Source organism: Phenylobacterium soli, from assembly GCF_003254475.1.
Classification (GTDB): Bacteria; Pseudomonadota; Alphaproteobacteria; order Caulobacterales; family Caulobacteraceae; genus Phenylobacterium; species Phenylobacterium soli.
In genome coordinates this window covers 103,102-157,600 of sequence record NZ_QFYQ01000002.1, presented here as the reverse complement: position 1 = coordinate 157,600, position 54,499 = coordinate 103,102, and the positions used below count along the sequence as shown (strand labels likewise).

The 54,499-nt window shown below is 70.2% G+C and carries 54 protein-coding genes and 1 tRNA gene (1 of these 55 cut by a window edge); 20 read left to right on the top strand and 35 right to left on the bottom strand.

All coding sequences use genetic code 11. The features are described 5' to 3' along the window. Positions 1 to 52 precede the first annotated feature (52 nt). The gene (locus tag DJ017_RS20170; RefSeq protein WP_133255500.1) at positions 53 to 292 is read left to right on the top strand and encodes a hypothetical protein; all 240 of its coding nucleotides are present in this window, start codon (positions 53 to 55) and stop codon (positions 290 to 292) included. A gap of 232 nt (positions 293 to 524) precedes the next feature. Then, the gene (locus DJ017_RS18175) at positions 525 to 1,202 is read left to right on the top strand and encodes an NYN domain-containing protein (RefSeq protein WP_111530319.1); all 678 of its coding nucleotides are present in this window, start codon (positions 525 to 527) and stop codon (positions 1,200 to 1,202) included. A 155-nt stretch (positions 1,203 to 1,357) separates the two neighbouring features. Here DJ017_RS18175 and DJ017_RS18170 read toward each other — a convergent pair. Further along, a tRNA-Arg gene (locus DJ017_RS18170) sits at positions 1,358 to 1,434 on the bottom strand. 76 nt (positions 1,435 to 1,510) lie between these two features. On the opposite strand from DJ017_RS18170, the gene DJ017_RS18165 reads away from it, so the two are divergent. After that, positions 1,511 to 2,815: a dicarboxylate/amino acid:cation symporter gene (locus DJ017_RS18165; protein ID WP_165830710.1), complete on the top strand. Its 1,305-nt coding sequence runs from the start codon at positions 1,511 to 1,513 to the stop codon at positions 2,813 to 2,815. On the opposite strand, the gene DJ017_RS20540 is transcribed toward DJ017_RS18165, so the two are convergent. The 13 genes from DJ017_RS20540 to DJ017_RS18105 all read right to left on the bottom strand — a co-directional run bounded on the left by DJ017_RS20540 (position 2,812) and on the right by DJ017_RS18105 (position 14,853). Continuing rightward, positions 2,812 to 2,955: a hypothetical protein gene (locus tag DJ017_RS20540; RefSeq protein ID WP_165830709.1), complete on the bottom strand. Its 144-nt coding sequence runs from the start codon at positions 2,953 to 2,955 to the stop codon at positions 2,812 to 2,814. The genes DJ017_RS18165 and DJ017_RS20540 overlap by 4 nt on opposite strands. A 121-nt stretch (positions 2,956 to 3,076) precedes the next feature. Continuing rightward, positions 3,077 to 3,589, bottom strand: a complete 513-nt coding sequence (locus tag DJ017_RS18160; protein ID WP_111530318.1) for a CarD family transcriptional regulator — start codon at positions 3,587 to 3,589, stop codon at positions 3,077 to 3,079. Positions 3,590 to 3,923: 334 nt separating this feature from the next. Beyond that, positions 3,924 to 4,265 (bottom strand): ferredoxin FdxA, encoded by a 342-nt coding sequence (fdxA, locus tag DJ017_RS18155; protein ID WP_111530317.1) that lies wholly within the window; start codon positions 4,263 to 4,265, stop codon positions 3,924 to 3,926. A 97-nt stretch (positions 4,266 to 4,362) separates the two neighbouring features. Further along, a complete protein-coding gene (locus DJ017_RS18150; RefSeq protein WP_111530316.1) occupies positions 4,363 to 4,671 on the bottom strand; it encodes an RNA-binding S4 domain-containing protein in 309 nt (102 codons plus the stop codon). Continuing rightward, positions 4,668 to 7,211: a helicase-related protein gene (locus tag DJ017_RS18145; protein WP_111530315.1), complete on the bottom strand. Its 2,544-nt coding sequence runs from the start codon at positions 7,209 to 7,211 to the stop codon at positions 4,668 to 4,670. Before DJ017_RS18145 ends, DJ017_RS18150 begins: the two co-directional genes overlap by 4 nt. Before the next feature lie 167 nt (positions 7,212 to 7,378). Beyond that, positions 7,379 to 7,780, bottom strand: a complete 402-nt coding sequence (cdd, locus tag DJ017_RS18140; RefSeq protein ID WP_111530314.1) for a cytidine deaminase — start codon at positions 7,778 to 7,780, stop codon at positions 7,379 to 7,381. Between the two features lie 54 nt (positions 7,781 to 7,834). Then, complete coding sequence (gene mtnN / locus DJ017_RS18135; RefSeq protein ID WP_165830708.1) at positions 7,835 to 8,581, bottom strand: 5'-methylthioadenosine/S-adenosylhomocysteine nucleosidase; 747 nt, start codon at positions 8,579 to 8,581, stop codon at positions 7,835 to 7,837. After that, complete coding sequence (locus DJ017_RS18130; RefSeq protein ID WP_111530312.1) at positions 8,578 to 9,189, bottom strand: pyridoxamine 5'-phosphate oxidase family protein; 612 nt, start codon at positions 9,187 to 9,189, stop codon at positions 8,578 to 8,580. Before DJ017_RS18130 ends, mtnN begins: the two co-directional genes overlap by 4 nt. 59 nt (positions 9,190 to 9,248) lie before the next feature. Continuing rightward, positions 9,249 to 11,087, bottom strand: coding sequence for a DUF885 domain-containing protein (locus tag DJ017_RS18125; protein WP_111530311.1), 1,839 nt, complete (start codon positions 11,085 to 11,087; stop codon positions 9,249 to 9,251). A gap of 97 nt (positions 11,088 to 11,184) precedes the next feature. Beyond that, on the bottom strand, positions 11,185 to 12,318 hold the full coding sequence (locus tag DJ017_RS18120; protein WP_111530310.1) for an ABC transporter permease: 1,134 nt from the start codon (positions 12,316 to 12,318) through the stop codon (positions 11,185 to 11,187). Further along, a complete protein-coding gene (locus DJ017_RS18115) occupies positions 12,315 to 13,247 on the bottom strand; it encodes an ABC transporter ATP-binding protein (RefSeq protein ID WP_111530309.1) in 933 nt (310 codons plus the stop codon). Before DJ017_RS18115 ends, DJ017_RS18120 begins: the two co-directional genes overlap by 4 nt. Beyond that, entirely contained in the window at positions 13,244 to 14,218 is a 975-nt protein-coding gene (locus DJ017_RS18110) for an HlyD family secretion protein (RefSeq protein WP_111530308.1), read from the bottom strand. The genes DJ017_RS18115 and DJ017_RS18110 overlap by 4 nt, the downstream gene beginning before the upstream one ends. Beyond that, a complete protein-coding gene (locus DJ017_RS18105; protein ID WP_111530307.1) occupies positions 14,215 to 14,853 on the bottom strand; it encodes a TetR/AcrR family transcriptional regulator in 639 nt (212 codons plus the stop codon). Before DJ017_RS18105 ends, DJ017_RS18110 begins: the two co-directional genes overlap by 4 nt. Before the next feature lie 345 nt (positions 14,854 to 15,198). On the opposite strand from DJ017_RS18105, the gene rpmB reads away from it, so the two are divergent. Beyond that, positions 15,199 to 15,495, top strand: coding sequence for a 50S ribosomal protein L28 (gene rpmB, locus DJ017_RS18100; RefSeq protein WP_111530306.1), 297 nt, complete (start codon positions 15,199 to 15,201; stop codon positions 15,493 to 15,495). Positions 15,496 to 15,554: 59 nt separating this feature from the next. Here rpmB and DJ017_RS18095 read toward each other — a convergent pair whose 3' ends face one another. After that, positions 15,555 to 16,538: an esterase-like activity of phytase family protein gene (locus DJ017_RS18095; RefSeq protein ID WP_111530305.1), complete on the bottom strand. Its 984-nt coding sequence runs from the start codon at positions 16,536 to 16,538 to the stop codon at positions 15,555 to 15,557. Next, complete coding sequence (gene cobT / locus DJ017_RS18090) at positions 16,535 to 18,487, bottom strand: cobaltochelatase subunit CobT (protein WP_111530304.1); 1,953 nt, start codon at positions 18,485 to 18,487, stop codon at positions 16,535 to 16,537. The genes DJ017_RS18095 and cobT overlap by 4 nt, the downstream gene beginning before the upstream one ends. Positions 18,488 to 18,649: 162 nt before the next feature. Here cobT and DJ017_RS18085 point away from each other — a divergent pair, with 162 nt between their 5' ends. Continuing rightward, on the top strand, positions 18,650 to 18,829 hold the full coding sequence (locus DJ017_RS18085; RefSeq protein ID WP_111530303.1) for a DUF1328 family protein: 180 nt from the start codon (positions 18,650 to 18,652) through the stop codon (positions 18,827 to 18,829). A gap of 131 nt (positions 18,830 to 18,960) precedes the next feature. Here the strand turns inward: DJ017_RS18085 and DJ017_RS18080 are convergent, their stop codons facing one another. After that, on the bottom strand, positions 18,961 to 20,148 hold the full coding sequence (locus DJ017_RS18080; protein ID WP_111530302.1) for a DUF3089 domain-containing protein: 1,188 nt from the start codon (positions 20,146 to 20,148) through the stop codon (positions 18,961 to 18,963). 236 nt (positions 20,149 to 20,384) lie between these two features. Next, the gene (gene cobS, locus DJ017_RS18075) at positions 20,385 to 21,386 is read right to left on the bottom strand and encodes a cobaltochelatase subunit CobS (RefSeq protein WP_111530301.1); all 1,002 of its coding nucleotides are present in this window, start codon (positions 21,384 to 21,386) and stop codon (positions 20,385 to 20,387) included. A gap of 91 nt (positions 21,387 to 21,477) precedes the next feature. On the opposite strand from cobS, the gene DJ017_RS18070 reads away from it, so the two are divergent. After that, a complete protein-coding gene (locus DJ017_RS18070) occupies positions 21,478 to 22,350 on the top strand; it encodes a TauD/TfdA dioxygenase family protein (RefSeq protein WP_111530300.1) in 873 nt (290 codons plus the stop codon). 124 nt (positions 22,351 to 22,474) lie between these two features. Here the strand turns inward: DJ017_RS18070 and DJ017_RS18065 are convergent, their stop codons facing one another. Then, complete coding sequence (locus DJ017_RS18065; protein WP_111530299.1) at positions 22,475 to 23,737, bottom strand: MFS transporter; 1,263 nt, start codon at positions 23,735 to 23,737, stop codon at positions 22,475 to 22,477. 89 nt (positions 23,738 to 23,826) lie between these two features. Between DJ017_RS18065 and DJ017_RS18060 the strand changes: the two genes are divergently transcribed. After that, positions 23,827 to 24,978, top strand: a complete 1,152-nt coding sequence (locus DJ017_RS18060; protein WP_111530298.1) for a pyridoxal phosphate-dependent aminotransferase — start codon at positions 23,827 to 23,829, stop codon at positions 24,976 to 24,978. Here DJ017_RS18060 and DJ017_RS18055 read toward each other — a convergent pair. From DJ017_RS18055 to DJ017_RS18030, 6 genes are all read right to left on the bottom strand, one after another. After that, positions 24,975 to 26,057: a nucleotidyltransferase family protein gene (locus DJ017_RS18055; protein WP_111530297.1), complete on the bottom strand. Its 1,083-nt coding sequence runs from the start codon at positions 26,055 to 26,057 to the stop codon at positions 24,975 to 24,977. The two genes, DJ017_RS18060 and DJ017_RS18055, sit on opposite strands and share 4 nt — an antisense overlap. Then, positions 26,054 to 27,016, bottom strand: coding sequence for a P-loop NTPase family protein (locus DJ017_RS18050; protein ID WP_111530296.1), 963 nt, complete (start codon positions 27,014 to 27,016; stop codon positions 26,054 to 26,056). Before DJ017_RS18050 ends, DJ017_RS18055 begins: the two co-directional genes overlap by 4 nt. Before the next feature lie 199 nt (positions 27,017 to 27,215). After that, positions 27,216 to 27,491: a hypothetical protein gene (locus DJ017_RS18045; RefSeq protein ID WP_111530295.1), complete on the bottom strand. Its 276-nt coding sequence runs from the start codon at positions 27,489 to 27,491 to the stop codon at positions 27,216 to 27,218. A gap of 98 nt (positions 27,492 to 27,589) precedes the next feature. Beyond that, positions 27,590 to 28,027, bottom strand: a complete 438-nt coding sequence (locus DJ017_RS18040) for a DoxX family protein (protein ID WP_227000240.1) — start codon at positions 28,025 to 28,027, stop codon at positions 27,590 to 27,592. A 63-nt stretch (positions 28,028 to 28,090) separates the two neighbouring features. Further along, positions 28,091 to 29,377, bottom strand: a complete 1,287-nt coding sequence (locus tag DJ017_RS18035) for a metal-dependent hydrolase family protein (protein ID WP_111530293.1) — start codon at positions 29,375 to 29,377, stop codon at positions 28,091 to 28,093. A 50-nt stretch (positions 29,378 to 29,427) separates the two neighbouring features. After that, entirely contained in the window at positions 29,428 to 30,969 is a 1,542-nt protein-coding gene (locus tag DJ017_RS18030) for an acyl-CoA synthetase (protein ID WP_111530292.1), read from the bottom strand. Between the two features lie 171 nt (positions 30,970 to 31,140). Between DJ017_RS18030 and DJ017_RS18025 the strand changes: the two genes are divergently transcribed. Both DJ017_RS18025 and DJ017_RS18020 read left to right on the top strand, forming a co-directional pair. Continuing rightward, positions 31,141 to 31,503 carry a DUF4180 domain-containing protein gene (locus DJ017_RS18025; protein ID WP_111530291.1) on the top strand — a complete coding sequence of 121 codons (363 nt, stop codon included), beginning with the start codon at positions 31,141 to 31,143 and terminating at the stop codon, positions 31,501 to 31,503. 148 nt (positions 31,504 to 31,651) lie between these two features. Next, positions 31,652 to 31,870, top strand: coding sequence for a hypothetical protein (locus DJ017_RS18020; RefSeq protein WP_111530290.1), 219 nt, complete (start codon positions 31,652 to 31,654; stop codon positions 31,868 to 31,870). A gap of 6 nt (positions 31,871 to 31,876) precedes the next feature. Here DJ017_RS18020 and DJ017_RS18015 read toward each other — a convergent pair whose 3' ends face one another. Further along, complete coding sequence (locus DJ017_RS18015; protein ID WP_111530289.1) at positions 31,877 to 32,530, bottom strand: J domain-containing protein; 654 nt, start codon at positions 32,528 to 32,530, stop codon at positions 31,877 to 31,879. A gap of 52 nt (positions 32,531 to 32,582) precedes the next feature. Here DJ017_RS18015 and DJ017_RS18010 point away from each other — a divergent pair, with 52 nt between their 5' ends. From DJ017_RS18010 to DJ017_RS17995, 4 genes are all read left to right on the top strand, one after another. Continuing rightward, a complete protein-coding gene (locus tag DJ017_RS18010; RefSeq protein ID WP_111530524.1) occupies positions 32,583 to 32,855 on the top strand; it encodes a BolA family protein in 273 nt (90 codons plus the stop codon). 73 nt (positions 32,856 to 32,928) lie between these two features. Next, positions 32,929 to 33,435, top strand: coding sequence for a 2Fe-2S iron-sulfur cluster-binding protein (locus DJ017_RS18005; protein WP_111530288.1), 507 nt, complete (start codon positions 32,929 to 32,931; stop codon positions 33,433 to 33,435). Beyond that, complete coding sequence (locus DJ017_RS18000) at positions 33,432 to 34,382, top strand: FAD binding domain-containing protein (protein ID WP_111530287.1); 951 nt, start codon at positions 33,432 to 33,434, stop codon at positions 34,380 to 34,382. The genes DJ017_RS18005 and DJ017_RS18000 overlap by 4 nt, the downstream gene beginning before the upstream one ends. Further along, complete coding sequence (locus DJ017_RS17995) at positions 34,379 to 36,634, top strand: xanthine dehydrogenase family protein molybdopterin-binding subunit (protein WP_111530286.1); 2,256 nt, start codon at positions 34,379 to 34,381, stop codon at positions 36,632 to 36,634. Before DJ017_RS18000 ends, DJ017_RS17995 begins: the two co-directional genes overlap by 4 nt. 173 nt (positions 36,635 to 36,807) lie before the next feature. Here DJ017_RS17995 and DJ017_RS17990 read toward each other — a convergent pair whose 3' ends face one another. The 4 genes from DJ017_RS17990 to DJ017_RS17975 form a co-directional block, all read right to left on the bottom strand. Next, positions 36,808 to 37,176, bottom strand: coding sequence for a response regulator (locus tag DJ017_RS17990; RefSeq protein ID WP_227000239.1), 369 nt, complete (start codon positions 37,174 to 37,176; stop codon positions 36,808 to 36,810). A gap of 159 nt (positions 37,177 to 37,335) precedes the next feature. Continuing rightward, entirely contained in the window at positions 37,336 to 38,613 is a 1,278-nt protein-coding gene (locus DJ017_RS17985; RefSeq protein WP_111530284.1) for an HlyC/CorC family transporter, read from the bottom strand. Continuing rightward, positions 38,610 to 39,722: a 3-dehydroquinate synthase gene (aroB, locus tag DJ017_RS17980; RefSeq protein WP_111530283.1), complete on the bottom strand. Its 1,113-nt coding sequence runs from the start codon at positions 39,720 to 39,722 to the stop codon at positions 38,610 to 38,612. The genes DJ017_RS17985 and aroB overlap by 4 nt, the downstream gene beginning before the upstream one ends. Continuing rightward, positions 39,719 to 40,267 carry a shikimate kinase gene (locus tag DJ017_RS17975; protein ID WP_111530282.1) on the bottom strand — a complete coding sequence of 183 codons (549 nt, stop codon included), beginning with the start codon at positions 40,265 to 40,267 and terminating at the stop codon, positions 39,719 to 39,721. The genes aroB and DJ017_RS17975 overlap by 4 nt, the downstream gene beginning before the upstream one ends. 68 nt (positions 40,268 to 40,335) lie before the next feature. On the opposite strand from DJ017_RS17975, the gene DJ017_RS17970 reads away from it, so the two are divergent. After that, positions 40,336 to 41,640 carry a hypothetical protein gene (locus tag DJ017_RS17970; RefSeq protein WP_111530281.1) on the top strand — a complete coding sequence of 435 codons (1,305 nt, stop codon included), beginning with the start codon at positions 40,336 to 40,338 and terminating at the stop codon, positions 41,638 to 41,640. A gap of 10 nt (positions 41,641 to 41,650) precedes the next feature. Beyond that, positions 41,651 to 42,568 (top strand): site-specific tyrosine recombinase XerD, encoded by a 918-nt coding sequence (locus tag DJ017_RS17965; RefSeq protein WP_111530280.1) that lies wholly within the window; start codon positions 41,651 to 41,653, stop codon positions 42,566 to 42,568. A 55-nt stretch (positions 42,569 to 42,623) separates the two neighbouring features. Here DJ017_RS17965 and DJ017_RS17960 read toward each other — a convergent pair whose 3' ends face one another. Continuing rightward, the gene (locus DJ017_RS17960; RefSeq protein ID WP_111530279.1) at positions 42,624 to 43,460 is read right to left on the bottom strand and encodes a coiled-coil domain-containing protein; all 837 of its coding nucleotides are present in this window, start codon (positions 43,458 to 43,460) and stop codon (positions 42,624 to 42,626) included. Positions 43,461 to 43,755: 295 nt separating this feature from the next. On the opposite strand from DJ017_RS17960, the gene DJ017_RS17955 reads away from it, so the two are divergent. After that, positions 43,756 to 44,718, top strand: a complete 963-nt coding sequence (locus tag DJ017_RS17955) for an acetyl-CoA carboxylase carboxyltransferase subunit alpha (protein WP_111530278.1) — start codon at positions 43,756 to 43,758, stop codon at positions 44,716 to 44,718. Between the two features lie 19 nt (positions 44,719 to 44,737). Next, the gene (locus tag DJ017_RS17950; protein ID WP_377284546.1) at positions 44,738 to 45,796 is read left to right on the top strand and encodes an NAD(P)H-dependent flavin oxidoreductase; all 1,059 of its coding nucleotides are present in this window, start codon (positions 44,738 to 44,740) and stop codon (positions 45,794 to 45,796) included. A gap of 103 nt (positions 45,797 to 45,899) precedes the next feature. Here DJ017_RS17950 and DJ017_RS17945 read toward each other — a convergent pair whose 3' ends face one another. The 3 genes from DJ017_RS17945 to DJ017_RS17935 all read right to left on the bottom strand — a co-directional run bounded on the left by DJ017_RS17945 (position 45,900) and on the right by DJ017_RS17935 (position 51,408). Then, complete coding sequence (locus DJ017_RS17945) at positions 45,900 to 48,881, bottom strand: TonB-dependent receptor domain-containing protein (protein ID WP_165830707.1); 2,982 nt, start codon at positions 48,879 to 48,881, stop codon at positions 45,900 to 45,902. A gap of 311 nt (positions 48,882 to 49,192) precedes the next feature. Then, positions 49,193 to 50,200, bottom strand: a complete 1,008-nt coding sequence (locus tag DJ017_RS17940) for a threonine aldolase family protein (protein WP_111530275.1) — start codon at positions 50,198 to 50,200, stop codon at positions 49,193 to 49,195. A 47-nt stretch (positions 50,201 to 50,247) separates the two neighbouring features. After that, positions 50,248 to 51,408, bottom strand: a complete 1,161-nt coding sequence (locus DJ017_RS17935) for an epoxide hydrolase family protein (protein WP_111530274.1) — start codon at positions 51,406 to 51,408, stop codon at positions 50,248 to 50,250. An 87-nt stretch (positions 51,409 to 51,495) separates the two neighbouring features. On the opposite strand from DJ017_RS17935, the gene DJ017_RS20165 reads away from it, so the two are divergent. Further along, the gene (locus DJ017_RS20165; protein ID WP_133255499.1) at positions 51,496 to 52,242 is read left to right on the top strand and encodes an RDD family protein; all 747 of its coding nucleotides are present in this window, start codon (positions 51,496 to 51,498) and stop codon (positions 52,240 to 52,242) included. Here DJ017_RS20165 and DJ017_RS17925 read toward each other — a convergent pair. Next, positions 52,239 to 52,838: a TetR/AcrR family transcriptional regulator gene (locus tag DJ017_RS17925; RefSeq protein WP_111530273.1), complete on the bottom strand. Its 600-nt coding sequence runs from the start codon at positions 52,836 to 52,838 to the stop codon at positions 52,239 to 52,241. The genes DJ017_RS20165 and DJ017_RS17925 overlap by 4 nt on opposite strands. Before the next feature lie 106 nt (positions 52,839 to 52,944). Here DJ017_RS17925 and DJ017_RS17920 point away from each other — a divergent pair, with 106 nt between their 5' ends. Both DJ017_RS17920 and DJ017_RS17915 read left to right on the top strand, forming a co-directional pair. After that, positions 52,945 to 54,336, top strand: a complete 1,392-nt coding sequence (locus DJ017_RS17920) for a carotenoid oxygenase family protein (RefSeq protein ID WP_111530272.1) — start codon at positions 52,945 to 52,947, stop codon at positions 54,334 to 54,336. 28 nt (positions 54,337 to 54,364) lie between these two features. Next, on the top strand, positions 54,365 to 54,499 hold the start of the coding sequence (locus tag DJ017_RS17915) for an NADPH:quinone reductase (RefSeq protein ID WP_111530271.1). Its footprint extends 855 nt past the window's final position; 135 of the gene's 990 nt are visible here — the first part of the coding sequence; the start codon lies at positions 54,365 to 54,367; its stop codon lies off the right edge, out of view.

Genomic DNA, 54,499 nt, shown 5'->3' with positions numbered 1-54,499 from the left:
GGCCTGCGAGCGCTCAGCACAACGCATCGATAGGCGCGGGAACGGATGAATCATGAACGCGAAGACGATCAATGAAACGTACTTTGTGGTGGGTGCTGGTTTTGAGAGCGGCTCAGTCTTTCTCACGAACGAAGGCGATATGGGTGCGCGACCCGAGAACGCCCGACGCTTCACGGATGAGCTTGAAGCCAAGACGGTAGGAATTCACGACGCGAAGAAGATTCCGGCGGGGAAGCAACTCGACTGGCGGGTCATTGGCGTCCACACAACCCACGTCTTCACACCCACCTAAGCTGCGAGGGTTCGGCATCGAATTTCGCCCTCGCCAACTGACGCAATGTCTCCTCACGTCGCGGCCCTGACGCCGATCCCCGTGAGGTGCATCAAGGAACTATCAACGGCTCCGCACTATTGACAGAGAGCCGCGCATCGCCAGATAAGCGGCACATCACTCCTCCGGTGGCCTCGGCTGCCGGACGCGCGGCGGCCCCTCGGGGCCGCCGTAGCATTATCTGGCCCCCAAGATGCGGACGTACGTCTACATTGACGGGTTCAACCTGTATTACGGCCTTCTGAAGGGTTCGCCGTATAAGTGGTTGAATCTACAGGCGCTCTTCGAGGCCGTTCTCGCCAAGAACGACGTCTGCAAGATCCGCTACTTCACCGCCAAGGTGGAGGCGCGGGCCGTCGACCCCGATCTGCCCGTGCGACAGGCCACCTACGTCCGCGCGCTCAACACCTTGCCGAAGGTGGACGTGCATTTCGGAACATTCCTGGCCTCATGCGTCCGTGCGCCGGAGGTCGAGGTCGATCCGCAGGGTCAGCCGAAGAGGGTGAACGGTCGTCCGGTGGTGAAGGTGGCGGCTAGTGGCAAGCCGATTATGCGGTGGGTGCACAAGACCGAAGAGAAGGGATCCGACGTTAACCTCGCCGCGCATCTTCTCAGGGACGTCTATCGCGGCGACTGTGAATGCGCCGTAGTGGTGTCGAACGACTCCGACCTGCTCACCCCTATCCGGATGATCAAGGAGGACGCCAAGATTCCCGTGGGTCTCATTCCGCCGCGCCCGAACGGCAGCCTCGAGCTCAAAAGGCTGAGCACCTTCCGCAAGGAAATCCGAACGCACCACCTGCAGGCGGCCCAGTTCCCCGACATTTTCAAGGACAAGGTCGGCACGATCACGAAGCCCGCGGGCTGGTGAGTTTGAGCGGCCTATAGAGCCGCCTGGGCATCGCCGCGGAATGTTCCGCAACTCTGCATCAGAGGCCGATCCTGATGTCCGGAGGTGGCGCGACGCAGCCTGTGGCCAGCCTTATCTGGTTTTTGGGCCACTCTTAGGTGGTCCCGACAATCTTCTGGCGGCCCGGGAGGGACTCGAACCCCCGACCTTGGCTTTAGGAAAGCCCTGCTCTATCCGGCTGAGCTACCGGGCCGCGCGGGAGGCGTGATAGCGTTCGCGCGGGTCTCGTGCAAACGCGGCCGCTTCAGGCGTTCGGGGGAGCCGGCTGCATGGGACTGCTGCGCCATTTTCGCGTGCTCTATGTCCAGGTGCTGGTGGGCGTCGCCCTCGGGCTGGCGGTCGGCGCGCTGTGGCCGGAGGTCGGCGCGAGCCTGAAGCCGCTCGGCGACGCCTTCATCAAGCTGATCAAGATGGCCATCGCGCCGGTGGTGTTCTGCACCGTGGCCGGGGGCATCGCCCGGATGAGCGATCTCAAGGCCTTCGGGCGGCTGGGCCTGCGCACCCTCGTTTATTTCGAGGCGGTCTCCACCCTGGCCCTGCTGGTCGGCCTCCTCGTCGGCGAGGTGCTGAAGCCCGGCGCCGGCTTCAATGTCGATCCGGCGAGCCTCGACCCGAAGATCGGGGCCGGCTACGCGGCCCAGGCCAAGCACGCCGAAAGCGTGGTCGAATACCTCTTGAACCTGATCCCCGACACCTTCCTCGGCGCCTTCGCGCGCGGCGACCTCCTGGAGGTGCTGGTGGTGGCCATCCTCACCGGCTTCGCCTGCACGCGGATGGGCGAGTTCGGCGAGAAGACCGCCGAGGCGCTCGACCAGATCGGCAAGCTGTTCTTCGGCATCATCGGGGTGGTCGTGAAGCTCGCCCCCATCGGCGCCTTCGGGGCCATGGCCTTCACGATCGGCAAGTACGGCCTGCCGGCGCTGGTGAAGCTCGGGGCGCTGGTGGCGGCGGTCTATTCGACCTCGCTGCTGTTCGTGCTGGTGGTGCTGGGCGCGATCGCGGCCCTGGCCGGCTTCTCGATCCTGAAGTTCCTCAACTACATCCGCGAGGAGCTGCTGATCGTCCTCGGCGCCTCGTCGTCCGAGGCGGTGCTGCCGCAGATGATGGCCAAGCTGCAGCGGCTCGGCGCAGGCAAGACCACGGTGGGCCTGGTGATCCCGACCGGCTATTCCTTCAACCTCGACGGCACCAACATCTACATGACCATGGCCACCCTGTTCCTGGCCCAGGCGACCAACACGCCGCTGAGCTGGGAGCAGGAGGCGACCCTGCTCGGCGTGGCCATGCTGACGTCGAAGGGGGCGAGCGGCGTCACCGGCGCGGGCTTCATCACCCTTGCCGCCACCCTGGCGGTGATCCCCGACCTGCCGATCGCCTCCCTGGCCCTGCTGGTCGGCGTCGACCGCTTCATGAGCGAATGCCGGGCGCTGACCAACCTGGTGGGCAACGGGGTCGCGACCCTGGTCCTCGCCCGCTGGGAGAGGGACCTCGACCGCGAGACGCTGAAGGCGGAGCTCGACCGAGGCCCCGGCGTCCAGGCCGAGCCGCTGCTGGGCTCGGCCGAGGCGGATTAGGCCGCGGCGTAGGCGACGAGGGCGATGATCGCGGCGACCAGCACGATCGCCAGGACCGCAAGGGTCCAGGTCTCCGGTCCCTGGCGCTGGCTCTCAGGGCTGGACGTCTCGTCGGGACGGCGTCCCAGGGCGCGGGTCATCTGAACCTCCTCGTGCGCCCCGGCAAACGGCCGGACGCGGAGAGGCGTTCCGCGCAAACGAAAGCGCCCGGTTCGCAGGAACCGGGCGCTTCGACTTTGCCTGTCGGTCAGGTCGGAAGGGTCAGGCGGCCGCGGCCGTCTTCACCAGCGACTTGTTGAGCAGCGAGATGGCCGCGTCGCGGTCGATGCGCTCGATGGCGGCGACTTCGCGGGCCATGCGGTCCAGCGCCGATTCATAGAGCTGGCGCTCCGAATAGGACTGTTCCGGCTGGTTCTCGGCGCGGTGCAGGTCGCGCACCACCTCGGCGATCGAGATCAGGTCGCCGGAGTTGATCTTGGCTTCGTACTCCTGGGCGCGGCGCGACCACATGGTGCGCTTCACCCGGGCGCGGCCCTTCAGGGTGGTCAGGGCCTTGGAGACCACATTGCCCTCGGCCAGCGGCCGCAGGCCGGCGGTCCGGGCCTTGGCGGTCGGCACGCGCAGCGTCATCTTCTCGTGGTCGAAGGTGATGACATAGACCTCAAGTTTCAGACCGGCGACTTCCTGGGTTTCGATCCCCTGCACCTGACCCACGCCGTGGGCGGGGTAGACGACGTGATCGCCAACCGAGAAATCGTGACCGTTCTTGCTCATCGAAACCTCTCAATCCAGATCCGGGCCATTACCGGACCGCTGACGCGAGCACCCGCTGAGCGACAAAACCACACTGTCCGCGAAACGTGACGCGGCGGCATCGTCGGCTGGAGCGGGTTTAGACCTCTAAGACACCCTTCGCGCGAACCTGGCGTGGAGCGCCGGGACGGCTGTTCTTTCCGGAAGACGGGCAGGGCGGATCGCCTTTCGCCACGTCACCCGTGGTGAATAGCACAAAATTAAGCCGAATGAAAGGCTTGCCCCAAGGCGCAGCCAACTAGAGGGGCCAGAGGTCGCCACGGTTGTGCTGCAACCGCGGCGCGGGCGGCAAGGCTCAGGAGCCGCGGCCGGGCTTCTCGGAGAAGTATTTCTCGAACTTCCCCGTCTCGCGTTCGTACTCTTCGCGGTCTTCCGGCGGCGTGCCCTTCACCGTGATGTTGGGCCACACCTTCGAATACTCCGAGTTGACGCGCAGCCACTTGCCGTCCGGGTCGTCCTCGGTATCCGGCTTGATCGCGTCAACCGGGCATTCCGGCTCGCAGACGCCGCAGTCGATGCATTCGTCCGGGTTGATCGCCAGGAAGTTCTCGCCCTCGTAGAAGCAATCGACCGGGCAGACCTCCACGCAGTCCATGAACTTACATTTGATGCAGGGATCCATCACGATGTAGGTCATGACGTGCAGGTGCTCCGACTTCCTGGGCGCCCAAGGATTCCCAAAAGGATCTGGTGTTCCGAAGGCGGGCGGTTTTTCGGGGCCAAAGGCCCGAATGTCAATGAGACGGACCGTCCAAGGCCTCTGAGGAATTCTGCAAGGCCGAATAGAGGGTGCGCGCTTCGGCCGGCGGCCCGCGCCGCTCACCCAGTCCCTCGACCTGCACGGCGATGAGCCGGCCGCCGACCGCGAAGACCAGCTGGTCGCCGACTTTCACCGGCCGCGAGGATTTCTCAAGGCGGCTTTCCTGGCCCGAGCGGGTCAGGCGCACGCGGCCTTCCTCGACGAAGCGCGCGGCCATGGAGCGGGTCTTGAAGAACCGCGCCCGCCAGAGCCAGACGTCGACCCGCGCGGCGTCCTCGGTCATGCCACGGCCGCCTTCCGGCGGCGCCGGCGGCGCGGCCGGCGGGCCGGGGCCGGCTGGTCCTTGAGGGCGGCGAGGGCGGCGAAGGGCGAGTGCGGCGCCGGCCGGGCGGCGGGCTCGGGCGCCCGCTCGGCCCGACGACGCCAGGCCATGGGCTGGCCCTCCTTCGGCTTCACGGCGGGGGCGTAGCCGAGACCGCGCAGGATCGCCCGGGCGTCGGCCTCGCTCCAGCCCAGCTCCTCGCGGGCCTGATCGGAGAGCACGACGCCGCCGTTCTGCTTGGGCGCGGCGCGCAGGAGTTCGTCGAGCCGTTCCAGCTGGGCCACCGGGGCGGCGAGGCCGCCGACCCGCATCAGGCCATAGGCGGCCAGGGCGCGGGCCGGCAGGGCCTGCGGCGCCGGGCTCGGCCGGTCGATGGACGGACGCCAGTCCGGCGCCTCGCGGACGGCGAAGGCCTGGGCGATGGCGCGGGCGCTGGGCTTGAGCAGGGCCGGCAGGAAGAGGGCGAAGGCGCCGATGCGCACGCCGAGGCTGCGCAGGGTGCGCCGCTCCACCTGGCTCAGCGACTTCACCTCGCCGCGCACCTGGGCGCGCTCGAGCACGCCGCCGTTCTCGATCAGCCGATAGGCGATGCCCCGCGGCAGGCCCTTGATCCTGCCCTCGGCCACGGCCGTTTCCAGCCGGCGCAGGGCGCCCAGCCGGCTGGCGCTCTCGCCGGCCACGAAGGCCTCGAGGCGCCGGGTGGCGCGCTCGCGGGCGGCCGCGTCGCCGAGGTCGCCGAACAGGCGCACGCGGGGCTGGGCGGGCTGGCCGCCGGTCAGGGCGCCCACGGCCTCGCCGCGCCAGAGCACCGCGCCGTCCGGCGTCAGGGCGAAGGCCTCGTCCGGCTCGGCCGCCAGCCGGCCCAGCCGTCGCGCTATCTCGGGACCGAGGGCCTGGCGGGCCGCGGCGCGCAGCGCCTTCTCCTCGAGCACGGTGGCGCCCTGGACGCCCTCGAAGCTGACCCCGGAGAGCTTGCCGACGAAGTGCCCCTCCACCGTCACCGCCCCGTCGTCGGCGACCCCGGCCAGCAGGTCCTCGCGGACCCGGAGGCCGCGCATCAGGGCGCTGGTCCGCCGGTCGACGAACCGAGCCATCAGCTTCTCGTGCAGGGTGTCGGAGAGGCGGTCCTCCAGGCCACGGGTCTTGCCCTGCCATTCCGCCGGATCGACCAGCCAGTCCGGCCGGTTGGCGACATAGGCGAGGGTGCGCACGCTGGCGAGGCGCGCGGCGAGGGCGTCGATCTCGCCGTCGGTGCGGTCGAGGTGGGCGTACTGCTTGGCGATCCAGTCGTCGGGGATCCGCCGTCGGCCGGTGGTCAGGTGGAAGAAGAAGTCACGCGCCAGGCGGATGTGGTCGTCGGTGGCCACCTTGCGGAAGTCCGGCGTCTGGCAGACGTCCCACAGCCGGGCCAGGGCGACGTGGTCGCGGACGCGGTCGGCCACGTCGGGGTCCTCGGCGAGGCGGCGCAGGGTGGTCTCGTCGAGCGCCTCGGCGGCGAGCTTCAGCCCCTCGCGGGAGGGCGGCTCGGCCAGGGAGCGCTGCAGGGCCGCGAGCGAGCTGAAATCCAGCTTGGCGTTGCGCCACTCCGCCCCGGCCACCGGTTCGAAGCGGTGCTCCTGCACGGCCTCGACGAGGTCGGTGTCGAGGTCTTCGGCCTCGCCGGTGACGCCGAAGGTGCCGTCGCGCTGGAAGCGGCCGGCGCGGCCGGCGATCTGGCCGATCTCCTGGGGCGTCAGGAAGCGCGTCCGGCGGCCGTCGAACTTGCGCACGCCGGCGAAGGCGACATGGTCGACGTCCATGTTGAGGCCCATGCCGATGGCGTCGGTGGCCACCAGGAAATCGACCTCGCCGGACTGGTAGAGCTCGACCTGGGCGTTGCGCGTCCGCGGGCTGAGCGAGCCCATGACCACGGCCGCGCCGCCCCGCTGTCGGCGGATCAGCTCGGCGATGGCGTAGACCTGGTCGGCGGAGAAGGCGACGACGGCGCTGCGCCGGGGCAGGCGCGTCAGCTTCTTGGGGCCGGAATAGGTGAGGCTGGAGAACCGCTCGCGGGTGACGATCTCGGCGTGCGGCAGCAGGCGGCGGATCAGCGGGGCCATGGTGGCGGCGCCCAGCAGCATGGTCTCGGCCGTGCCGCGGGCGTGCAACAGGCGGTGGGTGAAGACGTGGCCGCGCTCGGGGTCGGCGCAGAGCTGGATCTCGTCGACCGCCAGGAACTCCACCTCGCGGGACAGCGGCATCGCCTCGACCGTGCAGATGAAATACTGCGGCCGCGGCGGGATGATCTTCTCCTCGCCGGTGATCAGGGCCACCGAACGCGCGCCGCGCGCCTTGACCACCCGATCGTAGATCTCCCGGGCCAACAGCCGCAGCGGCAGGCCGATCATGCCCGAGGCGTGACCCAGCATTCGCTCGACCGCCAGATGGGTCTTGCCGGTGTTGGTGGGACCCAGCGCTGCCACGAGGCGCGGCGGCGCCGCCCCGGTCGGGCGGTGGCTCATGAGCTGAAGATGGGGTTGGCGAAAGAGTCGGACAAGCGAGACCGGAGGTCGCGGAACCGAAGTGCAGGCCCTGCATCGCGACCGGTCAACGCCTTGGAACTCCTACGCAATACCTGCACTCGCCAAGACGACGCGCGAGCGGGCCGCGCGTTCCGCCGCCTATCATTTCACCGATCGGTCGGATCGAGCCGGAAAGCCAGGGGCAGCAGCTCCTCGATGGTGCGCGTCTCGGCCGCGCCGTCGGGAGAGAGGCTCACCACCTCGCAGCCCGGCCGGGCGAGCTCGAGGATCTTCTGGCGGCAGCCGCCGCACGGCCAGATGTGGCCGGGAAGATCGGAGGCGACGAACACCCGCACCAAGGCCGGCTCGCCCGCCGTCACCGCCGCCCCGATCGCCGAGGCCTCGGCGCACCAGCCCTGCGGATAGGCCGCGTTCTCGACATTGACGCCATAGTGCAGGGCCCCGGCCGCGGTCTCTACGGCGACGGCGACGTGGACCTTGGAATAGGGGGCGTGGGCGTTGGCCAGGCGGCGCCGCAGCTCGGCGGCGACGGTAGCGGGCGCGGTCATGTGGGGTGGTTCGTCCCTTGGGTGATCGAGGGACGGCGAAGACTAGGCGAGGGTTCAGCCGGCGTCCACGCCGGCCTTGAGGATCGCAAGCAGGGCCGGCACGCAGAGCGCCGAGTTCTCCGCCGCCATCAGCTCCATCTCGTAGTAGGTGACGTGGCTCTCCTCCCCGGCAAGGTCGGAGAGGGTGCGGATGACGTAGAGCGGCCGCTTCCAGGCGTCGGCCACCTGGCGGAGGGCCCCGCTCTCCATGTCGATGGCGTCGGCGGCGAAGCGGGCGCGCAGGGCGTCGCGGGTCTCGCCGCAGTTCAGGAAGTAGTCGGCGGTGACGATAGCGCCGCGGCGGATCGGATGGCCGAGCCGCTCGGCCACGGCGTCCTCCAGGCGCTCGAGCGCCGAGCGGACGTGCGGCTGGACGGGCGGCGCCTCGCTTAGCTCGGGCGCGCCGATCGGGATCTCGCCGGAGGCGGTGGCGGTGAGCTGGCCGCCGGTCACCACCCCGAAATCGTGGATCGCCAGCCGCTCGGCCAGCACCACGGCCCCGACCGGCAGTTCCGGGTTCAGTCCGCCGGCGACGCCGGAGCAGATCAGGGCCTCCACCTCGAACAGGCTGAGCAGCAGGGTGGCGGCGGCCGCGGCGTTGACCTTGCCGATGCCGGTCTGGGCCAGCACCAGGTCGTGGCCGTCGTGACGCCCGCGCCAGACGCGGGTCGGGCCGTGAAGCTCCGGCTCGGGATCCAGATGCAGCTGGGCGCGGACGGCTTCCAGCTCCTCCGGCGTGGCGCAGAGGATGCCGATGCTCACCAGAGGCTCCCGGCGGCGCGGGCCGGCCACTCGGCGTCGTAGGCCGGGCCGCCGACCTCTCCGTCCGTGAGCGCGGCGAGGATCGCGCCGGGCGTCGGCAGGGACTTGGGATCGGCCTGCGCGGCAGGGTCCCAGAGCCGGGAGCGGACGATCGCGCGGGCGCACTGGAAGTAGGCGACCTCCACATTGACCAGGATGACCGAGCGGGGCGCCTTGCCGTCCACGGCGAAGCTTTCCAGCAGGTCGGGGTCGGTGGTGAGGACCGCGCGACCGTTGACCCGGAAGGTCGTCCCCGAGCCGGGGATCAGGAACAGCAGCGCGACGCGCGGGTCGCGGACGATGTTCCTCAGGGAATCGATGCGGTTGTTGCCGCGCCGGTCGGGCAGGGCGAGGGTCCGCTCGTCGAGGATGCGGACGAAGCCCCGGGCGTCGCCCCGCGGGCTGCAGTCGAGGCCCTCGGGCCCGACGGTGGCCAGGGCCACGAACGGAGAGGCCTCGATGAGCTGGCGGTAGTGCGGGGTGATCCGCGCGACTTCCTTGACGGTCGAAGCCGGGGTGACCGGCCCGTCGTAGATCTCGGCGAGCTGATCGAGGTCCTGGATGATCATGGACCCGTATATGGCCCGGCCCGGCCGTTTGCCCAACGGCCGAGCCGGTCCCAATCGGATCAGGCTTTCCGGGTGCTGGCGACGTAGTCGTCGATGACGCGGTCGAGCACCGTCAGCGGCACGCCGCCGGCCAGCAGGCCCGCGTCGTGGAACTTCTTGATGTCGAACTTCGGACCCAGCGCCTTCTTCGCGCGCTCGCGGGCGTTCAGCCAGGTGATCTTGCCGACCATGTAGCTGGAGGCCTGGCCGGGCCACACGCAGTAGCGCTCGATCTCGGTGACGGCGGTGGCTTCGTTGTCGCCGATGTTGTCGACCATGTACTTGACGGCCTGCTCGCGGCTCCAGCGCTTGTGGTGCATGCCGCTGTCGACCACCAGGCGCACGGCCCGGAACATGGCGTCGTGGATCATGCCGATGTGGCCGAGCACGTCGTGGTCGTACATGCCCATCTCGACGGCGAGGTTCTCGGCGTAGAGCGCCCAACCCTCGGAATAGCCGGAGAAGCCGATCACCTTGCGGATCAGGGGCAGGTCGCCGGCCTCGTTGTTGAGCGAGAGCTGCAGGTGGTGCCCCGGAATCCCCTCGTGATAGGTGAGGGTGGGCAGGGACCAGGCCGGGTTCTCGGCGGTGTCGCGCAGGTTGATCCAGTAGATCCCCGGCCGCTTCCCGTCGAGCGAGGGCGAATAGTAGTAGCCGCCCGGCGCGCCGGCCTCGATGGCCTTGGGCACGCGGCGGATCTCCAGCGGCGCCTTCGGCAACTGGCCGAAGTAGCCGGGCAGCTTGGCCTGGACCACCTTGACCTTGTCGTTCAGCGCCTTGAGCAGCTGCTCCTTGCCGGCGTCGGTGTTCGGGTAGAGCTGCTTGGGATCCTTGGCCATGGCGCGGTAGCGCTCGCCGACGCTCCCCTTGGCGTAGCCGGCCTTCCTCATCAGCACGTCCGCCTGGGCGCCGAGGCTCTTCACCAGCTCCAGGCCCATGGCGTGGACCTCGTCGGGGGTGATGTTGGCGGTCGTGTATTGGCGCAGCGAGACCCGGTAGTAGTCCTCGCCGTCGGGCAGACGCCAGACGCCGGCGTCGTGCACGGCCTTGGGCCGCAGGCTCTCCAGCAGCGCGGCCTGGCGGGCGAGCGCCGGGCGCACCTTCTCGGCGTAGAGGCCCTCGGCCTGCGCCGCCCAGTCGCCGGCGATGTTCTTCTCCTTGGTGCGGCGCAGGAGGCTCGCCACCATCGGCGCCTTGTCGGGCGTGTAGGCGAGGAACGACTTGAGCTGGGTCAGCGCCTTGTCGAGCACGAAGTCCGGCGGGGTGACGCCGAGGGCCACGTCGTGGCGGGCCACCTCGGCCTCCTGGTCGAGGAGCCGGGCGAAGGCCTCCATCCGCGCCATGTAGGCGTCGGCGTCGCCCTTGGCCTCGATCACGTGCTGGGTGTCGAGGAAGTCCGGCATCTGCTGGTAGGCGCCGGTGAGCTGGGAGACCACATAGGGCGCGCCGGCGCCGACGCCGCCATACTGGAACTTGCGGCTGCCCTCGTCCTGGACGTCCAGGGTGAACTCGACGGTGTCGTAGTTGACCGCGTCCATGCCCGAGAGCTGCTTGCGGTCCAGGGTGCGAAGCTCGGCGAGCTGGCCGGCGTTGATCGCCTTGCTCTCCGCGTTGGCGGTGAGCGAGAAGTCCGACAGCTCGTACTTGGTCCAGGCCAGGTCGCCCTTGTCGATGCCGAGGCTCGTCGCCAGCTCCGGCGAGCGGCGGAACGCCTGGGCCATGAAGCGGTCGAACATGGCGTACATCTTGGCCGCTTCACCCGTGGGCTTTGCGGCCGTGGCGGCGGTGGCGAGTTTCGGCACGACGGCCGCAGCGCCGAGCGCGGCCGCGCCGGCGAGGAGATCACGACGAGTGGTCATGGAAGAAAGAGCCCCCAAACATGCAGATTGGGGGCGAACCTAGGCGGCTTGGCCGCCGATCGCCGGTTAATTCGCTGTAACCCGCGCCGTAGCCCGGTCAGTCGAGAGTGCGCCGATAGCGGATCATGGCCAGGGCCGTGACGATGCAGACGAAGGCCAGCAGGGCCGCGAGTTCGCGCCACTGGTCCGCCAGCGACTGGCCCTTGAGTAGGGAGCCGCGGACGACCCGCAGGAAGTGGGTCACCGGAATCACCTGGCCGATGAACTGCGCCCAGGCCGGCATGCCGCGGAAGGGGAACATGAAGCCCGACAGCAGGATCGAGGGGAGCATGTAGAAGAAGCTCATCTGCATGGCCTGGAGCTGCGAGCGGGCGACCGTCGAGATCAGGAAGCCCAGGGCGAGCGAGCCGACGATGAACAGGGCGACGCCGGCGAAGAGGCCGGTCCAGCCGCCCTGCATCGGCACGTGGAACAGGAACCGCGCCAGGAGCAGGATGATCGCCGTCTGGGTGAGGCCCACCAGCACATAGGGCGCGAGCTTGCCGATCATCACCTCGATCGGCTCGACGGGCGTGGCGAGCAGGCTCTCCATCGTGCCCCGCTCGGTTTCGCGGGTCACCGACAGGGCGGTCATGATGACGAGGGTGATCGAGAGGATGACGCCCAGCAGCCCCGGCACGATGTTGTACTGGGTGATGGCCTCGGGGTTGTAGCGCGCGTGGACCACCACCTCGAACGGCGGGGCGGCGGCCGAGCGCGGCGCGAGCGCGCCCTTCAGGTCCTCGGCCAGGGCCTGTTTCGGCAAGCCGGCCAGGGCCGCGACCGCCCCGCCGGTGGCGGACGGGTCGGTGGCGTCGGCCTCCACGAGAATCTGAGCCCTGTCGCCGCGCGCCACGCGGCGGGTGAAGTCGCCGGGAATGGTCAGGGCGAACTGGACCTGGCCGGAGCGGATCAGCTCGTCGAGTTCGCCGGGGCTGCGGACCACCTTCTCGAGATCGAAGTAGGCGGAGTTCTTCAGGCTGGCGAGGATCGAGCGCGACAGGCGCGAATCCTCCTGCACGAGGACGGCGGTCGGCAGGTGTCGCGGCTCGGAATTGATCGCGTAGCCGAACAGCAGGAGTTGCACGACCGGGATCAGCAGCATCATGGCGTAGGTCAGGCGGTCGCGGGTGAGCTGTTTGAACTCCTTGGCCATGACGGCCAGGATCCGGAGGCCGGAAAAGCCGCTCATTTAAAGTTGTCCTCCGCGCGGCCCATCAGGTGGATGAAGACGTCCTCGAGGGTCGGCGGGACCTCTTCCCAGCGCCAAGGCTCGCGGCGGTAGGGGGCTATGGCGGCGGCGAGGGCCTGGCGGTCCGGACCGCTGACGTGCAGGGCCGCGCCGAAGGGCGCGACGGTCTCGACGCCGGGCTTGCCGGTGAGCTCGTGGGCCAGGCGGCCGATCCCATCGCCCTCGCCGTGGAAGGTGAAGATGTGCGCGCTCTCGACCACCTCGCGGGCCGTGCCGCGGGCGATCAGCTTGCCGTAGCTGATGTAGGCGATCTCGTGGCAGCGCTCGGCCTCGTCCATGTAGTGGGTGGAGACCAGCACCGTCAGGCCCTCGCCGGCCAGGGCGTGGATCTCGTCCCAGAAGGTCCGGCGCGCCTTCGGGTCGACCCCGGCGGTGGGCTCGTCGAGGAGGAGCAGATTCGGCTCGTGCAGGGTGGCGGCGGCGAGGGCCAGGCGCTGCTTCCAACCGCCGGAGAGCGTGCCGGCGAGCTGGCCGCGGCGCGCCGAGAGGCCGAGCCGGTCCAGGGCGTCGGCGACCCGCTGGCGGCGCCGGTCGAGGCCGTAGACGCGGGCGATGAACTCGAGGTTCTCGGCGATCGAAAGGTCCTCGTAGAGCGAGAACCTCTGGGTCATGTAGCCGGTCCGCCGCTTGATCTCGTCCGCCTGCTTCAGGATGTCGTAGCCGAGGCACGTCCCGCGTCCGCTATCCGGGGTGAGCAGGCCGCAGAGCATGCGCAGGGTCGTGGTCTTGCCCGAGCCGTTGGGACCCAGGAAGCCGCAGATCCGCCCCTCCGCCACCTGGATGGTGACGTCCTGCACCACCCGCTTGTCGCCAAAGCTCTTGTTGAGGTCGGCGACGTCGATGGCGAGTGACGGGGCGGGCGTCGTCACCGCCCCGCCTCCAGCGGAAGGACGTCGACCGGCTGGCCGGGATTGAGCCTGACCGAGGGCAGGGCGCGGATCTGGTAGACGAGCCGGTCGCGGGCGTCGCGGCTGTAGATCACCGGCGGGGTGAACTCCGGCCTCGGGCTCACATAGGTGATCCTGGCGGTCAGGCCCTTGGCGCAGCCGTCGCAGGAGAAACGGATCGTGCGGCCGACCCGGTAGGCCGACAAGGCCTGTTCGGGGACGAACACCTTCACATAGATCCGCGAGTCCGGGAGCAGCGAGAGGATCGGCTGGTTGGCCGGCGCCCATTCGCCCTGCTGGAAGAAGACGTCCTCCACGCGGGCCGACTCGGGGGCTTTGGGAGCGATGTCGGCGAGCCGGGCGCTCGCGCCGGCGAGGCTCGCCTGGGCCTGGCGCACGCGGGCGTCGGCGGCGCGGATCTGGTCGGCGCGGGCCCCCAGGGTGGCGGCGTCGCGCTGGCGGCGGGCCGCGGCGGCCTGGGCCTCGGCGGCCTGGGCGCTCGCGCGGGCGTCGTCGAGCGCTGCCCTGGATTCGAAGCCCTTGGCGGCGAGGGCGGCGACGCGCCGGAACTGGGCCTCGGCGTCGCGGGCCCGGGCCTCGGCGGCGGCGATATTGGCCTCGTAGACCGCGATCTCCACCGGCCGCTGGCCCTTGCGCACGTCGGTGGCCTGGGCCTCGGCGGCCTGGGTCTCCGCCGCGGCCTGGTCGCGGGTGGAGATCACCTGCTTAGGATCGATGGCGAAGAGCTCGGCGCCGGCGTTCACCTCGTCGCCGCGGGCGACCCGCATGGCGGTGACCGTGCCGGCCACCGGGGCGGCGAGATAGAGCGGCTCGCCCTCTACATAGCCGGTGAGCGTCCGGGGCGGGCTGAAGCGCGGCATCAGCACGAGGCCCCCGACGATCGCCAGGGCGAGGACCAGGAGGACTGCGACCAGTATGCGCTGCCGGTTCATGACCGTGCTCCTTCTGCGAGCATGCCGCCGAGCATGGTCTCCACGTGCTGGCGGGCGACCGCGGCGACGTCGAAGGCCGCCGCGCCCACCGGCACGAAGGTTTCGCGCCAGATGACGCCGACCAGCAGGGGAGCGATGAGCTGCATGGCGTAGGTCCGGGGATCGCCGGGCTTCACCTCGCCGCGCGCCTGGGCGGCGGCGACCGCGTCGGTCATGGCGCCCAGCGCCTGGGCCACCAGCCGGTCGTGCCAGACCCGGGCGAGCTCGGGGAAATTTCCGGCCTCGCCGATGACCATCTTCACCACTCCGCCCACCGGCAGGGTCTCGAGGAGACCGGCGATCCGCTCGGGCACGAGGCGCAGGAGGTCGGCGAAGGGGCCGGGATGGGCGGCGATCATGGCCCGCACGGCCTGGATGTTGGGGGCGATGGCCTGCTCCACCACGGCGCGGAACAGGTCCTCCTTGGTCTCGAAGTAGAGATAGAGCGCGCCCTTGGAGACCCCGGCGCGGGCGGCGATCTCGTCGAGCCGGGCGGCGGCGAATCCCTTCTCGGAGAACACCTGCAGCGCCGCCTGGACGATCTCGCCCGGCCGGTCGGCCTTGCGGCGGCGGAATTTGGGAGCCCCCGCGAGCATGTGCGCCTCTGATAACTGACCGGTCAGTTATTAAACCCAGAAGCGGCAGACGGCAAGGCCGCGGCTGCGCGTCGGCGCGCTGAGAGAGGCGATGGTGTCGCGATGATCGGGAACGCGGGGCGCACAAAGCGCGTCCGAATCACTGACTCGCAGCAATTCGATCTTTGTTCACCGCTAGATCTTGTATCTGGAAGCTGCTTCGCCACTAGGGTCAAGCGGATGGCCCGGCGAGAAAGTCGGCGATTCGACGTCCTCGCCTTGACGTCGGCAGGCCCCTTCCTCTATATCGCGCGCTCCCGCGGGCCCGGCCCGCCGTCCTTTTCTTCCCGCGAAGGTTTTTTCGCCATGTCGCGCCGTTGCGAACTCACGGGTGTTGGCCCGCTTGTCGGCCACAACGTGAGCCACTCGAACATCAAGACCAAGCGCCGCTTCCTGCCGGCCCTGTCGCCCACGACCCTGCAGTCGGACGCGCTCGGCCAGTCGTTCAGGCTGCGGGTCACCAATGCCGCGCTGCGCACCCTGGACTTCAAGGGCGGCCTCGACGCCTTCCTGCTGAAGGCCCGCGACGAGGACCTGTCGCCGCGCGCCCTGAAGATCAAGCGTCAGGTGAAGGCCAAGCTCGCCGAGCAGCCCGTCGCCTAAGCGCGACCTTCACGTGTCGTTCCGAAGAGGCCGCCCGCAAGGGCGGCCTTTTTGTTTGGCTATCTGGGCGTCCAGTCGAAGGCCAGGAGGTAGGTCTTCTGGTCGGTGGGCAGGCCGTTGTAGGTCCCGAAGTTGTCGTCCGAGATCAGGTAGAAGCGGATCTTCCCGCTCCCCTGCGGCACAGCGGCGACGCCCTCGAAGTTGTCGACGGTGAGTGGCCGCTTGATCTCCATCTCGTCGAGCACCGCGCCGGCGCGGTCGACCACCTTCAAGCGGATGACATTGCCGCGCAGCGCCGAGTAGCCGCGCAGCAGATAGGCCGTGCGCCCGCCGGGCAGCAGGTCCATGCCGGAGAGCTCCAGGCCCTCGAGGTCGATGCGGCCCGTGGCCGTGCAGCTGGTCGAGACGCGGCACAGGAAGGTCTCGCCGGTCGCCTCGATGCCCACGCGATAGGCGTCCGGCGCGACCGAGGGGTCGGCGACGAGCGCCTCCATTCCCTTGTTGAAGACGTAGCGGATCTGCGGATAGGGCGCCGGCCGCGGCGGCCCGCCGGCCTTCGGATAGAGGAGGATGCGGTCGTGCTGTTCGAAGCTGACGAGCCGGTCGCCGTTCGGCAGGTCCGCGACCCCCTCGGAATCGGCCTCGCGGTCGCCCTTGGCGTGCAGCTCGACGCCATCCTCGCCCTTGATCGCCGTGAGATGGGCCTCGGCGAGCCCCTGCGGCCGGCCGTGGGCATCGAGCACCAGGCGGGCCGTGAGCTGGTCGCCCTCGTCGCCCTCGGCCAGCAGCCGCCCGTCGGGCCAGACCTTCAGGTCCGAAAGCCCGTGCAGGCGCGCCGTGTCGCGCGAGGTGAGCAGCAGGCCGCCGGCGTAGGCGAAGTCGCCGATGCGGTCCTGGCGCGGATCGGCCGGATTGAGCGGCACGGGCTGGGCGTCGATGCGGATCGGCGCGCCGTAGGGCAGGGGATGTTCGGGCAGGGGCGCCTGGGGCGCGCAGGCGGCGAGCGCCAGCGCCGCGGCCAGAGCCCCCCAGCCGAGCCTCACGCCACGGCTCTCCGCACTTCCTTGAAGGTGGAGCGGCGCATGGTGGGCTTGGGCCCTTCGGTGTTCGGCGGCGGCTGCAGCAGCCCGGCCAGGGCCCGGCGGGTCAGCTTCTCGGGCTCTTCCTCGAAGAGCTCGGCGAGCTGCTCGACGATGACGCCGGCGAGCTGCTCGACGTCGACGATGGTTACGGCCCGGCGATAGTAGCGGGTGACGTCGTGGCCGATGCCGATGGCGATCAGCTGCACCGGGCTCTTGCCCTCGATCTCGGCGATCACCTCGCGCAGGTGGCGCTCGAGGTAGTGGCCGGAGTTCACCGACAGGGTCGAATCGTCGACGGGCGCGCCATCGGAGATGACCATCAGGATGCGGCGCTGCTCGGGCCGGCCGATCAGGCGCTGGTGCGCCCACATCAGGGCCTCGCCGTCGATGTTCTCCTTGAGCAGCCCCTCGCGCATCATCAGGCCGAGGTTGCGCCGGGCCCGCCGCCAGGGCGCGTCGGCGGCCTTGTAGATGATGTGGCGCAGGTCGTTCAGCCGGCCCGGCTGGGCGGGCTTGCCGGCCTTCAGCCAGTCCTCGCGGGCCTGGCCGCCCTTCCACGCGCGGGTGGTGAAGCCGAGGATCTCGGTCTTCACGCCGCAGCGCTCGAGGGTGCGCGCCAGGATGTCGGCGCAGACCGCCGCCACCATGATCGGCCGCCCGCGCATCGAGCCGGAGTTATCGATGAGGATGGTCACGACCGTGTCGCGGAACTCGGTGTCGGCCTCCTCCTTGAAGGAGAGCGGCGCGGTCGGGTCGGTGATCACCCGGGTGAGGCGCGAGACGTCGAGCACGCCTTCCTCGAGGTCGAAGCTCCAGGTGCGGTTCTGCTGGGCGAGCAGGCGCCGCTGCAGCTTGTTGGCGAGGCGCGAGACGACGCTCGAGAGGCTGGCGAGCTGCTGGTCGAGGTAGGCGCGCAGCCGGGTCAGCTCCTCGCCGTCGCAGAGCTCCTCGGCGGCGACGATCTCGTCGTGACCGGTGGTGAAGACCTTGTAGGTGGCCACCTTGCCTTCACCCGAGAACTCCGGCCGGGCGGGCTGATCGCCCTCGCCCATGTCCGGCGGCTCGTCGGTGTCCTCGGCGTCGGGGTTCTCCTCGGCCTCCATCATCTGGGAGTCGGCGTCCTGGCTCTCGCGGTGGGTCGCCTCGTCCTCGTCCATGGCGGTCTGCTGGGGCGAGCGGCCTTCGCCCTCGCCCTCTTCGTTCTGGTCCTGGGCCTCGGGTTCGCCCTCTTCGCCCTCGTCCTCGGCCTGGTCCGGCTGGTCGGGCGCCTCGGAGAGATCATCGCCCATGTCGAGATCGCGCAGGATGGTGCGGGCGATCTTGGCGAAGGCCTTCTGGTCGCCGATCGAGGCTTCCAGCTTGTCGAGGTCGGCGCCGGCCTTGGCCTCGACGTCGGCCTTGAAGAGGTTGACCAGCGGCTGGGCCATGGCGGGCGGCGGCTCGCCGGTCAGGCGCTCGCGAACCATCAGGCCGATGACCTCGGCGAGCGGCGGGTTGGCCAGGGCTTCGATCTGGTTGAACGAGCGCTTGGCCCAGGCCTGCTCCACCACGGCCTTGAGGTTCTCGCGCACGCCGCCGAGGGCGTTGGCGCCGATAGCCTCCACGCGCGCGGCCTCGATGGCGTCGTAGATCGGCGCGCCGCCGGCCGAGGCCGGGCGGCCCTTGGCGTGGACGCCGGCGTCGTGGTGGGCGAGGCGCAGCGCCATCTGGTCGGCGAGGCCGCGGATGCGGGCGGCGTCGGTGGGCGTCAGGTCGCGCGGCGGGTGCGGCAGCACCGCCCGCTTGCCCGAAAGCTGCGGGCCTTCGCCCGAGTAGACGATCTCGAGATCGGGCGTCTCGGCAAGCGATCGCGCGGCGTTCGCCAGGGCGCGCTTGAAGGGCTCCAACGGGCTTTCGGGATTCTTGGCCATCTCGCTGTCCGTCTTAGATCAGCATTGCCCCCAGGTGAAACAAGGATCGGAGGCAACGCGGTTTCCCGCACGAACAGGTGAGGCGGAGGAACAGGCTTTGCCGCGGGCACGTTACCCGGGCCGAGGTCTGAAGCAGGCCTTGGCAACCTGAAGGAGAGCGAAATGCTCAAATGGGCCCTGATCTTCGCGATCGTCGCCCTGATCGCCGGCGGCCTCGGCTTCACCGGCGTGGCCGGCGCAGCGGCCGGTATCGCGAAGTTCCTGTTCTTCCTGTTCCTGGTGGGCTTCGTGGTCTTCCTGGTGCTCGGCTTCTGGGCCGGGCGGAAGGTCGCGGGCGACTGAGGAATTCCTCCCCTCAGGGGGAGGTGGCCACAGGCCGGAGGGGGGTGAAGCCCGCAGCGTCAGACGCCGCGCCCTTCGACCCCCTCAGTCCGTTCCGGACAGCTCCCCCCTCAGGGGGAGCATTCGGGGGCCTATTTCTTCGCGAGGTAGGCCTTGGTCTCGGCGCCGACGATGTCCATCAGGTTGCCCATGGCCAGGTTGGCGTCGATCAGGTGCAGGCCCCAGTCGGCGCTGACCTTTCCGAACACGACCACGTCGCCGTTGATGTCGTCGGCCCGCGGGTCGGCCGGGTCGGCGTTCACGTGGACCTGCAGGTAGTTGAAGCCGTCCTTGCTGACGCACTCGGCCGAGAGCAGGCCCGGCGCCGAGACGAAGGGCGTGTCGGGATTGGCCTTGCCCTTCACCCACTCCACCTTGCGCCGGTCGGCGTCGGCGATGTCGGGGCCGGCGTTGGTCAGGTAGGCGTGCAGGGCGCCCTTGCCGCCGGGGGCGAGGTTCGCCGGGTTGGTGCAGGCCGCCTCGCGCCCGCCGTCCGCCTTTCCGAAGCGGCTGTTGGCCGGCGGCGGGACGGTGTCGCGGAAGCTCGCATAGGCGATGACGCAGCCGGTCTGGCTGGCCTTGCGGCACAGCGGCACGTGCTGGAAGAGGCCGGTGTCCTTGCCGGCGTCGACCGGCAGGCGCGTGCCCATCAGGATCGCCGACACGAGCTTCTTCTGCGCCGGCTTCCCGTCGATCTCGTTCTTGATGAGGTTGGTCAGCACGCCCGAACCCTGGGAGTGGCCGACGAGGACCACGCCACGGCCGTGGTTGTCGTGCGCCAGATAGTAGTTCCAGGCGTCGACCACGTCTTCGTAGCCGACGCCGCGGATCTTCGGATCGGCCGAGCCGGGCAGGGGCTTGCCGGCGATGCCGGCGCGCAGGGCGGTGAGCGTCACCTGGCGATAGAGCGGGGCGTAGAGGCGGCACTTGGCGCCGAGGCGGGCGAACTGCTGCTTGACGACGTTCTGCTCTTCCAGCCCCGGCTTCATGTCGGAGATCACGCCGGGATCGTTGGAGACCGTGGGATAGACGTAGAAGCAGTCGATCGGCGCCTTGGGGTTCGGCCGGTAGCGCTCGACGCTCTCCTTGCCGTTCGCCTGCACGATGGTGGTCGTCAGGTCGTAGCCGCAGGCGTTGCCGTCCGTCTTGCCCGGCCGGCAGAGCCAGTTCTCCACCTTCGCATAGTCGTTCTTCGCCGGCGCCTGTTGCGCCTGAGCGCTTGCGGCGGCCATCACGAAGCCCGCGCTCAGAGCGAGCGCGGCCAGCACCTTCCCAGCCATCGGCCCAGCCATTGGTTTCCCCCTGAAATTCTTTAGGCAGCTATGCCCAGAGGATCGCGCGAGGGGCCGCTACGGTCCAGCCATTTCACCGGTGAAATGGGGGGAGATCCTCCCCCCAGGGGGAGAGGGTCCGGAGGACCGGAGGGGGTTCAAGCCCACGAGCGTCAGACGCCGTGCCTTCCAGCCCCCTCAGTCGCTTCGCGACAGCTCCCCCTGTGGGGGAGCATCTGCCGACGTTAGGCCACCCGCACCCGCGCCGTGCTCTCCGGCAGGTCCTGGCCGAAGGCGCGCTGGAAGAACTCGGCGACGGTGCCGCGCTCCAGCTCGTCGCACTTGTTGAGGAAGGTCATCCGGAAGGCGAGCGCGATGTCGCCGCCGAAGATCTCGGCGTTCTGGGCCCAGGTGATCACCGTGCGGGGGCTCATGACCGTCGAGATGTCGCCGTTCATGAAAGCATTCCGGGTCATGTCGGCGACGCGCACCATGGCGTTGATCGTCCGCTTGCCCTCGGCGGTGTTGTAGGCCGGGGCCTTGGCCAGCACGATCTCCGCCTCGACGTCGTGCGCCAGGTAGTTGAGCGTGGTGACGATGGACCAGCGGTCCATCTGGCCTTGGTTGATCTGCTGGGTGCCGTGATAGAGCCCCGTCGTGTCGCCGAGACCGATGGTGTTGGTCGTCGAGAACAGGCGGAAGAACTTGTTCGGCCGGATGACGCGGTTCTGGTCGAGCAGGGTCAGCTTGCCCTGGGCCTCCAGCACGCGCTGGATCACGAACATCACGTCCGGACGGCCGGCGTCGTACTCGTCGAAGACGAGGGCGATCGGGCGCTGGATCGTCCAGGGCAGGATGCCTTCGCGGAACTCGGTGACCTGCTTGCCTTCCTTCAGGACGATGGCGTCCTTGCCGACGAGGTCGATCCGGCTCACGTGGCTGTCGAGGTTCACGCGGATCAGCGGCCAGTTCAGCCGCGCGGCGACCTGCTCGATGTGCGTCGACTTGCCGGTGCCGTGATAGCCCTGGACCATCACCCGGCGGTCGAAGGCGAAGCCGGCGAGGATCGCCTGGGTGGTCTCGGGGTCGAACTTGTAGGCCTCGTCCACCTCCGGCACGTGCGGGTCGCGCTCGCTGAACGCGGGGACCTTCATGTCGAAGTTGACGCCGAACACCTCGCGGGCGTTCACCGTCCGGTCCGGGACCAGGTTGATCAGGGCGTCGTCGGAGGTTTCGAGAACGGTCATGGCGGGGATCGATTACAGTCTCGGGCCAGAAGTGGCAAACAGGTGTTTTGAAAGCCTCGCGCATTGACGCGGGGTGAGGAAAGGTCGGGCGATGTTGCAGGAAGCCGAAAGCCCTTATCGAACCCTTCGCGTCACCGCGCAGCCGTCCGGCTTCGGCGCGGAGATCGTCGGCCTCGATCTCACCCGCCCCTTATCTAAGGAGCAGTTGGCCGATGTGAAGGCCGCCTGGGCCCGTCACGCGGTCGTGGCCTTCCCCGACCAGCCGCTGACGCTGGATCAGCTCGAGGCCTTCACCCAGGCGATCGGGCCGTTCGGCGAGGACCCGTTCATCAAGCCGATGCCCGGCCATCCCAACGTGCTGGAGCTGCGCCGCGAGCCGGACGAGAAGGCGACCAACTTCGGGGCCGGCTGGCATTCGGACTGGAGCTTCCAGAAGACGCCGCCGGCGGCGACGCTGCTGCGCTCCGAGGTGGTGCCGCCGGTGGGCGGCGACACCCTGTTCGCCGACTGCGCGGCCGCGTACGAGGCCCTGTCGCCCACCTTTCGCGAGATGCTGTCCGGACTTCGCGCCGTCCATTCCGCGACCTGCGCCTATGGGACCCAGGGCGTCTTCGCCCGGGAGACCGAGAAGCGGACCATGGAGATCATCGTCTCCTCCGAGGCCGACAAGTCCCTGACGCACCCGCTGGTGCGCACGCACCCGGTCACGGCCCGCAAGGCTCTCTACGTCTCGCCGGTCTATACGGTGGGGATCGAGGGTATGACGCCCGCGGAAAGCGCGGCGATCCTCGGCTTCCTCTTCAAGCACATGACCGAGGAGCGGTTCGTTTACCGGCACAAGTGGCGGCCGGGCATGCTGCTGATGTGGGACAACCGCTGCACGGTCCACTTCGCCGAGGGCGGCTACGACGGCCACCTGCGGGTCATGCATCGCACCACGGTGGCGGGCGAGGAGCCGGTCTAGAAATCCTCCCCCACGAGGGGAGGTGGCCTAGAGGGCCGAGGGGCGCCGCTCACGGGCCTGCAAATGTCCTGACTCTCAACCCCCTCAGTCGCTCCGCGACAGCTCCCCCTGAGGGGGAGCATCTTCAGGCTTCGCGCTTCAGCGGGGCGATGGCGACGAAGCTCACCGCTGCGGCGGCCGCCAGGTACCAGCCGACCGGCGTCAGCCCGCCCCTGTCCGCCAGGGCCTGGGCGACCATAGGCGCGAGGCCGCCGCCCAGGATGCCGCCGACGTTGAAGGCGATGGAGGTGCCGGAGTAGCGCACCCGCGGCGGGAACAGCGCCGGCAGGAAGGCGCCGAGCGGGCCATAGACGAAGCCCATCATGAAGAGGGCGGCCGACAGCCAGGCCCAGATCGCGACCAGCGAGCCCGCGCCCATCACAGGTCCCATGACGAGGCCGACGGCGATCGTGCCGAGGCAGCCGGCCAGCAGCACGTGGCGCGGGGTGGTGCGGTCCGACCACCAGCCGGCGATCAGGATGCCGGCGGCCAGGAAGACGATGGCCCCGAGCTCGACGCCGAGGAAGGTCGTGCGGCTGTAGTGAAGGGTGGCCACGCCGTAGCCCAGGGCGAAGGCCGTCGCGAGGTAGAAGATGGCGAAGCAGGCGACCACGGCGAAGGTGCCGCCGAGGAGGCGCAGGGGATGGCGCTTCACCACCTCGGCCATCGGCACGGCGGACGGCTCGGCCGCTTCCATCGCTTCCTTGAAGACCGGCGTCTCGGTGATCTTCAGCCGCACCCACAGGCCGAGGCCGACGAGGATCGCCGACAGCAGGAAGGGGATGCGCCAGCCCCAGGCCTTGAACTGGTCAGGGCTCAGCAGGAGGCCGAGGATCAGGAAAAGGCCGTTGGCGGCGATGAAGCCCACCGGCGCGCCGAGCTGGGGGAACATGCCGAAGCGCGCGCGCCACTTGGGCGGGGCGTTCTCGATGGCGAGGAGGGCCGCGCCGCCCCATTCGCCGCCGAGTCCGAAGCCCTGGCCGAAGCGCAGCACGCAGAGCAGGAAGGGCGCGAGCCAGCCGGCGAGCTCGTAGGTCGGCAGCAGGCCGATGAGCACCGTCGAGCCGCCCATGGTCATCAGGCTCGCCACCAGCGTCGACTTGCGCCCGATCCGGTCGCCGAAGTGGCCGAAGAAGGCCGCGCCCACGGGCCGGGCGAAGAAGGCGACCGCGAAGGTGGCGTAGGAGCTCATCAGCTGCGCCGAGGGCGAGGCCTTGGGGAAGAACAGGCCGCCCAGCACCAGCGAGGCGGCGGTGGCGTAGATGTAGAAGTCGTAGAACTCGACCGCCGTGCCCACGAGGCTGGCGGTCAGGATCCGGCGGGTCGAGGGAGCGGAGGGCGCGGACATCGGCCTCGGGCTTAAAGCTCCGCCTGCGCGGTGTCATCCCGGTTTCGCGCGGCTTCCGGGACGACGCGGAAGAGGGTAGGTCAGGCGCCATGTCCGCCCAGATCGATCCGTTCCACGCCATCGGCGTCAGCGTCCTCGCCCACGAGCTGAAGGCCCAGGGGCGCTCGATCATCCACATGGAGTTCGGCCAGCCCTCGACGCCGGCGCCCAAGGCCGCGATCGCGGCGGCCCACCATGTGCTGGACACTGACCCGATGGGCTACTGGGAGAGCTCGGCTCTGACCCAGCGGCTGGCCCGGCACTACCGCGACACCTATGGCGTGGAAGTCGATCCGCGGCAGATCATCATGACCTGCGGGGCCTCGGCGGCGCTCGTCCTGGCCCTGGCGGCGAGCTTCGAGCCGGGGGCGCGGATCGCCATGGCCCGGCCGGGCTACGTCGCCTACCGCAACACGGTGAAGGCGCTGCACATGGAGCCGGTGGAGATCGCCGCCGGCCACAACGAGCGCTTCCAGATCACCGCCGCCGCCCTCGAGGCGGTCGAGCCCGCGCCGGCCGGCGTCATCGTCGCGAGCCCCGCCAATCCCACCGGCACGATCCTGCCGCCGGAGGAGCTGAAAGCCATCGCCGAGGTCTGCCGGCGGCGGAACATCCGCATCGTCTCCGACGAGATCTACCACGGGCTCAGCTACGTCGGCCCGACCCACTCGATGCTGGAGTTCGAGCCCACGGCCCTGATCGTGAACTCGTTCTCCAAGTACTACTCCATGGCGCCCTGGCGGCTCGGCTGGCTGGTCGCGCCCAAGGCCGATCTCTCCCGCTGCCGCGCCTTCGTCGGCAACCTCTTCCTGACCGCCCCCTCGCTCGCCCAGCACGCCGCGCTCGCGGCCATGGACGCGACCGAGGAGCTGGAGGCCAATGTCGCGGTCTACCGGGCCAACCGCGCCCTGCTGCTCGCCGCTCTGCCGCAACTGGGCCTGAAGGAGATCGCCCCGCCGGACGGCGCCTTTTACGTCTGGGCTGACGTCGGCCACCTGACGAGCGACAGCCTCGCCTTCTGCAAGCAGCTGCTGCGCGACACCGGGGTCGCCACCGCGCCGGGCGTCGACTTCGACCCGGTGGAGGGCAAGCACTTCGTGCGCTTCAGCTTCGCCGTCTCGACGCCGGAGGTGGAGGAAGCCATCCGCCGGATGACCCCGTGGTTCGCCGAGGCCGCCAGGCGGGCCGCAGAGCCGGCCTAGACCTTGCCGTCGGCGAAGCCGCCGAGCACCTGGCGCAGACGTTCGAGCCGGTCCGCCCAGCTCGCCCTGGCCGGCGCGCCGAACAGCCGCGCCTGATCGCGCCGGTCGGCGGCCCGGTGGGCGAGGATCCAGGGCGCCTCGCTGATCACCGCCGCCGCGCCGAGCGGACCGGCGGCCATCGGCCAGCGGAACTGCGCCATGCGCCGGGCGTGCTGCAGGCGCGGCCACAGGCGCCGCCGGATCGTGGGTGGGACGTCCGCGTCGGCGATGGCCTCGGCGGCGGCGAGCTGGGCGGCGAGGGCGTGGCGGGCGAGGCCCGTGCGGGCCAGGGCCTCAAGCCCCTGCCAATCGACTCCTTCCGGCGCCCGGCTCAGGGCGGCGATGTCGACGAGGTGGCGCAGGGAGAAGGCGCCGCTCCAGTAGTCGCCGTCGTGGAACTGGTCATGGAGGACCAGGAAGAAGACCTGCAGCGCCGGATCCGGGGTCCGCAGCGAAAGGCCCTGCCAGCGGAGCGGCCGCAGGCGGGCCTCGATGGCGGGAGCCTCGGCCAGACCCGGCGGCCCGGGCGGGCGCTGGTGCAGGTCGAGGAAGCCGACGTCCTGCGGCCGGCCCAGCTCGGCGACCACATGGACGCGGGGGCCCTCGTGGCGCTTGGCCGCCGCAAAGCCGGCCGCTTCCAGGGCTTCGACGGCGCGCGGCGCCTCCTCGGGGCGCACCAGGAGGTCGAGGTCGTTCATCATCCGGTCGAAGCTTTCTGGACATCCGCTCGCGGCCCACAGGGCGGCGCCCTTCAGGAGGCCGGGCTGCACGCCCGCGGCGTTGAGCACGGCCACCGCCTCGGCGAGCTGGGCGAAGAGGCGGCGATTGCGCTCGCGGTTGCGGGTGAAGACCTCGGTCGTGAAGGTCCGCACCTCCGCCGGCAAGGCGTCCAGCCGTCCGGCGTCCTCCACGGCGGCATGCAGCTGCGGCGTCAGCAGGGCCTCGTTGGCGAGCCGCAGGATCTCCATCCAGTCGCAATCCGCAGGCGGCGCGCCCCGCATCAGCGCGCTCAGCGCCTGCAGGGCCGCGAGCCGGTTCACCCCAGGCTCTCGATGAGGGCCACGGCCGCGTCGAGGTCCTCGTAGACGAGCCGCGCGCAGGTCGCGGTCTCGAGGCGGCCGGCGAGGGCGGCGAGGGCGTCGCCGTCGAGCCGCCAGTGCGCCGCGTAGGCGCTCTCGACGAGCGCATGCAGGGCCTCGAGCGGCGCGATGGCTTCGAGGCTCGCCGCGGCGCCCGCCTGGCGCGCCAGGAGCACGACGGCGGTGGGCGCGCGGGGCGCACGGTCGGCGAGGCGGGCAGGTCGCCAGTAGCGCACCTGCTGGCCGTCGGCGCGCAGGGCGATGGGCAGGCCGAGGAGATCGGGCGCGAAGCGGGCGGCCAGCGCCCAGGCCCCGGACTTCACCGCCGCCGCGAAGGGCGCGCCGCGGACCCGCGCGTCCGGATCGATGCGCACGATGTCGTCGCCGCCATAGGTCCAGCCCGAACTGGCCAGGGCGAGGGTGAGGGTGGTCTTGCCTGCCCCCGGCGCGCCGCTGACGATCAGCGTCGCCTCGCCGCGGACCAGCAGGGCCCCATGAGCCAGAAACCCGGTCTCCACGCTTTCGACGTAGGCCTCGGTCAGCTCGGCCTTCAGGAGGGCGCTGGCGTCGGGCGGCGGCGCGGCGGCGAGCGGTTCGCCGTCCTTCAGCAGGAAGACGAGGCCGTCCTGGCCAACCAGGTCCAGGCGCCCGGCGGCGCTGTCGCCAGCGCCCCTCTCGCCCGCCTCATAGAGCTGGCCGAACACCGGGTCGAACGTCGCGGGCGAGGCCTCGCCGGAAAAGCGCAGGTCGAGGGTGAGTTCGTCGAGCCGCACCCGGCGAACGGCGTGCGGCGCCGGCTGGACTTCGAGCACCTCGCGCGGAGCGAGGCAGCCTGCCGCCATCCAGGCGCGCGCCGCATCGGCGACATAGGCCGCCGCCTCGGCCCGCCCCGCGCCGACGGCGAGGAGATCGCGCGCCACGTCCTCGGCAACCCGGCCGGCCGCGAGGCCGCGCCAGATCAGGTCCGCCGTGGCGTTGAGCTCGTAGATCTGCCGCCGGCGCGCGCTGAACAGCAGCGGCCGCTCGCCGAGCGACAGGTGTCGAACGGCGGGTGAGGGGCGGAAGGAGGCGCCTGCGGCGAGCGCCGCAGACGCCTCCGGCCGGATCAGCGAGTCCAGATCAGCCGCCGGCTCCGCCCTGGTTCCCGGGATTGCCGGGACCGGTCCCGGGCCCGTCGTTCACCGGCGGGTTGCCCGGGGGTTGCGGGTCGACGCCGTTGCCGACGCCGTTGTTGCCGTGGGACACGCCGCCGGAGGCGGCGATGGCCGGCGAGGACATCGTCGTGGACAGAAGGACCGTCATGGTCGGCGGCACCACGACGGCGAACTTGCCGGCGGTGGACAGAAACTGGCGGCGATCCGCCTTGGCCCGGTTGATGGCGTCTTCGATCTGCATGTGATTGGCCCGCATCCTGAAATGAACAAAATCGTCGGCCGTCCCCTGGCGACGCTTGGGCCAACAGGACGAGCGCAGCGCTTGTTCCAAATGCCGCCTTATTTTCTCCGGAACTCAGCCGTTCCCATCGGGAGCAGCGCCCGCAGCCTCGGCTCCCGCAGCCACAGGCCGCCCCAGGCGAGCAGGGCCAGGTAGACGCCGAACAGCACGTGGCTGAACAGCGGATCGCCATGCGTCCAATGGACCGCCACCGTTCCGCCCATGAAGGCGGCGACCAGCACGGCGCCGAGCACGGAGGTCCGCGGGTAGAGGTAGAGGGCGGTGATGAAGAGCTCGCCGACCCCGATGCCGAAGCCGGACCCGGCCGGCAGGCCGAGCTGGCGGCCGTAGTCCTCCACCTGGGGCATGCGCATCAGCTTCATGCTCATGTCCATGAGCATGAAGGCCACGAACAGCCCGCTCATGATCCGCCCGGTCCAGACCTGCGCATTGGCGCGGAGCCCCGGGGCATCCATCGTCGTCGTCCCTGCGGTCATCGCCGCCTCCTTCGCTATCCTGGACCAAGGACGAACGACGCCGAGGCGACCCGACAGGTGGGCTCAAGGGCGGCGGTAGATCTTGCCGTCCTTCATCACGAACCGGACGTCCTTCAGCGCGGCGATGTCGGCGGTCGGATCGCCGGCCACGGCGACGAGGTCGGCGACCTGGCCCGGCGCGACGCGGCCGAGGTCGGCCTCGCGGCGCAGGAGCCTGGCGTTGACCGCCGTCGCGGCGGTGAGCGCCTGGACCGGGGTCATGCCGTCCTTCACCATCCAGGCCAGCTCGCGCCATTCCTCGCCGTGCGGGAAGACGCCGACGTCGGAGCCTGCGCCGATGGTGACGCCGACCTTCAGGGCGGTGCGGAAGGTGCGCTCGGCTTCGACCATGTCGGCGGTCGGCGGATCGCCTGGGCGGTGGTGCTGGAAGTAGGTCGAATAGGCCTCGACGGCGGTGAGGGTCGGCACATAGGCCGCGCCCCTGGCCTTCATCAGCCGGAAGGTCGCCTCGCTCGCCGCGTAGCCGTGCTCGATGGTGTCGGCGCCGGCGGTCACCGCGCGGCGCACGCCCTCGTCGCCGGTGGCGTGCACCGCCACCGGACGCCCGCCGTCGTGGGCGGCGGCGACCATGGCGTCCATCTCGGCCTGGCTGAAGATGGGCTCGGTGGTGTTCCTGGGGCCGACGCGATAGTCGCCATAGAGCTTGATCCAGTCGGCGCCGGCGGCGGCCTGCTCGCGCACCGCCTTCACGCCCTCGACCGCGCCGGTGACCTCCTGGGCGCCCTGCGGCAGCTCGGCGTCGACGCGGAAGCCCTTGCGCGGGCCATACGAGGCGGTGGCGACGATCGCCCGGGTGGAGACGAACATCCGCGGCCCGGCGACCATCCCCTCCTCGATCGCCCGCTTGAGCTGGACGTCGGCGTCGCCCGCCCCCTCGGTGCCGAGGTCGCGGACGGTGGTGACGCCGGCCATCAGAGTGCGCGTCGCGTCGCGTCCGGCCCGCAGCACGCGGTAGTAGGGCGGCTCCTTGAGCACCTGATCGTCCCACAGGGTCTCGTTGTAGGGATGCAGCAGGAGGTGCGAGTGCAGCTCGATCAGGCCGGGCATCAGCGTCTGACCGGGCAGGGCGATGGTCTCCGCGCCGGCCGGAACGGCGATCGCGGCCTTGGGCCCGACGGCGGCGATCTTGTGGCCCTGAACGACGACCACCCAGCCGGTGTGTGGCGCGGCCTCGCCGGCGGTCCAAACGCCCTGGGGCTCCAGAACCACAGTGGGCGGCTCGGCCGCCGCCGTCGAAGCCATGGCGAGGCCCGCGCCGAGCGCCGCCGCCAAAGCCCACCCGCGATCCATGCCGCCCCCCGTTGAAAGCCCCGGTTGAAAGCCCCGGTTGAAAGTCCCTGTCAGATGCGCCGATCGAGCCCTTCCCAGAATGGCTCGCGAAGCTTGCGCTTGAAGATCTTGCCCGAGTCCTCGCGCGGCAGCTCGGCGGCGATCTCGACCCGCTTGGGGACCTTGTAGCCGGCCACCTGGCCGCGCAACCAGGTCTTCACCTCCTGCTCGGTGAGGTCGATGCCGGGCATCGGCTGGACGAACGCGCAGACGCCCTCGCCGAACTCCTCGTCGGGGATGCCGAACACCGCGCAGTCGGCGACGCCGGGCATCTTGGCGAGCTCGCCCTCGATCTCGGCCGGGTAGATGTTCACCCCGCCGGAGATGATCATGTCCTTGGCCCGGTCGCAGAGGTAGAGGAAGCCGTCCTCGTCGAAATAGCCGACGTCGCCCGGCGCGATCAGCCCGACCTTCTCGCTGTCGCGGCGCTTCTGGTCGTCGCCGTGATATGTGAAGTCGGCCATGCCCTTGATGCGCGCGACCACCTCGCCGACCTCGTGCGGCGGCAGGGTGCGGCCCTCGGCGTCGATCACCCGCACGTCGGCCTCCGGCCAGGCCTTGCCCACCGTGCCGGGGTGCCTGAGCCAATCCTCCGAGGTGCAGAACACCACGGCCGAGGTCTCGGTCGAGCCGTAGTACTCGTTGATCACCGGGCCCCACCACTCGATCATCGCCCGCTTCACCGGCGCCGGACAGGGCGCGGCGGCGTGGACCACGAAGCGCAGGGACGACAGGTCGTACTTCGTCTTCACGTCGTCGGGCAGCTTCAGCAGCCGGTTGAACATGATCGGCACCATGTGCAGGTGCGTGACCCTGTAGCGCTCGATCATCTGCAGCAGCTCTTCGGGATCGAAGCGCGGCTCCAGGATCACCGTGGCGCCCAGGCGCGCCGAGGCCAGGCCGTAGGCATTGGGCGCCGAGTGGTACATCGGCCCGGTCATCACCGTGACGATCTCGTCCGGCGTTCCGAAGCCCACGAAGCCGAAGGCGCGGGCGATCACGGCGCCGGTCATGGCGGCCTGCTCCGGCGTCGGCGGGGCGCGGCGCACGCCCTTGGGATGACCGGTGGTGCCGGAGGTGTAGATCACCGTCCCCGGCGCTTCGGCCAGCGGCTCGGCGAGCGGCGCGAAGCCCTTCAGCCACTCGTCCCAGATCGGAAAGCCGGGCGGCGGCTGGGTCAGCTTCGGGTCGACGCCATAGGCCTGGGCGATCTCCGGCGGGGTGGGGACGACGATCACCGGCACGCCCTCTGGGATCGCCTCGCGCACCCCGGCCAGCAGGTCGGCGTGGATGACGATCGCCTTGGCGCCGGAGTTCTCGAACAGGTAGCGCGCCTCCACCGGCGTGTAGTGCCAGTTCACCGGCGTCGGATAGGCGCCGAGCAGGCCGGCCGCGGCGCTGGCCTCGAAGAAGGCGAAGTCGTTGCGCAGGTAGAGGGCCACGAGGTCGCCGGCGCCGAGGCCCAGGCTCTTCAGTCCGCTGGCCGCCCGCGCGGCGCGCTCGGCGAGCGCCTCGGAACCCAGTGTGCGGTCGCCGCTGATCAACTGGCCCATGTCCGTCTCCTCCCCATGTTCTTGTCTCCGGTCGTCGCCGGCTTTGCGGCAAGCTTAGACCGCGCCCGCGCTGCCGCAACGTCACACTCGGGCTTGATCCATGGCCTTGCGCGCCGAGGGATCGCGCCCACCTTAGCCGTTCGCCGCCGAGCCCTTCGAAAGGACACGCCGATGGCTGGCCAGCTTGTCGAGCTTTCCGGACAACGCCTCTGGATCTGCGCCGAGGACGGCGCCCCGCTGGCCGCCGAGCGCGATGCGGTGGAGATCCTGGGCGACGCCCTGGGCGCCGGCGCCGAGTGGGTGGTGATCCCGGTCGCGCGGCTGTCGGCCGACTTCCTCGATCTCAAGACCCGCCTGGCGGGCGAGGCGCTGCAGAAGTTCGTCACCTACGGCCGGCGCGTCGTCATCCTCGGCGACGTCTCCGAGGCCGTGGCGGCCAGCAACGCCCTGCGCGACTTCGTGCGCGAGTCCAACCGCGGGCGGCACGTCTGGTTCGTGGGGGATCACGACGAGCTTGCCCGCAGGCTCGGCTGAGGCATGTTGCGCCTCGATCTTGGAAATGTCGGTATTCCGACAACCAACCTCGCCGCCGAGCGTTTCCCGCTTGGGTGAAGCTTGGCCTGGCGTTCGCCGGGACCGGGATCACCGGCGATGTCCTCTGAACGCCCATTGGGGAGGGCGAATGAAGAAGGCTTCCGAGTATCGGCTCCACGCTGAGGAGTGCCGCGCTCTCGCCGCCCAGATGGAGCTCGGTGAAAAGCGCGACCAGTTGATTTCGATGGCCGCCCACTGGGACCGCATGGCGATCGAGCGCGCCGAGCTGATCGCGCGTCATCCCGAGCTGGCGATGGAGGGCGAGCGCGAGGAGGAGACCGGCGGCGCCTCGCGGCGGGGCGGGTAGCGCCGGCTAGACCATCCCGGCCTTGCGCAGCGTCTGGTAGGCGCGGATCACCTTCTGCAGCCGACCTTCGCCCGCCCGGTCGCCGCCGTTGGCGTCGGGGTGCAGGCGGCGCACCAGCTCGGTGTAGCGGCCGCGGATCTTGGCGCCGTCGGCGCTGTCCTCGAGATCGAGCTCGGCCAGGGCGTTGCGCTCCAGCTTGCCGAGGCTGCGCGCCTCCGGCTCGGGGCGCGCCTGGGCGTGGGCGCCGCCGCGGCCGAACATGTTGAACGGGTCGCGATAGCCCTCGCCGCGATGGAAGCGGTGATTGAAGGCGGCGGCCTCGCGGCTGAACTTGCCGGCCTTCATCTCCCAGGTCGGCCGCCCGCCGGTGAACATCTCGTCCTTCTGGAAGGCGCGCATCTCGCCTTCGCTCATGCCGGCGAAGAAATTCCAGTTCCGATTGTACTCGGCCGCGTGCTCCTGACAGAACCAGTAGTGCTCGTGCATCAGCTCGCGCGATTTGGGCGCGCGCGCCGTCGCCGCCCGCCGGCAGCCGGCGTGGTCGCAGGCCCGCTCGCCGGGCTTCAGCGCATGCACGTCCTCCGCCGCCGGCTCGTCCGGACGAGGCGGCTTCACGCGGATGTCGACGAACTTGGGCTTGTATTGAAACGCGCCGGGCATGGGCCAAGTATGGGAGGAGATCACCCCCGTTCAAGAATTGAAGATTGGGCCGATGGGCGCCATATTAGAAGCCATCCAACACAAGCTGACGACGACGTTCGAGCCCGTGCGGCTGGAGGTCGAGGACGATTCCGCCCGACACCACGGCCATGCCGGTTCGCGGCCGGGCGGGGAGAGCCATTTCAACGTGACGATCGAGGCGCAGGCCTTCGCCGGGCAATCCAAAGTGGCCCGCCAGCGTATGGTCTATCGCGCCCTCGCCGAGGAGCTGGCGGGTCCGGTCCATGCCCTGTCAGTAAAGGCCCTGGCGCCCGGCGAAGGCTAGGCCCTACACTTGTTTGAATGAGCCGCCCCCACGCACCGGAGGGCGGCCGGCGACATAGCCCGGGAGGGGTTGGTTGAAGACCACGATCACCGTCAACGGGGAGGCGCGGACGCTCGACGTCGACCCCCGCACCACGCTCCTCGACGCCCTGCGCGAGCACCTGCGCCTGACCGGCACCAAGAAGGGCTGCGACCACGGCCAGTGCGGCGCCTGCACGGTGCTGGTGAACGGGACGCGGATCAATTCCTGCCTGTCGCTGGCGGTGATGCACGACGGGGACGAGGTCACGACGATCGAGGGGATCGGCACGGCGGAAAAGCTGCACCCGCTGCAGCAGGCCTTCCTCACCGAGGACGCCTTCCAGTGCGGCTACTGCACGCCCGGCCAGATCTGCTCGGCGATCGGCATGCTGGCCGAGATCGAGGCCGGCCTGCCGAGCCACGCCTCGGCCGATGTCGCCGCCGCGCCGCAGCTCAACGCCGAAGAGATCCGTGAGCGGATGAGCGGCAACATCTGCCGCTGCACCGCCTATCCGCAGATCGTCGAGGCCATCAAGCGCGCCGCCGGAGAGATGGCATGAGGCCCTTCACCTACGAGCGCGCGGAGGACGCGAAGAGCGCGGTGAAGCGCCACGCCGAGGTTCCCGGTGCGCGCTTCCTGGCCGGCGGCACCAACCTCCTCGACCTGATGAAGCTCGAGATCGAGCGCCCGGCCCACCTGATCGACGTCGGCCGCCTGCCGCTCGCCGAGATCGCCGAGACGCCCGAAGGGGGCCTGCGCATCGGCGCCATGGCTAGCAACAGCAAGGTGGCCGGCGATGCGCGGGTGCGCCAGCGCTATCCGGCGCTCAGCCAGGCGATCGTCTCCGGCGCCTCGGGCCAACTGCGCAACAAGGCCTCGACCGGCGGCAACCTGCTGCAGCGGACCCGCTGCCCGTACTTCTACGACACCACCATGCCCTGCAATAAGCGCGAGCCGGGCGCCGGCTGCGCCGCACTGGAGGGGCTCAACCGCGAGCACGCGATCCTCGGCGGCAGCCACGCCTGCATCGCGGTCCACCCCTCCGACATGGCCGTCGCCCTGGTGGCCCTCGACGCCGAGGTGGAGACGCTCACCCCGTCCGGCGACGCGCGCCGCTTCCCGCTGATGGAGCTGCACCGGCTGCCCGGCGAGTCGCCGCACATCGAGACCCACCTGACGCCCGGCGAGCTGATCACCGCGGTGGTCGTGCCGCCGCCGCCGAAGGGGCCGCAGGTCTATCGCAAGGTCCGCGACCGGGCCTCCTACGCCACGGCGCTGTCGAGCATCGCCTATGCGGGCGGCCGCATCGCGCTGGGCGGCGTGGCCCACAAGCCGTGGCGGGCGGCCGACGCCGAAGCCGCCCTGGCGGGCGGCGCCACCCCGGCCGAGGCCATGGAGGTCGAGATGGCTCAGGCCACCTCCGCCGGCGAGAACGGTTTCAAGATCGCCCTGACGGCGCGCCTCGGCGCGGCGGTCATCGGCCAGGCCCAGGAGAAGGCCCGATGAGCTCCGTCACCGAATGGGCCAAGCCCAACCCCGTCACCGAGAACCGCTCGGGCATCATCGGCAAGGCCGTCGACCGCTACGAGGGCCCGCTGAAGGTCACCGGAACCGCGCCCTACGCCTATGAGGTCGAGCCGCCGACGCCGGCGGCCTACGGCTCCCTGGTGCTCTCCTCGATCGCCCGCGGCCGGATCAGCGCCATCGACACGGCGGCGGCCGAGGCCGCGCCCGGCGTGAAGCTCGTCTGGAGCCATCGCAACGTGCCGGCCCAGGCCGAGCGGGCCAAGACCCTCGACTTCTGGTCGGCGCAGCCGAACCCGGCGCTGGAGAGCGACCGGGTCCGCTATTTCGGCCAGCCGATCGCCGTCGTGGTCGCCGACACCCTGGAGAACGCCCGGGCCGCGGCCGACCTGGTGAAGGTTTCCTACGAGGCCGAGCCCGCGTCGGTGGATTTCGCCAACAGCCTGGATGAGGCCCGCGATCCGCCGGGCGAGAGCGACACCCTGGTCGGCGACTTCGAGGGCGCCTTCGCCGAGGCGCCGGTGCAGATCGACGACGTCTGGACGACGCCGATCCAGAACCACATCCAGATGGAGCCCTGCGCCACCACGGCCTGGTGGGAGGATGGCCGCTGCATCGTCCACACCTCGGTGCAGATGGTCCGCCGTACCGCCCAGTCCCTGGCCATGACCCTGAAGCTCGACAAGGACGCGGTCCTGCTGCGCACCCGCTACATCGGCGGCGGCTTCGGCGGGAAGGGCTCCTCGTACGACGACCTGACGCTCGCCGCGCTCGCCTCGCGCGAACTGAACCAGCCGGTGAAGATCGCCTACACGCGCCAGCAGATGATGCTGGCCACCATCCACCGGCCGGCGACCCACATGCACGTGCGGCTGGGAGCGGAGCGCGACGGGCGGCTCACGGCCATGTCGCTGATGACCACCACCCATTGCCACCGGTCGGGCGCCTTCACCGAGCACGCCTCGAACTTCGCGCGCAGCCTCTACGCCGCGCCGAACCGGCTGACCGGCCACCGGCTGGTGAAGCTCGACCTGCCGCACGCCGGGGCGATGCGCGCGCCGGGCGAGGCGCCGGGCATGCTCAGCCTCGAATGCGCCATGGACGAGCTGGCCGAGAAGCTCGGCATCGATCCGGTCGAGCTGCGCATCCGCAACGAGCCGGAGGTGGATCCGGAGACCGGCAAGCCGTTCTCCCTTCGCCAGCTGGTCCGCTGCATGAAGGAAGGCGCCCAGATGTTCGGCTGGGACCGTCGTCTGCCGCGGCCGGGCCAGGTGCGCGACGGCCGCTGGGCCGTGGGCATGGGCATGGCGGCGGCCATCCGCGGCAACTTCCTGCTGCCGGCCAAGGCGTCCTTCACCCTGGATCCGAACGGCACGGTCACGGTTCGCCAGGGCATGACCGACATCGGCACCGGCACCTACACGGTGCTGGCCCAGATCGCCGCGGAGACCATGGGCGTGCCGCTGTCCGACGTGCGCGTCGAGATCGGCGATTCCGAGATGCCGCCGGCGCCCGGCTCGGGCGGCCAGTTCGGGGCGGCGACCGCCGGTTCGGCGGCCCTGGCCGCCGGCGTCAACCTGCGCAAGGCGGTGGCCGAGCTCGCCACCTCCGACGAGGGCTCCCCGCTGTTCGGCGGCGAGCCGGAGAACGTGGTCTTCCAGGACGGCGTCATCGCCATCGGCAACCGCTCGGAAAGCCTCGCCACCCTGATCACCCGCACCCGGCCCGACGGCCTCACCGCCGAGGGTGAGATCCGCCCGGCCGAGGACGCCCGCAACTGGAGCCAGCACACCTACGGCGCCCACTTCTGCGAGGTCGGGGTGGACACGGTGACCGGCGAGGTGCGCGTGCGCCGGATGCTGGGCGTCTTCGCCGCCGGCCGGATCATCAACCACAAGACCGCCCGCTCGCAGCTCACCGGCGGCATGATCTGGGGCATCGGCTCGGCCCTGCACGAGGTCAACGCCGTCGATCCACGCTACGGCTCGCTGATCGCCCAGGACATGGCGAGCTATCTCGTCCCGGTGCAGGCCGACGTCGGCGAGATCGAGGCCATCATGCTTGAGGAGGCCGACGACAAGGCCAATCCGATGGGCATCAAGGGCGTGGGCGAGCTCGGCATCGCCGGCGCCGGGGCGGCGGTGGCCAACGCCATCTACAACGCCTGCGGCGTGCGGGTGCGGGACTATCCGATCACCCCCGACAAGCTGCTAGCCCAGCTTACGGCGATTTAAGGAAAACGGCGGGATCGGGCCCTGGCGGACAGCCGAGCCTGATCCCATCTGTCGGCTCCATTGAGGAGTCGGGACCTTGAAGATCTTCCTGCCGCTGATGTCGCTGGTCGGCGCGGTCGCCATGCTGGCGACCGACCTGTCGGCCCACGCGCTCGCCTATCTCTAGAGGGTCGCTAGCCGACCGCGGCGCGCAGCTCGCCGAGCACCCTGGCGAGGTCGTTCTCGCGGAACGGCTTCTGCAGGACCGGCGAGCCCTTGTCGACATCGCGCAGGCCCGCGTCGCCATAGCCGGTCGCGAAGGCGAAGGGCGCGCCGCGCTCGCGCAGCAGGTCGGCCAGCGGGAAGATCGGCTGTCCGCCGAGGTTCACGTCCAGCACCGCGCAATCCAGTTCGGCGTCCTTGGCCAGCTCCATCGCCTCGTCGAGGCGCGAGGCCGGACCGACCACCTTGCAGCCCAGCTCGTCCAGCATGTCTTCGATGAGCATGGAGACCATCATCTCGTCCTCGACGACGAGAACCTTCAGCCCCTCAATCCCAGCCACCGCCATGGCTCCTCCTCGTCTGCCCCCTTGCGCCTGGCGATGCGGACCGGCGGAGTGTCTCCGTCGCAGTCTGCACGGCCGGTTCGACGGGACATCCCCCAACCGACGCAAGCCTAGCTCAACGCGCCAATGAAAAGCTAAGTTCCTTCGCCGGCGCGATCAGTCCACAGGCTTGGCGGCGGGGGCGATTTCCAGGCGGGTGATCTGGTTGCCCTTGCGGGCCACGACGGTGAATCGGTGGCCGTAGACGCCGAAGGTCTGGCCGACCTCGGGGATCGTCTGGGCCTCGGCGATCAGCAGTCCGGCCACCGTCACCGCCTCGTCGTCCGGCAGGTCCCAGTTCATGGCCCGGTTCAGCTCGCGGATGGTCACCGCCCCGTCCACCGACACCGAGCCGTCGGGGCCCGCCTTCACGCCGGAGACGTCGACGTCGTACTCGTCCTCGATCTCGCCGACGATCTCCTCGAGGATGTCCTCCAGGGTCACCAGGCCCTGCAGGGCGCCGTACTCGTCCACCACAAGGGCGAAGTGGGTCTTGCGCTTCAAGAAAGCGGCGAGCTGGTCCTTCAGGCTCGTGGTCTCCGGCACGAACCACGGCTCGCGCAGGATCGCGTCGATCTGGATTTTCTCCATGTCGCCGCCGGCGTCGGCCATCGCCTGCAGCAGGTCCTTCACGTGCAGGACCCCGACGATGTTCTCGGAATTCTCGCGATAGAGGGGCAGGCGGGTGTGCTGGCTCTCCAGGGCGGCGTCGATCAGGGCCTTCGGCGCGAGGCCGGCGTCCAGCATGTCGATCGACTTGCGGTGGACCATCACCTCGCTGACGTCGAGCTGCGCCAGGTCCAGCACGCCGCCCAGCATCCAGCGGTCGCGGCTTTCCACCAGACCTTCGGAGTGGTGGTACTCCACCGCACCGCGGATCTCCTCGTGGGCGGCCAGGACGTCCATCTCCATGGACATCTTGAAGCCGAACAGGCCGAGGGTCTTACGGATCACCCACTGGATCGCATAGATCACCGGGCCGAAGGCGCGCACCACCACGATGGTGGGCCAGGACAGGAAGCGGGCCACGTCGTCCGAGCGCAGGATGGCCAGGGTCTTCGGCAGCACCTCGGCGAACACCAGCACCAGCACGGTCATCACCGCCGTGGCGATCGCCACGCCGAGCGCGCCAGGGATGGAGCGGGTCAGGACCTGGGTCGCCAGGGCCGACGACAGGATGTTGATCAGGTTGTTGCCCAGCAGCACCGAGCCGATCATCGTCTCCTGGTCGGCCAGCAGCTTGTTGACCCGCCGGGCGGCCCGGTCGCCCTCGCGCTCCAGCTGGTGCATGCGCGCGCGGCTGGCCCCGGTCATCGAGGTCTCGGCGGCCGAGAAGAGGGCGGACACGGCCAGGAGGCCGAAGACGATCGGCGCGAGGGCCAGCATGGCGGTCATGGCAGGGCTCCCTCGGCCAGCAGGAAGTCGCGCACGGTTCCCTCGTCCACGTCCTTGGCCACGAAGGTCTCGCCGAGGCGGCGGGCGAGGATGAAGGTCAGCCGGCCGCCCTCGGCCTTCTTGTCCTGCACCATGTGGCGCACGAGGGCCGCGGCGTTGAACGGATGGCCGGTCACCTCCCCGAGCCGCGTCGGCAGGCCGGCGGCGGCGATGGCGCGTTCGGCGCGGGCCGCGTCCTGGGCCTCGCAGAGGCCGCGCGCGGCCGAGAAGCGGAAGGCGATCGCCTGGCCGGCGGCCACCGCCTCGCCATGCAGCAGGGCCGCGCCATAGCCGGTCTCGGCCTCCAGCGCATGGCCGAAGGTGTGGCCGAGGTTGAGCAGCGCCCGGACACCCTTCTCCTTCTCGTCCTCGGCGACGATCTCGGCCTTCATTTCCACGGAACGCGCGACGGCGTGGGCGAGGGCCTGCGGCTCGCGCGCCAGCACCTTGGCCCCGTTGGTCTCCAGCCACTCGAAGAATGTGAAGTCGCCCAGCAGGCCGTACTTGATGACCTCCGCGTAGCCGGCGCGCATCTCGCGCTCGGGCAGGCTCGAAAGCACGTCGAGATCGGCCAGCACCAGCTTCGGCTGGTGGAAGGCGCCGACCAGGTTCTTGCCGCGTGGTGTGTCGATGGCGGTCTTGCCGCCGACCGAGGAATCCACCTGCGCCAGCAGCGTTGTGGGGATCTGCACGAAGTCGACGCCGCGCTTGTAGATGGCCGCGGCGAAGCCGGTGAGGTCGCCGACCACCCCGCCGCCGAAGGCGACGATCACGTCGCTGCGGTCGAGCTCCAGGGCCAGCAGCCGGTCCAACAGGTCGGCCAGCCCCTCGAAGCTCTTGGTCTGCTCGCCCGGCGGCACGACGACGGGGAAGACCGCGATCCCGGCGCCCTCCAGCGCCCGGGTCAGGCGCGCGCCGTGCAGGGCCCAGACGGTCTCGTCGCTGACCACGGCCGTGCGCTTGCGCTTCAGCAGCGGCGCGATGCGCGCGCCCGCTTCGTCGACCAGGCCGGGCCCGATCACCACGTCATAGGCATGGTCGGCCAGGGCGACCGGCACGACACGGATCATTCGGCGTGCTCCGCGAGATAGGCAGAGAGCGCCTCGATAACCTGCTCGACGGTCTGGTGGTGCGGCGTGTCGCCGGTCTCGACCACCACATCGGCCTGGGCGTAGATCGGATAGCGCACCTCGGCCTGGGCCTTCAGCACCTCCAGCGGCTCCTTGCCGGCGATCAGCGGCCGGGTGTTCTTGCGCCCGACGCGGCGCGCCAGGACATCGAGGTCGGTCTTCAGCCACACCGAGAGCGCCTTCTCCTTGATGAGGTTGCGCGTCTCCTCGTTCATGAAAGCGCCGCCGCCGGTGGCCAGGACGTGAGGCGGCATCTCGAGAAGGCGGGAGATCACCCGCCGCTCGCCCTCGCGGAAGGCGGGTTCGCCGAGTTCGGCGAAGATGTCGGAGATCGAGCGGCCGGCCGCGGCCTCGACCTCGGCGTCGGCGTCCCGGAAGGGCAGGTGGAGTGCGCTGGCGAGCCGGCGGCCCACGCTGGACTTGCCGACCCCCATCAGGCCCACGAGGGCGATGGTGCGGCGGCGAAGCGGTTCATATCGGTCCATGGAGACGCTCACGCTTACACGAGCCGCCCCGCTCGCGCCAACTTCCCGGGCCAAGTATGCTCCCTCACATGGTTCGCCGCCCGCTTTCCCGCCTCGCCGTGATCCTGGCGCCCGTCTGGGTGCTGTCCGCCGCGCCCGCCGTGGCCCAGCCGGCGGATGCGCCGCCGCCGCCAGACAGCGGCCTCGTCACCACGGCCCCGCAGCCGCCGCATATCGCACCCGCCCCGCCGGAGGCGCCGGTCGCCGTCGCGGCGCTGGCTGCGCCGGACGCCTTCACCACCCCGGTCCGGCCCACGGGCCTGCCGCCCGATCTCTGGCGCGGGACCTCGCTGCAGGTGGTCCAGGCGGTGCTGCCGCTCCTGGCCGAGCGACCGCTGCCGCCGGCCGCCGCCGCGCTCGCCCGCCGGGTGCTGGCCACCGGCGCCCAGGGGCCCGACGGCGCGGCTCAGGCCGACGGCCTCGTCGCCCAGCGCGCCCAAGCCCTGATGGCCCAGGGCGATCCGCAAGGTGCGGCGGCCCTGCTGGCGCGCGCCCCGGCCCTCGACCGCGACCCCGGCCTGGCCCGCGTCGCCGCCGAGAGCGCGCTCCTCGCCGGTCAGGACGCCCGCGCCTGCCAGATCGAGCAGGCCCTGACCGCCGGCCGGGAGGATGTCTACTGGGTGCGGCTGCGCACCTATTGCCAGGCCATCGCCGGCCAGGGACCGCAGGCGCAGCTCTCCTTCGATCTCGCCCAGTCGCAGGCCCCGGACCCGGTGTTCGCCCGGCTGATGGGCGCCAAGCTCGCCGGCGTCGGCTCTCCCGGCGCACCCAGCATGCGCAACGGCCTCGACTACGCCCTGTCCCGCAACCTCGGCCTCGATCTCTCCCAGGCCAAGCCCGCGCCCGCCGTGGCCGCCGCCCTCGTGCAGGGCGATCCGGCCGACCCCAAGTGGGATGTCTCCATCGCGCCGCCGGACGTGGCGGGCGCCGTCCAGGCGATCGCCGCCGGCGGGCCGCTCGCCGCCGCCGATCTGGAGCGCCTGCTCGACGCCGCCGACGCCAGGGACCCCAAGGCGCGCGCCCGCGCCTCCGCCGCCGCATTGCTGTCCGAGCCTTTCGCCGAGCCGCTGGGCCCGTCGCTGCGCGCGCGCATGGCCGGGCTCACCCTGCCCGAGGGCAAGGCGCCGGCCGGCCGCAACCTGGCGCTCGAAGCCGCCGCGGCCGAGCGGCGGACCGGCGAGACGGCGCTCCTGGCGCTGTGGACCTGCGCCCAGGCGGGCTCGTCGGAGCTCGCGCCCGCCGACCGCGCCCGCATCGTCCGCGCCCTGCGCCGCGCGGGGCTGGAGGCCGACGCCCGCGCCTTCGCCCTCGAAGGGCTGCTCGGCCTCAAATGACCGGCGCAGCATGACCAGCCGGGGCGCGTCCTGGGCCGAGGCCTTCCTGGAGATGATGTCGGTCGAGCGCGCGGCCGCGAAGAACACGCTCGCCGCCTACTCCCGCGACCTGCAGGACGCGGCGGGCTTTCTGGCCGGCCGAGGGCGCGATCTCGCCGACGCCTCGGCCGAGGACGTGGAAGCCTATTTCGCCGACCTCGGCGTCCGCGGCCTGTCCGCCGCTACGGCCGCGCGCCGCCGCGCCGCCATACGCCAGTTCTACCGCTTCGCGCTGGGCGAGGGCTGGCGCGCGGACGACCCCTCCCGCCGGGTCGAGGCCCCGAAGAAGGGCCGGTCCCTGCCCAAGGTGCTCTCCCGCGAGGAGATGGACCGCCTGATCGCCGCGGCCGCCGCCCGGGACGGGGCACAGGGGCTGAGGCTCGCCTGCATGGTCGAGCTCGCCTACGCCTCGGGCCTGCGGATCTCCGAACTCACTGCGCTGCCGCTGGCGGCGCTGGCGCGCGATCCGGCCTATCTGATCGTCAAGGGCAAGGGCGGCAAGGAACGCCTCGCGCCGCTGAACGAGGCCGCCCGCGCCGCGGTGAAGGCCTATCTGGAGGTTCGCCCCGCCCTGCTTCCCAAGGGCGACAAGGCCAATCCCTGGCTGTTCGCCTCGCGCGGCAAGACCGGCCGCCTGACGCCCCGCCGCTTCGCCCAGATGCTCGACGAGGCGGCCGCCGACGCCGGGGTCGACCCGGCCCGCGTCAGCCCGCACGTCCTGCGGCACGCCTTCGCAACCCACCTGTTGGAGGGCGGCGCCGACCTGCGCGTCGTCCAGAAGCTGCTCGGCCACGCCGACATCGCCACCACCCAGATCTACACCCACGTGGCGTCCGACCGGCTGCGCGAGGTGGTCGCCACCAAGCACCCGCTCGCCAAGAAGCGCTGAGCCAAAAAGAAGCCCCTCCGAAGAGGGGCTCCCAAAGGTCCTGTTGGCGTCAGCTCTAGCCGACGATCCGGTAGCGGCCGTCCGGATCCGGGCAGACCCGCACATAGCGGTAGTCCTGGCCGTAGGAGTCCACCGGCGCGCTGGCCAGGCGGCAGCCCATCCGCTGGTACTCGCTGTAGCGATCCGAGCGGTAGTAGCGACCTTCGCGGTAGGGGATGGTCTCCTGGTAGGTGAAGTACGGGCCGCGGTGGTCGCACTTGTACTTGTCGTGCGCCCGGCCGACGGCCGCGCCGATGCCAGCGCCGACCACGCCGCCGAGGACCGCGCCCTCCGTCTTGGCGTTGCGCGCCGCGACGTTCGAGCCCAGCACCGCGCCGGCGATGGCGCCGATCACGCCCGCGCCGACGGTGGTGGAGTTGTCGCACTTCACGGGCGCCGGCTCGGTGTAGGCCGTGTTGGCCCCGTAGTAGGGCGCGCTCGGGGCGTAATAGGGCGTCGCCGGGGCGTAGTAGGCCCAGTTGGTGTCGCTCCACACCGGCGCCGGGCCGTAGCGGCGGGCATAGGCGCCGTAGCCATAGCGGCGGTCGTAGTCGTAGCGGGCGCGGTTATAGGCATCGAGCCGGCGCTGGTACTCGACGCGCGCCGCCTGATAGCCCTGGCGGTTCTGGTCGTAGTCGTCGCGGCGCGCCTCATAGGCGTCGCGCTGGCGCTGATATTCCTCGCGCTGCTGCTCGTAGCGCTCCTGGTCGGCCCGGTATTGCGGGGTCGGCTGGTAGGGGCCGGACTGGTACTGGCCGTACTGGTACTGGCCGTACTGGTACTGGGCCATGGCCGGGGCGGCGGTCGCGAGCGCGACGGTCGAGACCATGGCGATCTTGAAGGCGTTCAGCATCTCTCTCTCCTCGAGCGCGGAAACGTGCTGTGTCGGGGCAGAACCGCGCGTTGTTGACGAGACGCGCCTGCGGTCCGCCGTCTAGACCCCCCAGCGAGACGTCGGGCCCGGCGTGACCTCGGCCCTACAAACTCGAAGCCCGCGCCCGGGGTTGCACCGGCGGCGCCCTCAAATGTGAAGCCGGCTCCGCCAAACGGCGCGGCCGGAGGATGGGCAGCGGCGCCGCATCTTGTGAGCTGCGCCCATCCCGCCTAACTTCCGCCGCTTCGCAAACGGCACAGGCGAGCCCTTCCGGATGGCTGTCCATTACCTCGAGTTCGAGCGCCCCATCGCTGAGCTCGAAGCCAAGATCGAGGAGCTCTCCAAGCTCTCCGAGACCGCCGGCTCCGGCGCCTTCGACGCCGAGATCGACGCGCTCCGGACCCGTGCGCGGGAGATGCGCCGCGAGGCCTATTCCAACCTCGACGCCTGGCAGAAGACCCAGGTCGCCCGCCATCCCGACCGGCCGCACTTCGTCGACTACTGCGGCGCGTTGATCGATGAGTTCGTCGAGCTGCGCGGCGACCGCACCTTCGGCGACGACCAGGCGATCATGGGCGGCATCGGCCGTTTCCGCGGCCGCCCCGTCGTGGTGGTCGGCAACGAGAAGGGCCGCGACACCGTCACCCGCGTGAAGCACAACTTCGGCTACGCCCGGCCCGAGGGCTATCGCAAGGCCATCCGCCTGATGGAGCTCGCCGAGCGGTTCAACCTGCCGGTGGTCAGCTTCGTCGACACCGCCGGCGCCTATCCCGGCGTCGCCTCCGAGGAGCGTGGCGTCGCCGAGGCCATCGCCCGCTCCACAGAGAAGTGCCTGCTGCTGGGCGTGCCCAACGTCGCGGTGATCACCGGCGAGGGCGGCTCGGGCGGGGCGATCGCGCTCGCCGCCTCCAACCGTGTCCTGATCCTCGAGCACGCCATCTATTCGGTGATCGCGCCGGAGGGGGCCAACTCGATCCTGTGGCGCGGCGCGCGCACCGGGGCCGACGCCGCCCGGGCGATGAAGATCACCGCCCAGGACCTGCTGGCCGTGAAGATCGTCGATCGGATCATCCCCGAGCCGGCCGGCGGCGCCCATTCGGACGTCGAGGCCGCCATCCAGGCGGTGGGCGACGCCCTGGAGGAAGAGCTGCAGGCGCTCGAGGGCCTCTCGCCCGAGGCGCTCAAGAAGAAGCGCGCCGAGCGCTTCTACGCCATCGGCCGCGAGGGCCTGCAGTAGGGGCTCTCGCACGACGCCCTTGCCTGACGCGGCGTCGCCGGGTTCAACTGCGCCAGACAAACAAACGTTTGGAGGAGCGCACATGGCGCTGAAGACCCGTTTCACCGAGACCTTTGGCGTCGAGCATCCCGTCGTTCAGGGCGGCATGCAGTGGGTTGGCCGGGCCGAGCTGGTGGCCGGCGTGGCCAACGCCGGCGGTCTCGGCTTCATCACCGCGCTCACCCAGCCGACGCCGGACGACCTGCGCCGCGAGATCGACCGCTGCCGCAAGCTGACCGACAAGCCGTTCGGCGTGAACCTGACCATCCTGCCGGCGATCAACCCGCCGCCGTACGCCGAGTATCGCCAGGCGATCATCGACTCTGGCGTGAAGATCGTCGAGACCGCCGGCTACAAGCCGCAGGAGCACGTCGACCACTTCAAGGAGCACGGCATCAAGGTGCTCCATAAGTGCACCGCGGTCCGCCACGCCCTCTCGGCCGAGCGGATGGGCGTCGACGGCATCTCCATCGACGGCTTCGAGTGCGCCGGTCACCCGGGCGAGGACGACGTCCCCGGCCTGATCCTGATCCCGGCCGCCGCCGACAAGGTGAAGATCCCGATGATCGCCTCGGGCGGCTTCGGCGACGCCCGCGGCCTGGTGGCCGCCCTGGCGCTCGGCGCCGACGGCATCAACATGGGCACCCGCTTCATGTGCACCGTCGAGAGCCCGATCCACCAGAAGATCAAGGAGCAGATCGTCGCCAACGACGAGCGCGCCACCGACCTGATCTTCCGCACCATGCACAACACCAGCCGGGTGGCGAAGAACGCCGTCAGCCAGCAGGTCGTGGCCATGGAGAAGGAAGGCGCCAAGTTCGAGGACGTGCGCGAACTGGTGGCCGGCTCGCGCGGCCGCTCGGTCTACGAGATCGGCGACCAGGACGCCGGCATCTGGTCGGCCGGCATGGTCCAGGGCCTGATCCACGACATCCCGACCTGCGCCGACCTGATCACCCGCATCGTCCGCGAGGCCGAGGAGATCATCCAGGGCCGCCTCGCCGGCATGGTCGCCAAGAAGGCGATGGCCACGGCCTGAGCCCGACCTGACTGAAAGCCGAAAGGGCCGCCGGATCGCTCCGGCGGCCCTTTCTCTTTGCGGCTCATCGCGCCCGCCTCCCCCAAGGCGGGCGCGATCGCCCCTAGAAGCGCGCCTTCAGGCCCACTTCGTAGTAGCGGCCGATCATGTCGTAGGTCGCGATGCCATTGGCCGACGTCGCCGCGCCGTAGGGCGGCGGGGCATTGAAGACGTTCTTCACCACCAGCCGGGCCTGGAGCTTGTCCAATCCCATGGGATGGCCGGCGAAGCTGGTGATGTCGTAGGTCACCGCCACGTCGTTGCGGTAGTAGTCCGCCACCGACAGCGGGTAGCGCGTCTCGAACGTGAAGTCCCGATTGAACAGCGACCGGCCGATGAAGCTGGTCGTCCAGGTGACGCTCAGCGGATCGCGGCTGTAGTTGACCTGCGCGCGCCACTGGTCGCTGGCGTTGCCGATCTCGCCCTTGTCGTTGTTCAGGTCGAAGCCCAGGCCCGTGACCGAGGTCTCGAGCTTGGAGATATGATAGAAATCGACGCTGAACTCGAGCGTGCCCGGATTGCCGTTCCACAGCCCATTGGCCTCGGGGATGTCGCCGAGGTCGAGGTTGTAGTTCACGCCCCAGGTGTAGCCCTCGAAGTTGGTGTAGCCGGCGTTGATGAAGCCGGTCCGCGGGCCGGTGGAGGTCGTGCCGTTGCCCACGGCCTCGCCGACGCCGAGGATCTGGCCCGGGCGGGCCGAGGCCGAGGTGCCCCGCTGGAACCGGCTGCAAGCGTCGGCCGGGGCCGAGGGCGAGTCGTAGCAGACCTGCAGGATCGAGCTCAGGGTGAAGTTCGAGATCGCGTGGGTGATGTCGATCTTCATCCAGTCGAACTTGAACGTCAGGCCGTGCACGAAGTGCGGCTGGTAGACGACGCCCAGGGTGTCCTGGCGCGCGATCTCGTTCTTCAGGTCCTGGCTGCCGGAGGTGGTGCCCTGCACCGTCGCCGACTGGACCTGCGAGGTCAGCTGGTAGCCGGCCGGCAGGCCGAGGGCCTGGAACGCCGCCTGGCAATTGGCCTTCCGGGCGGCGGGATTGGGACCGCCGTTGATGTTGGCCTTGTCGCAGGGATCGGTGGCGGAGGTGAAGCTGGTCGCCTGCGGCAGGAACAGCTCGGTAATGGCCGGGGCGCGGAACGACTGGCTGCGCGAGCCGCGGATCAGCAGATCCTCGAACGGACGCCAGCGGGCCCCATAGCTCCAGGCGTTGTTCTTGCCGGCCTGCGAGTTGTCGACGCGGCGGTACTGGCCGTCGAACTCCAGGCTGCGCATGCCGAGGAAGCCGAAGTCCTTGCCGAACACCGGCAGGGTCGCTTCGCCGTACCACTCCTTGGAGGTGAACGAGCCGTCGAGGGCGGTGATGGCCGCGCTGCGGCCGACGCCGTTGCGCTGCGGGTCGTTGGGCTCGAAGCTCGAGCTCTCCTTGCGCCATTCCGCGCCGACCAGAACGCTCAGCGGACCGGCCGGCAGGTTGACGATGTCGCCGCCGAGGTTGGCGAGGTAGTCGCGCTCCTCGATGGTGTAGTCGCTCTGGAAGTGGACGTTGACGTACTTCAGGGCCGCGGCGCTGGGGGCGCCCTGGCCGAACAGGTTGAGCGGGGCGCAGCCGGCCGCCCGGGCGGTCGCGTCGCGGCAGACGATGGCGCCGCTGGCGTCCCGGACCGCGTCGATGGCCAGCAGGAACTTCGACTGATCGATGTTCGTGGATTCGAAGTAGCCCCACGACTTGCCGTAGTTGGCCGAGGCGTCCCAGTAGAAGTGGCGGTCGGCGATGTCGAAGTCGCCCTCCAGAGCGATCACGCCGCGGCCGGTCTCACCGACAGTGTGGGTGCGGTTCGGGCCGATATCGACCGACGAGCGCGACAGGAAGAAGAGCCGGTCGCCGGGCGAGGCCGTGTCCGCCGGCAGCGCCGTCGGCTGGTTCAGGATCGCCGTCCGCGCCTGCGCGCTGAGGAACGGGTTCGACGTCGACATCCGCAGGGACGCCGAGTTGCCGCCGAAGACCGGGGCGTTGAAGATCGGCTGGTTGAAGGGCTCGGTGGACTCGAGGTGCGTGTAGAAGCCCTCGCCCTTCAGCTTGATGTGGTCGGTCAGCCTGAACGTGCCGAAGCCGGAGACCACGTGGCGCTCCACCGGCGAGACCAGCGAGGTCAGCTCGGCCAGGTTCAGGCCGTTGCCGCCGGAGGCGGTGGCCGCCTGGATGAAGGTCCCGGTGGAATAGGGAACGAGCGTGCCGTCGGGCGCGAACTGCGCCGGCACGCGGTTGCCGCTGGCGTCGACGATGGTCAGGATGCCAGACAGGGCCGAGCCGCCGGTGCGGAAGGGAATGCCGCCGAGGTTCGTCTCGGGCACCCGACGGTTTTGCCAGATGATGTTGCCGGGGATGCCGTCGTTGGCGCCGGTGTTCGCCGGATTGTTGGCGAAGGTCAGCTGCTGGGCCGTGTACTTCCGGTCGGTGTACGCCAGGGCGGTGGTCTTGTTGTACTCATAGCTTCCGTAGACGTTCAGCCGCTCGTCCATGAAGCTGCGGCCGGCGATGATCCGCGCCCGGTACTCCTCGCCGTCCCCCTGGTCGGAGACCCCGTACTGGCCGTCGAACTCGACCCCGTCGTAGTGGTCCTTGGTGATGATGTTGACGACGCCGGCGATGGCTTCCGAGCCATAGACCGCCGAGCCGCCGGCCTGCACCGTCTCGATGCGGTCGATCAGGCCGGTCGGGATGGCGTTGAGGTCGACCTGGGCGCCGGCGCTGGCGCCGGTGAAGATCGAGGCGACGTTGGCGCTCACGAAGCGGCGGCCGTTCACCAGGGTAAGCGTGCGGTTGGTGCCGAGGCTGAACAGGTTGACGTACTGGCGGCCGGTGCCGAAGGAGCCCTGGTCGCCGACCGGGTTGATCGGCACGCCCATGGACGGAAGCTCATTGAGCGCGTCGGCGACGTTGGTGAAGCCGCGCTGATCGATGGTCTCGGACGTCACGACGTCCAGCGGTTGCGGCGACACGAAGTCGGGCCGCCGGATGCGCGAGCCTGTGACGACGATCTCCGACACCGCCGAAGCGCCGGCTTCCTGCGCTTGCGCGAAATGCGGAGCCAGCGTGCAGGCAGTCGCTGCCGACGCGAGCAGCGAGGCGCGCAAAAATCCCCCAGTGAACGTCATGTGTAGCGTTTCCCCAGCCTGAATGCGTGCGCCTCCAAGGCAAAAATGGCCCGAGGCGGAACGCGCAAGCTGTCATGCACGCAGAACGCGAGCAACGCCAAGTTGCCACATTTCGCCCGAAAGTTGCCACATTGTGACGTTTCGGACGCATTCGGTGACCTAGCGTCACTTTTCGGCTTGGGAGGTGCGTCCTGCGCCCAGCCTCAGGCCAGGCTCTTCAGAGCCTCGCCGAGGGCGTCGACCGTCTCGGCGGTGGTGGCCCAGGAGCACATGAAGCGCACCGAGCCGTCGAGGAAGCGGTAGGCGAACCAGCCGGATTTGTGCAGGCGCTTGAGGGTGGCGTCGTCCATCTCGACGAAGACGCCGTTGGCGTCCACTGGGTGGCGGACCTTGAAGGGCATGAGCCCCGCAAGGCGCTTGGCCATGGCGTTGGCGTGGGCGGCGTGGCGGAAGATCGCGCCGTCCTGCAGCATGCCGATGAACGGAGCGGCGTAGTAGCGGCCCTTGGACGGAAGCTGGCCGGCCTGCTTCAGGCGGGCGTCGAAGCGGCGGGCGAGGGCGCGCTCGAAGATGACGACGGCCTCGGTCGGCGGCATGCCGGCCTTGGTGCCGCCGAACACCAGGATGTCGACGCCGAGATCCTTGATCCGCTTGAGGTCGAAGCCGGCGGCCGCGGCGTTGGCGAGCCGCGCGCCGTCGAGATGGACGCCGTAGCCCTTGGCCTTTACCGGCTGGATCAGGTCGCCCAGGGCCTCGGGCGCGTAGAGGGTGCCGTATTCCGTCGAATTGGTCAGCGACAGGGCCGCCGGCGACTGGCGGTAGGACATGTCCGGCTGGTCGAGCGCCGCCGCCAGCGCCGGGCCGTCGATGCGGCCCGAGGCGCCGGCCAGGCCGATCAGCCCGAGGCCGTGGCCGAAGAAGCCCGGGGCGCCGGTCTCGTCGGTGCAGATGTGGGCGTGCTCATGCGCCAGCACGGCCTCGAACGGGCGGCAGAGGGCGGCCAGCGAGACGGCGTTGGCCGCGGTGCCCGAGGCCACGAAACGCACCTCGGCGTCGGCGTCGAGCGTCGCGCGCACCAGGTCGGCCGCCTGGCGGCTCACGTGGTCCGTGCCGTAGCCGGAGGCGAAGCCCTCGTTGGCGCTGATCAGCGCCTGGAGCGCTTCGGGCGTGGCGGGGGCGGTGTTGTCGGAGGCGAAGTCGTAGCGGGCCATGACGCCTTCTAGCCCGACCCGCCGGACACCCGCCAGGGCTGTCCCGCCTAGGGCAGCTCGCGCGCCCAGGCCCGCACGTCGTCGACGAACAGGTCCGGCTCCTCCATGGCGGCGAAGTGGCCGCCGCGCGGCATCTCGCTCCAGCGGGTGATGTTGTAGGCCCGCTCGGCCCAGCTCTTCGGCGGCGCGGTGTACAGCGGCTCGCCGGGGAAGTTGGCGAAGGCGGTCGGCGTCTCGCAGCGTTCGCCTTCCTTGAAGTTGACCCCGCCTTCCTCGAGCAGGCCGCGGTAGTACCAGGCGCCCGTCGTGAAGCTGCCGGTCATGACGTAGATCATGATGTTGGTCAGCAGCCGGTCCTTGGGATGCGCCTCGTCGAGGCTCTTCTCCCGCAGGTCGGACCAGTCGTGGAAGCGCTCGGCGATCCAGGCCGCCTGGCCCACCGGGTTTCCCGCGCCCATCCAGGCCAGCGACTGCGGCTTGGAGGCCTGCAGGCGGAAGTAGGCGCCCATCACGTCCATCATGCCGTTCTGGCGCTGGATCCAGGCGATCTCGGCGTCGTTCACCGGCCCGCCCGCGGGACGGAAGCCGATCATGTTGAGGTGGATGGCCTTGGCGTGCGCGCCGTGGTCGTGGCCGAGCCAGGAGGTGACCAGCGCGCCCCAGTCGCCGCCCTGGGCCAGGTAGGTCTCGTAGCCCAGCACCTCGGTCATCAGGGTGTTGAACAGGCGCGCCGTGGTCCGCTGGCCGATCGGCGCCTTGGGCTTCGAGGAGAAGCCGAAGCCGGGGAGGGACGGGATCACCAGGTCGAAGGCGTCCTTGGCCTCGCCGCCGAACCTGGACGGAAAGGCCAGCTTCTCGATCACGCCCCAGAACTCGTAGTGCGAGCCGGGCCAGCCGTGGGTCAGGATCAGCGGCCGCTTGCCGCCCGCCTCGCCGACCACGTGCAGGAAGTGGAGGTCGAAATCCTCCACCCTGGCGGTGAACTGCGGGAAGCGGTTGAGGTCGTCGACGGCGGCCTTCCAGTCGTAGTCGTCGACCCAGTAGTCGCAGAGCCCGCGCAGCCAGCCCCCGTCGCAGCCATAGGCCCAGCCGTCGGGGACCTCGGGCGCCGGCGGCCAGGGATAGTCCTTCACGAGGTCGAGGACTTCGCGGACCTTGGACTTCTTCCAGTGGACCTCGAATTCCTGCGGCTTGCTGGACTTGCTCATGAGGCGGCCTCCCGGTTGCGCGTGAACCCTCGACGTTTGACGCAGGGGCGGTCAAGCTGGCGCCTCGGGGATTGGGGGGTCTGTTCCATGGCGAAGGCCGAGGATCGCGCCGAGGCGCGGGACCTGTTCTGGCGCAGGCTGGGGGCGGGGGCGATGGACATCGTGGTCCTCGGCGCCCTCGCCATGCTGGCGGCGGCCGCCCTCTATTCGGCGAGCGGCGGCAAGCTGCGCTCCTCCGCTCCGTTCACCCGCACCGCCTGCCAGCCGCTGACCTCGCTGTCGGCCAAGGTGTTGGACGGCGTCGGCGCGCTCGGCGCCGCCCGGCCGGTCTCGGCCAAGGTCTGCGCCGTCTCGATGGCCGGGATCGAGACCAGCCGATACGTCTCGGTGGTGCTCGAGGCGCAGGACGGGGAGATGACCCGCTCGCTCGCCTTCAGCCGGCCGGTGGACAGGGCCGGCGTTCCGGTAACGCCGGTGATCCTCGACTGGGCCTGGCCGCTCGCCTTCATCCTGGCGGTCGGCCTCTGCGAGGGCTTGTTCGGCTGGACGCCCGGCAAGCGGCTGATGGGCCTGAAGGTGGTGGCCGCGGACGGCGGCCGCCTCGGCCTTCCCCGCGCGGTCCTGCGCAACCTGGTGATCTACGGCGGCGGCGCGCTGGTGCTGATCGCCCCGCTCGCCGCGACCCTGGCCGGCGTGCGCCTGCCGCCGACGGGCTACTACCTGGCGGTCGGCGTCTTCGGGCTCCTGGTCCTCGCCCCCTTCGCCATGCTCGCCGAGGCCTCGCCCCGCGCCCGCTACGACCGCTGGGCGGGCTCGGAGGTGGTGCGGGCCTAAGCGCCCGGTCGCAGGCCCCGGGCGATCGCCGAGTTCATCGCCCGGTGAAGGTCGCGGGCCGCGCCGGCGGGAAGCTTGCCGGCCAGCTCCAGGACCACCGCGCCGTGGGCCGCCGCCCAGAACATCACCCCGATCTGCTCGGGATCGCCGGCCAGAACGCCGTCGGCCACGAGGTCCTTCACATAGGCGCTCATCGTGGTGCGGGCGCGCTTCCCCGCCTCGACGAGCTCGGGGTACTCGGCCTCATGCGGCTGGTTGAGATCGAACATCAGCTTGTAGGTGTGCGGGTGCTCGAAGGCGAAGTCGACATAGGCCTCACCGACCGCTGCGCCCTTGGCCCGCGCGCCCTTGGCCGCCGCCCGCGCCGTCTCCAGCGCCTCGGCGAAGCGGTTGAAGCCGTTGGTGCGCACCGCCGCCAGGATGTCGTCCTTGTCGCGGAAGTAGCGGTAGGGGGTCATGGGCGAGACGCCCAGCTCGGCGGCGAGCTGGCGCATGGTCACCGCATCGGGCCCCTTTTCGGCGAACAGCCGCTCGGCCGCCCCGCAAAGCCGCTCCCGGAAATCGGCGACATCGGCTTCGGTCAGGACGCGAGGCATGCGGACTCTTGGGACACCGTTGGGCAGGTCACGAAAAAGGGACTTGCGAAGGGCTACCTCTTACTCAATAAATTTACAACGTAAGATCTAATAACGGGGAAACGCCATGGACGGTGAGGTTCGCATCAACCCCTATCTGGCGGGCAATTTCGCACCGCTCCGCAGCGAGGATGACTTCGAGCTCGAGGTGGTGGGCGAGATCCCCGCCGGCCTGCGCGGCGCGCTGTTCCGCACCGGTCCCAATCCGCAATTCGAGCCGCGCGACCCCAACCACCACTGGTTCGCCGGCGACGGCATGGTCCACGGCTTCTACCTCGCCGACGGCAAGGCCTCCTACCGCAACCGCTATGTGCGGACGCCGAAGTGGAAGCTGGAGCACGAGGCGGGCCGCGCCCTGTTCGGCACCTTCGGCAACCCGATGACCACCGATCCCGCGGCCATGGGCCAGGACTCCGGCGTCGCCAACACCAACATCGTCTGGCACGCGGGCAAGCTGCTGGCCCTGGAGGAGGGCCATATGCCCACCGCCATGGACCCGCGGAGCCTCGAGACCCTCGGCTACGCGCAGGCCTACAAGGGCCGCACCACGGCCCACCCGAAGATCGACCCGAAGACGGGCGAGATGGTCTGGTTCGCCTATGCGGTGGGCGAGGCGCCCTTCGCCACCGGCATCAGCTACGGCGTCACTGACGCCAAGGGCGAGGTCGTCCGGCGCGACGACTTCCAGGCGCCCTACTGCTCGATGATCCACGACTTCATGGTCACCGAGAACCATGTGCTCTTCCCGGTGCTGCCGCTCACCGGCAGCCTCGAGCGGGCGATGAAGGGCATGCCGCCCTTCGCCTGGGAGCCGGGCAAGGGAAGCTTCGTCGGGGTCATGCGCCGCGACGCCGACGTCTCCACCATCCGCTGGTTCAACACCGAGGCCTGCTACGTCTTCCACCCGCTGAACGCCTGGGAGGAGGAAGGCAAGCTCGTCGCCGACGTCATGCGCTACGACGTGGCGCCGCTGTTCCCCAACGCCGACGGCTCGCCGGGCACGAAGGCGGCCGCCCGCCTCTTCCGCTGGACCTTCGACCTCACGGGCGCCTCCGACGCCATCAAGGAGGAGCCGCTCGACGACCTCGACGGCGAGTTCCCGCGGGTCGATCCGCGGGCCGAGACGCTCAAGCACCGCCACGGCTGGTACGCCGCCGACCCGACCGCCTCGGGCACCATCAAGCAGTGCGCCATCGCCCACCTCGACCTCAAGACCGGCAAGCGCCAGCTCTATGCGCTGAGCGGCGGCGACCTCACCTCGGAGCCGGTGTTCGTGCCCCGCTCGGAGACGGCCGACGAAGGGGACGGCTGGCTCACCGCGGTGGTCTGGCGCGCGGCCGAGAACCGATCGGATCTCCTGATCTTCGAGGCCCTCGACCTGGAGAAGGGGCCGATCGCCACCGCCAAGGTCCCGCGCCGCGTGCCCTTCGGCTTCCACGGCAACTGGGCCTCGTTCTAAGGTCCTCCCGCACCGCGCGGGAGGAAAGATGAAGGCGATCTGGTACGACCGGACGGGTCCGGCGCGGGAGGTGTTCCAGTACGGCGACCTGCCCGACCCCGCGCCCGGGCGCGGGCAGGCGCTGATCCGCATCATGGCCTCCGGCGTCAATCCGGCCGACACC

Bases quoted from the DNA above. Each gene is read 5' to 3' on its own strand.
- DJ017_RS17920 (WP_111530272.1), top strand. From the start codon at position 52,945: ATGGACGGTGAGGTTCGCATCAACCCCTATCTGGCGGGCAATTTCGCA.
- DJ017_RS18025 (WP_111530291.1), top strand. From the start codon at position 31,141: ATGGCTGGCCAGCTTGTCGAGCTTTCCGGACAACGCCTCTGGATCTGC.
- DJ017_RS18085 (WP_111530303.1), top strand. From the start codon at position 18,650: ATGCTCAAATGGGCCCTGATCTTCGCGATCGTCGCCCTGATCGCCGGC.
- DJ017_RS18175 (WP_111530319.1), top strand. From the start codon at position 525: ATGCGGACGTACGTCTACATTGACGGGTTCAACCTGTATTACGGCCTT.
- DJ017_RS18165 (WP_165830710.1), top strand. From the start codon at position 1,511: ATGGGACTGCTGCGCCATTTTCGCGTGCTCTATGTCCAGGTGCTGGTG.
- DJ017_RS17960 (WP_111530279.1), bottom strand. From the start codon at position 43,460: ATGCTGAACGCCTTCAAGATCGCCATGGTCTCGACCGTCGCGCTCGCG.
- cobT (WP_111530304.1), bottom strand. From the start codon at position 18,487: ATGGCCAAGAATCCCGAAAGCCCGTTGGAGCCCTTCAAGCGCGCCCTG.
- DJ017_RS18160 (WP_111530318.1), bottom strand. From the start codon at position 3,589: ATGAGCAAGAACGGTCACGATTTCTCGGTTGGCGATCACGTCGTCTAC.
- DJ017_RS18035 (WP_111530293.1), bottom strand. From the start codon at position 29,377: ATGGATCGCGGGTGGGCTTTGGCGGCGGCGCTCGGCGCGGGCCTCGCC.
- DJ017_RS17925 (WP_111530273.1), bottom strand. From the start codon at position 52,838: ATGCCTCGCGTCCTGACCGAAGCCGATGTCGCCGATTTCCGGGAGCGG.
- DJ017_RS17940 (WP_111530275.1), bottom strand. From the start codon at position 50,200: ATGGCCCGCTACGACTTCGCCTCCGACAACACCGCCCCCGCCACGCCC.
- DJ017_RS18015 (WP_111530289.1), bottom strand. From the start codon at position 32,530: ATGCCCGGCGCGTTTCAATACAAGCCCAAGTTCGTCGACATCCGCGTG.
- cobS (WP_111530301.1), bottom strand. From the start codon at position 21,386: ATGACCGTTCTCGAAACCTCCGACGACGCCCTGATCAACCTGGTCCCG.
- DJ017_RS20170 (WP_133255500.1), top strand. From the start codon at position 53: ATGAACGCGAAGACGATCAATGAAACGTACTTTGTGGTGGGTGCTGGT.
- DJ017_RS17975 (WP_111530282.1), bottom strand. From the start codon at position 40,267: ATGGACCGATATGAACCGCTTCGCCGCCGCACCATCGCCCTCGTGGGC.
- DJ017_RS18130 (WP_111530312.1), bottom strand. From the start codon at position 9,189: ATGATCATCCAGGACCTCGATCAGCTCGCCGAGATCTACGACGGGCCG.
- DJ017_RS18070 (WP_111530300.1), top strand. From the start codon at position 21,478: ATGTTGCAGGAAGCCGAAAGCCCTTATCGAACCCTTCGCGTCACCGCG.
- DJ017_RS18060 (WP_111530298.1), top strand. From the start codon at position 23,827: ATGTCCGCCCAGATCGATCCGTTCCACGCCATCGGCGTCAGCGTCCTC.
- DJ017_RS17970 (WP_111530281.1), top strand. From the start codon at position 40,336: ATGGTTCGCCGCCCGCTTTCCCGCCTCGCCGTGATCCTGGCGCCCGTC.
- DJ017_RS18120 (WP_111530310.1), bottom strand. From the start codon at position 12,318: ATGAGCGGCTTTTCCGGCCTCCGGATCCTGGCCGTCATGGCCAAGGAG.
- DJ017_RS18045 (WP_111530295.1), bottom strand. From the start codon at position 27,491: ATGCAGATCGAAGACGCCATCAACCGGGCCAAGGCGGATCGCCGCCAG.
- DJ017_RS18065 (WP_111530299.1), bottom strand. From the start codon at position 23,737: ATGTCCGCGCCCTCCGCTCCCTCGACCCGCCGGATCCTGACCGCCAGC.
- DJ017_RS17955 (WP_111530278.1), top strand. From the start codon at position 43,756: ATGGCTGTCCATTACCTCGAGTTCGAGCGCCCCATCGCTGAGCTCGAA.
- rpmB (WP_111530306.1), top strand. From the start codon at position 15,199: ATGTCGCGCCGTTGCGAACTCACGGGTGTTGGCCCGCTTGTCGGCCAC.
- DJ017_RS18080 (WP_111530302.1), bottom strand. From the start codon at position 20,148: ATGGCTGGGAAGGTGCTGGCCGCGCTCGCTCTGAGCGCGGGCTTCGTG.
- fdxA (WP_111530317.1), bottom strand. From the start codon at position 4,265: ATGACCTACATCGTGATGGATCCCTGCATCAAATGTAAGTTCATGGAC.
- DJ017_RS17965 (WP_111530280.1), top strand. From the start codon at position 41,651: ATGACCAGCCGGGGCGCGTCCTGGGCCGAGGCCTTCCTGGAGATGATG.
- DJ017_RS18110 (WP_111530308.1), bottom strand. From the start codon at position 14,218: ATGAACCGGCAGCGCATACTGGTCGCAGTCCTCCTGGTCCTCGCCCTG.
- cdd (WP_111530314.1), bottom strand. From the start codon at position 7,780: ATGACCGCGCCCGCTACCGTCGCCGCCGAGCTGCGGCGCCGCCTGGCC.
- DJ017_RS18000 (WP_111530287.1), top strand. From the start codon at position 33,432: ATGAGGCCCTTCACCTACGAGCGCGCGGAGGACGCGAAGAGCGCGGTG.
- DJ017_RS17935 (WP_111530274.1), bottom strand. From the start codon at position 51,408: ATGAGCAAGTCCAGCAAGCCGCAGGAATTCGAGGTCCACTGGAAGAAG.
- DJ017_RS18125 (WP_111530311.1), bottom strand. From the start codon at position 11,087: ATGACCACTCGTCGTGATCTCCTCGCCGGCGCGGCCGCGCTCGGCGCT.
- DJ017_RS18105 (WP_111530307.1), bottom strand. From the start codon at position 14,853: ATGCTCGCGGGGGCTCCCAAATTCCGCCGCCGCAAGGCCGACCGGCCG.
- DJ017_RS18040 (WP_227000240.1), bottom strand. From the start codon at position 28,027: ATGACCGCAGGGACGACGACGATGGATGCCCCGGGGCTCCGCGCCAAT.
- DJ017_RS20540 (WP_165830709.1), bottom strand. From the start codon at position 2,955: ATGACCCGCGCCCTGGGACGCCGTCCCGACGAGACGTCCAGCCCTGAG.
- DJ017_RS18010 (WP_111530524.1), top strand. From the start codon at position 32,583: ATGGGCGCCATATTAGAAGCCATCCAACACAAGCTGACGACGACGTTC.
- DJ017_RS18150 (WP_111530316.1), bottom strand. From the start codon at position 4,671: ATGACCGAGGACGCCGCGCGGGTCGACGTCTGGCTCTGGCGGGCGCGG.
- DJ017_RS17995 (WP_111530286.1), top strand. From the start codon at position 34,379: ATGAGCTCCGTCACCGAATGGGCCAAGCCCAACCCCGTCACCGAGAAC.
- DJ017_RS18145 (WP_111530315.1), bottom strand. From the start codon at position 7,211: ATGAGCCACCGCCCGACCGGGGCGGCGCCGCCGCGCCTCGTGGCAGCG.
- aroB (WP_111530283.1), bottom strand. From the start codon at position 39,722: ATGATCCGTGTCGTGCCGGTCGCCCTGGCCGACCATGCCTATGACGTG.
- DJ017_RS17985 (WP_111530284.1), bottom strand. From the start codon at position 38,613: ATGACCGCCATGCTGGCCCTCGCGCCGATCGTCTTCGGCCTCCTGGCC.
- DJ017_RS18030 (WP_111530292.1), bottom strand. From the start codon at position 30,969: ATGGGCCAGTTGATCAGCGGCGACCGCACACTGGGTTCCGAGGCGCTC.
- DJ017_RS20165 (WP_133255499.1), top strand. From the start codon at position 51,496: ATGGCGAAGGCCGAGGATCGCGCCGAGGCGCGGGACCTGTTCTGGCGC.
- DJ017_RS18020 (WP_111530290.1), top strand. From the start codon at position 31,652: ATGAAGAAGGCTTCCGAGTATCGGCTCCACGCTGAGGAGTGCCGCGCT.